Consider the following 42,786-nt stretch of genomic DNA (forward strand, 5'->3'; position numbering starts at 1 on the left):
GGCTCGATCCGCGTCCCGGCCTCGCTGTGCGGCCTGGTGGGGCTCAAGCCGACGCGCGGGCGGCTGAGCATGGGCCCGTCCATGGGCGAGGGCTGGAGCGGCTTCTCCTGCCCCGGCTTCGTGAGCAGGACCGTGCGCGACACGGCGGCCGCGCTCGACGCGGTCTCCGGCTACGAGCCGGGCGACCCCTACGACGCCCCCGCGCTGCCCGGCCCCCTGACCGCCGAACTGCACGCCGACCCGGGACGCCTGCGCATCGGCTTCCTGACCGCCCACCCGAGGCCGGACGTGCCCGCCGACCCCGACCTGGCCGAGGCCGTCACCGGGGCGGCGGCGCTGCTGGAGAGCCTCGGTCACGACGTGACCCCCGGCGGCCCGCCGGCGCTCGCCGAGCCGGAGTTCGCCCGGCACTTCGGCGCCATCGTCGCCAACAACCTCGCCGCGCACGTCGTGAGCCTGGGCGCGGCCCGTGGCAGGCCGGTGGAGCTGCACGAGCTCGAACCGCGCAACGCGGCCATGGTCACCGCCGCCCGCGCCAACAGCGCGGCCGACCACATCCTGGCCACCCAGTGGGTGGACGGCTTCCGCCGCCGCATGGCCTCCTGGTGGGCCGGGGGCAACGACCTGCTGCTGATGCCGTCGTCGGGGGCGGCGCCGTTCCGGCTCGGCTGGATCCCGCCCGCCGATCTCAGCACCGCCTTCGGCAGGACCGCGCAGGTGGTGGCCTACACCTCGCCGATCAACGCGACCGGCCAGCCCGCCGTCTCGCTGCCGCTGCACAGGGACGCGGCGGGCATGCCGGTCGGCGTGCAGCTCGTGGCGGCGGCCGGACGGGAGGATCTGCTGATCCGGGTGGCCGCGCAGATCGAGCAGGTCAGGCCGTTCGAGCACGCCGCCATGCGCTGATCGTCAGGAACCCCTCACCCGGCTGACGCGTTATGTCGTGAGAAGCCGGGGGTAGGAGGATCCTCATGATGGCGAAGGCAGCACGGGCAGCGGCGGCGTGGCGGACGTACCGCGAGGTGACCAAGCCTGGCACGCCGGGGATGTTGACCAGGGTGCGGGCGATCCCGCGCATGATCGGCGCGGTCACCCGCGGCCGCTACGACGGCATGGGCAAGGGCAAGCTCGCCCTGATGGCGCTCGGCGTGGTCTACATCCTGTCGCCGATCGACGTCATCCCCGACTTCCTGGTGCTCGTCGGGGTGGCCGACGACTTCGGCGTGTTCCTGTGGCTGATCGCCTCGCTGCTCGGCGAGAGCGGTCGCTACGTCGAGCACGAGCGCAAGGTCATCCAGGCCAGGCTGGTCGAGGACGAGGGTTAGATCTCCTCCATCCGCAACCAGGCGCGCGAGGGCAGCGGGTGCCCGAACAGGCGGGCGGCGTTGCCGTAGGCGACCCTGGCGATGTCGGCGGGCGGCAGCGCGCCGAGGTTCGCGGCCACGGCCTTCTGGGTGTCGGGCCAGGTCGAGTCGGAGTGCGGGTAACCGCTCTCCTGGAGCACGTGGTCGAGGCCGACCGCGAGCCGCACGCCGGACAGCGCGTGGTCGTCGAGCGTGCCGAAGAAGAAGTTGCGGCGCAGCACCTCGCTGGGCTTGAGGCCGCCGTCCCAGGCGGCCTCGCCCGCGACCGGGTGGTCGAGCGCGTAGTCGGCGCGCTCGGCCAGCATCGGCAGCCAGCCGACGCCGCCCTCGACGATGAGGATGCGCAGCCCGGGGAAACGCAGCGGCAGGCCCGACCAGAGCCAGTCGGCGCAGGCGAACATGGCGCTGGTGGGCATCAGCGTGGTGATGGCCTCGATGGGCGTGTCGGGCGAGGGCACGGGCGACCAGGAGGAGTCGCCGGTGTGCAGGGCCACGACCGTGCCGGTCTCCTCGCAGGCGGCGAAGAACGGGTCCCAGTGGCCGGTGTGGATCGACGGCAGCCTGAGCCTGGTCGGGAACTCGGGGAAGACCACGGCCTTGAAACCGCGGGCGGCGTTGGCCCTGATCTCCTTGGCGGCGATGTCGGGATCGGGCAGCCAGGGCAGTTGCAGGCCGATGATCCGCTCGGGGTAGGTGCCGGCCCAGACGTCGATGTGCCAGTCGTTCCACGCCTTGACCAGGGCGAGGCCGAGCTCCTGGTCGCGGGTGCGGGCGAACGGCATGCCCGCCTGGCCGGCCAGCATGCCGGGGAAGCACAGCGCGGCCCAGATGCCGGCGACGTCCATGTCCTGGACGCGGGCCTCGATGTCGTGGCAGCCGGGACGCATCTGCTCGAACCTGACCGGATCCAGGGTCCACTGCTCGCGCGGCAGCCCGGCGCCCACGTCGATGCCCGCGCACGGGTACGTGGCCCCGCCGTAGCGCCAGACCTGGTGACCGGCGTCCGTCTCCACGACCTTGGGCGCGACGTCGGCGTATTTCTCCGGGAGCCTGTCCTCGAAGAGGTCAGGAGGCTCGATCAGGTGATCGTCGGCAGAGATGATCACATAGTCGCGCCGCCGGGGGTCAGGGTCGGGGAGCAGCGGCGTAGTCACGCAGGTAACCGTACGACGGCGGCATAACGTCGAACAAGCTGCGACGTATCCGTTGGGTATCCATGCATTCGTACCCGGGACCGCCTGGAGGGGGATGGGGGCGATCCCGGGCTTGTGGGGTCCTTGAGGATGCTGCCCCTTGCGGACCCCGGCGCCTTCTACCCGCGGGAGATCGAATCAGTCAGGAGATTTTCGCGAAGTTCGGCGATGGTGGCCCGGTCGACCTGGAGCACGCCGGTGACGTAGCCCTCGACGGAGCCGTGCCGGTCGATCAGGTCGTCCAGGAACAGGCGCATGGCCCGGGCGGGGGCCCGGCCGAACCCCGGCCACAGCAGGGCGTCCGGGTGCCTGGTGCGCTGGTCGGCGATGAAGCGCTCGGTCGCCAGGCCGGTCAGGGCGTAGTCGGCGACGATGTCGTCCTCGGCGACGCCGACGAGCGAGAGGATCAGCGCGGTGAGCAGGCCGGTGCGGTCCTTGCCCACCGCGCAGTGGATGACGACCGGCGCGTTGTCCGCGACGGCGACCGTCTCCACGGCGGCGCGCAGGTTCTCCACGCCGTCCTCGGTCACCTCCAGGTACCGGTCGGCGAGGTAGCGCTCGACGCCGATCTCCTCGCTGAACTGGGCGATGTCCCAGGGACGGCCCTCGATCGGCAGGTTGCGGTAGCGCAACCCCTCGGTCTCCGGCACCCGGCCGGCCCGCTCGACCTCGGCGGGATGCCTCAGGTCGATCACGGTGCGCACGCGCAGTGCGTGGAAGGCCCGCAGGTCGTCGCCGGCCAGCCAGCCCAGGGAGTCGGCCCGGTAGAGCCGCTGCCACCGGACGGTGCGCCCGTCCTCGGTGGCATATCCACCTACGTCACGAAAGTTGCGGAGATTGGTGAACTCAATGTGGCGGATCACCCTTCACACCTTAGTTGGCGGCGGTTTCCGCTTCCTGGGTCGCCGCCGTCTCACCGGCGGGTTTCCCGGACTTCCGCTCGGCCACCTCGCGCCGGATCAGCAGGATCCAGCCGCCGATCGCGATGCCGATGAACAGCCACCATTGGACCCCGTAGGCCAGGTTGAGGCCGCCGCCGGAGCCGACGTCGGGGGCGGGCACCAGAGCGGGCGCGGCGGCGGCCTGCGGCTGCTGCCCGGTGAGCTCGACATAGCCGCCCACCAGCCGGTACGGCATGCGCTGCCCGATCTTGGCCGCGTCGATCAGCAGCACCTGGCCGTCCGGCAGCCCGGACCGCTCGCGGATGCCGGTGGAGTCTTCGGTCTCGCTCTGACGTAGCCGCCCGGTGACAGTTACCTGTCCGGTGGGCGGAGGGGGGACCTCGGGAGCCGCGTCGGCGCTGGCGGCGGCCGGGATCCAGCCGCGGTTGACGATGACGGCGCTGCCGTCGCCGGTGACGAGCGGGGTCAGGACGTAGAAGCCGTTGCGGCCCTCCTGCGGGCGGCGGCGGACGAGCAGGCCGTGGGAGCTGTCGTACGTGCCGGAGGCGACGACCGTGCGGTAACGGTCGCCCTCGCCGACCTGCCGGCCGGGAGCCGCGAGCCGGTCGAGCGGGACGGCGGCGGCCTCGATGTTGGCGGTCACTCTGTCCTTGTTGTCGGACCGCTCCTCGAAACGCCCGAACTGCCACCTGCCCAGGAACACGAAGGCGGGGATGACCAGCAGCACCACGACGTGGAGCGCCAGCCACCGGGGCGTCAGCAGGAACCGGTACACGCCTTCAAGGTTAGGCACCGGGGCGGGTGCTCCCTCACGCGGCTCGCCCGCTAGACGCTCCGCACCCCGGGGCCCGGCCCGGGGACCGGCGTGACCTCGCGCGGCCCGGCCACCTCGTGGCCCTCGGCGCAGCGGAAGTGCAGCTCGACGGGGGCGCCGCAGTCGCGGTGGGTGAGCAGCACCGGCGGGCCCTCCTCGTCGGCCAGGTATTTGTCGCCCCAGTGCATGAGCGCGACGAGCAGCGGATAGAGGTCGCGGCCCTTGTCGGTCAGCCGGTATTCGTCGCGCTGGCGCTGGCCGGGCTCGCGGTAGGGCTCCTTGCGCAGCAGGCCCTCGTCGACCAGCCGGGCCAGGCGCGCGCTGAGCACCTGGCGGGGCGCGCCGGTGACCGCCTGCATGTCGGCGAACCTGCGCACGCCGCTGAACGCCTCGCGCAGCACCAGGAAGGTCCACTTCTCCCCGACGATGTCCAGGGTGCGCTCGATCGAGCAGTTGTCCACCCGGAAGCCCAATCGGAACGGCACGTTCATCTCGGCATTATATCTGAGTTCAATTGACAGACTCAGCTCCGAGAAGCAGGCTGAGTCTATGCACGGAACCCAGATCCGCCCGGTCCGCCCGGACGACGAGGAACGGATCAGACGCTTCCTGACGGGGTTGTCGCTGCAGACCCAGACGCTGCGCTTCTTCACCGGCGTGACCGTCCCGGCCGCCCACCTCGTACGCACCCTGCTGACCCTGGACGAGCGCCGCGACGCGCTCGTCGTCACCGCCGGGGACGAGATCGTCGGGCACGCCATGAGCTACCGGGGCGGCTGCGCCGACGTCGAGGTGGCCGTCGTCGTGGCCGATCGCTGGCAGGGGAACGGGCTCGGCCCGCGACTCGTCGACACCTTGCTGCTCAGGGCCGCCGTGCGGGGGGCGCGCACGGTCGGGATGGACGTGCTGGGCGAGAACCGGCGGGTGCTCAGGCTCGTCCGCAGGCTGTGGCCGGACGCCGAGATGAAGGTCGCGTCCGGTACGGTCGAGGTGACCGCTATGATCGATCTGGCCGGAGTATTTGCGGAACAACGTTCTGGTAGCACACCATTGACAGTGTGAAGAGTGTCAAGAACGGACGCGACGGCCGCACCCGCATCATCGAGGGCGCCCTCCGCCGCTTCAGCCAGGACGGTGTCTCGGCCACCACGCTGGCCAGTCTGCGCGAGGAGAGCGGTGTAAGCGTCGGCAGCTTCTACCACCACTTCGCCAGCAAAGAGCACGTCTACGGCGTCCTGTACGCCGAGATCCTCGACGCCTACCAGCAGGAGTTCCTCGCCGAGCTGGTCCGGCACGACGACGCCCGCGCCGGCATCGAGGCCGTCGTCGCCTTCCACATGCGCTGGGCCGGCGAGCACCCCGAGCGGGCCAGGATCCTGGTCAGCGAGCGCCCGCCGCGCAAGCACGAGCCGGGCGGCGCCGAGGTGGCCGAGGCCAGGCGCGCGTTCTTCCGCCAGGTCTCCGACTGGTGGAAGCCGCACATGAAGAACGGGCAGCTCCAGCCCGTCCACGCCACCATGTGCTACGTCCTGTGGCTCGGGCCGGCGCAGGAGATGTGCCGCCTGTGGTTCGCCGGGGCGCACACCCCGACCGAGGAAGAGATCAAGGGCCTGGGCGAGGCGGCCTGGCAGAGTCTCCGCCAGCGCGGGGAGCAATGATCTGAGTACCGTCTGTGGTGTTATTGTCCAAATGTGAGAAGACCTCGGGCGCTCGTGCTGCCCGACCTGCCGGAGAGCGCGCTCGCCCGTCTGGGCGAGGTCGCCGACGTGGCCGAGGCTCCTCCCCGGCCGAGCGTCGGCTTCACCGACGAGCAGCTCGCCGACCTGGTCATCGAGACCGGCGCGAACGTGCTCATCACCGACGGCGACCAGGTTCGCACCTCGGTGCTCGGACTCCACATCGACATCGTGGCCAGCCTCGGCGCCCCCACGGGGGTCGACCTGCGCCTGGCCGCCGAACGCGGGGTCACCGTCCTGCACGCCCCCGACCGCGACCCCGAGGCGGTGGCCGAGCTGACGCTCGCGCTGCTGTTCGCGGTCAGCAGGAACATCGTCACCGCCGACCGTGAGGTGCGCAGAGGCCGCGCCCATCGCGGCAGGGTGCCCCCCGCCCAGCGCCACCGCGGCAGACGGCTCACCGGACGCACGTTCGGCATCGTCGGCCTCGGCCGGGTGGGCCGGGCCATGCGCTGGCGCTGCCAGGGGCTGGGCATGCGGGTGGTCACCTGCGACCCGTACGTCCCCGAGGCCACGCACACCCTGCCCGCGCTGCTGGCGGAGGCCGACGTGGTGTCGCTGCACGTGCCCCTGACCGCGGACACGCGGGGCCTGTTCGGCTACAGCGAGTTCGGCGCGATGCGCCAGGGCGCGATCTACCTCAACACCTCGCGCGGCGCCCTGCACGACCTGACCGCCCTGGTGGACGCGCTGCGCCAGGGGCAGGTGGGCGGCGCCGGGCTCGACCACTTCGAGGGCGAATGGCTCGATCCGGCCCACCCGCTGACCAGGCTGCCGAACGTGGTGCTCACGCCCAGGCTCGGCGAGGCCACCGGGGAGAGCCTGGAGGAGCTGGCGGAGGCGCTGGTGGAGGACATCGCGCGGCTGCTGCGCGGCGAGCCGCCCGCGTACGCGTGCGCGCCGGTCAGGCCGGTTGCCGGATCCGCGTCCTGACCTGCCAGCGGGAGCGGTCGAGGGAGATGTCCAGCCGCAGGTCGCCGCGCTGCCTGCGCAGGCCGGGCACGCGCAGCCGGTCGTGCACGTCGAACCTGCCGCGCGAGGGGTAGCCGAACCCCAGCTCGCCGGGCAGCACCCGCAGGTCGTCGCGGTTGCCGCAGCGCGGGCAGGTCCACGAGACCAGGTCCAGGCCCCGGTTGTAGTCGGAGCAGGCGTTGAAGTACTCGTCGGGCCCGAATCGCGACTCGCAGGCCAGGCAGGGGATCAGCATGGGGGCGCGCTCCTCGGTACGGCGTCTTGCACCCCTAGAGATACCGCCACCCACTTGTCCATGGCTTGCAGAACGCTTGGGTGCGTAAGTAACAGTATGAGCACTGTCGGTGGCTGGTGAAAGGATGGTGTCCGTGGAACGACTGCGCCATCACCTCCTCGAAACCGGCTACACGATCGACGGCGTCCGCGACCGGCTCGGCGCCATGGCGGCCTCGGCCCTGGCGCGGGAGGAGCTCGTCCCGGCCCTGCGGGCGACCGCCGACGGCGACCCCTTGGGCACCCTGATCAGGCTCTGGTGGCTCGGCGTGCCGGTGCCGGCCAAATCCGTGCCGGCCGCCGTCCTGGAGTCGGGGCTGGTGTCGGCCGACGGCGACCTGATCAGGGCGACCGTGCACCTCCAGCCGTGGGAGACCGGCGGCTACGTGGTCTCCGACCGCAAGGTCCGGCCCGGCGACCCGGCGCTGCGGGCCGACCACGTCGTGGGGGCCGGGGGCGCCTCGGCCAACCTGGCCCAGCTCGTCAGCCGCCGGCCCGTCACGCGCGCGCTCGACCTCGGCACGGGCTGCGGCGTCCAGGTGCTCCACCTCGACGGGCGGGCCGAGCAGGTGGTGGCCACCGACCTCAACCCGCGCGCCGTGGAGCTGGCCCGGCTGAGCTGGGAGCTGTCCGGCGTGACGGGCGTCGACGCGCGGGTGGGGTCGATGTTCGAGCCGGTCGAGGGCGAGCTGTTCGACCTGGTCGTCAGCAACCCGCCGTTCGTCATCGCCCCCGGGGCCGAGCGCACGCTGACCTACCGCGAGTCCGGCGGCGAGGCCGACGACTTCTGCCGCGACCTGGTCCGGCGCACCCCGCGCCACCTCGCGCCCGACGGGCAGGCCCACTTCCTGGCCAACTGGCTGCACGTCGAGGGCGAGGACTGGCACGACCGGGTCGGCGGCTGGCTGCGCGAGACCGGCTGCGACGCCTGGGTCGTCCAGCGTGACGTGCAGGATCCGGCCGAATACGTCGAGCTGTGGCTCAAGGACGCGGCCGAGCAGGGCACCAAGGGCTACACCGACCACTACGACCGGTGGCTGGCCTGGTTCGACGAGCGCAAGGTTGAGGGCATCGGCTTCGGCTGGATCACCATGCGCAACTCGGGCACCCTCGACCCGGTCGTGCGCGTGGAGCACCTGCCCCACCAGGTGGCCCTGCCGGTCGGCGACTACGTCGACGACGTGCTCGACTCCATCGCCGCCGCCCACCGCGCCGCCGACCTCGACGCGGCGCTGCTGCGCACGGCCGACGGGGTGCTCGACGAACGCGTCGGCCTGCCCGGCGCCGAGGACCCGATCCGCATCGTGCTGCGCCAGACGCAGGGGCTGCGGCGCAGCAGGGAGGTCGGCACCGTCGAGGCCGCCCTGGCCGGCGTGTGCGACGGCGAGCTGGCGCTCGGGCCGCTGCTCAACGTGATCGCCGAGCTGGTCGGCGACGGCGAGATCCCCAACGCCGACGCGATCCGGCCGCTCATCGCCGAGGGTTATTTCCTGCTTTGATTCACCGTTGATCCGACGTTGACCGCGCCGGTGGAGGCTTCTGACCGAGACGCGGGCCTGGGGGGTTCGAAGGCCCGCGTCGAGTCCGGCCGGTCGTCTGTGTGAGGCGGCTAGCCGTCACGCGAAGCATCCGGATGACCGGGCCCCCTGGCGACGCGTGGCGGTCAGGATGACCGGCCGGGCTGCCATCGGCATTGACTAAGGACAGCCTTGATCAACCATGTGTGGATGACACGTCTGGACGACGAGCTGTACTCAGGACTCGACGACGGACCGCTCGACGGCGACGCTGTCCAGCAGGAGCTTCAGGTCGCCGGCCTCGGGGGCGCCGAGCCTGGTGAAGACGTCGTAGGCCTGCCTGAGGCAGTCGAGGCTCCGCGCGACGCTGCCCAGTCCGCGTAGCGCCCGGCCGAGCACGGTGAGCGAGAGCGCCTCGCCGTAGGGATGGCCGATCTCGCGCGAGACCATGAGCGCCTGCTCGGCGTGGCGTACGGCGTCGGGGTAGCGCCCGGCGGCGATGAACGTCTCGGCCAGCCGGGAGCACACGCGTTGCTCCCAGACCCGCTGCTTGCTGGAGCGGAAGAAGGCCAGGCACTCGGCGTGGTGGTGCACCGCCTCGGTGAGCCGGCCGACCCGGCTGAGCACGATGCCCAGGTGGTAGCGGGCGCGGGCGGTGCCGGCGCCGCTGCCGATCTCGGTGAAGATGGCCAGGCCCTTCTCCGCCGCGGCGATGGCGTCCTCGGCGTGGCCGAGGCCCAGGTGGTCGCGGGCCGAGTAGCTGAGCACCAGGGCCTCGCCGGCGGGGACGCCGTTCTCGCGGTAGTAGCGGGAGGCGGCGTCGAACAGGGTGAGGGCCTCGGTGTGGCGGCGCTGCCGGCCGACGACGACGGCCAGCGCGTTGAGCACCTCGCCGGTGACGATCTTCTCGCCGCGGGTGTCGGAGAGCTCGTACACGCGGCGGAAATGGGTCTCGGACTCCGAGAGCTGGTTGCCGGCGAACAGCACCCGGCCCAGCACGTACCGGGAGCGCAGCTCGCTGGCCTCGTCGCCCAGGTTCAGCGCGGCGGCGAGCACCGCGCGGGTGCCCTGGTCGAACTCTCGGGTGTGGGTGCCCGCCTCCAGCAGCGGTTCCATGGCCACCAGCATGTCGGCGGCGGGCAGGAGCTGCTCGCCGGCGGTGGACGTCGTCGCGGCCTGGTTGATGGCCGCGAACAGCGAGTCGCCCTCGGAGATCAGCCAGGCCACGGCCTCGTCGACGGTGGTGAAGGTGAGCCCGCTGCCGACCACGGCCAGGTTGTCGGGGATCATGCTGCCCTCGTAGGCCAGCCGGTGGGCGGACCGGGACGAGGCCAGGTAGAAGCCGAGCAGCCGGCGCAGCGCCAGCGTCTTGTCCTCGGGACGCTCGGTCTTGTCCAGGACGCGCCTGGCGAACAGCCTGAGCAGATCGTGGAAGCGGTAGCGGCCGGGCGCGGTGGCCTCCAGGAGGCTCATGTCGACCAGCGACTCCAGCAGCTCCTCGGCCTCGTACATGTTCATCGCCAGGACGGCCGCGGCGGCCCCGATCGAGATGTCGGGGCCCTTCGGCAGGGACAGCAGGCGGAAGGCGCGGGCCTGGGCCGGTTCGAGCTGGCCGTAGCCGAGCGCGAAGGTGGCCTCGACGGCCAGGTTGCCCACGCGCAGCTCGTCGAGGCGGCGCTGCTCGTCGGCCAGCCTGGGCACCAGGGAGGCGACCGTCCAGGAGGGGCGGGCGGCCAGCCGGGCGGCCACGATCCGGACGGCCAGCGGCAGGAAACCGCAGGCGGCGACCACGTCCATGGCGGCGCCGTGCTCGGCGGCCACCCGCTCGGGCCCGGCCACGGAGGAGAACAGCGACAGCGCCTCGTCCGGCTCCATGACGTCGAGGTCGATCAGCCGGGCCGCGGGCAGGTCGGCCAGCTTGGCCCGGCTGGTGACGATCGTCGCGCAGCCCGGCGAGCCCGGCAGCAGCGGGCTGACCTGGTCGGCGTCGCGGGCGTTGTCCAGCAGCACGAGGATGCGCCGGTCGGACAGCAGCGAGCGGTAGAGCGCCGAACGTTCGGCCAGGCCGTCGGGGATGACGTCGGGTGGGATGCCGAGCGCGCGCAGGAAGCCGCCGAGCGCCGACTCCGGAGCGGTCACCTCGTCGCTGTGGCCGCGCAGGTCGGCGTAGAGCTGCCCGTCGGGGAACAGGTCGTCGGCCGCGTGCGCCACGTGGACGGCCAGCGTGGTCTTGCCGACGCCGCCGATGCCGCACAACGCCACCACCGGCACGCCCTCGGCCGACGACTGCGCGGACAGCAGGGTGTGGACGCGGACGGCCACCTCCCTGCGCCCGGTGAAGTCGCTGACCGCGGCCGGGAGCTGCGCCGGGCGGGGCAGTTCGAGCGCGGGCGGCTCCTCCTCGGCCGCGGGCTCGCCGGCGGCCTGCTCGGCCGGGGCGGCGGGCGGCGGCACGAGGGTGAGAGCCGGGTCGGCGGCCAGGATGCGCTGGTGGAGGGCGGTCAGCTCGCTGCCGGGCTCGATGCCCAGCTCGTCGATGAGCGCCTCGCGGGTCTCGGTGAACACGTTGAGGGCGTCGCCCTGCCGTCCGCACCGGTAGTAGGCCAGCATGAGCTGGGCGCGCAGCCGTTCGCGCAGGGGGTGCTCGGCGGTGAGCGCGATCAGCTCGGACACGACCGCGGCGTGCCCGCCCAGCTCCAGGTCGAGGTCCATGAGCGTCTCGATGACGCTGACGCGGCGTTCGGCCAGGCGGTCGCGCTGGTGCTCGGCGTACGGGCCGACGGCGCCGGCCAGCGGCTCGCCCTCGAACAGGGTCAGCGCGGCCCGCATGCCCTCGGCGGCGGCGGAGAGCCGGCCGGCCTTGCGGGCGGTCTCGGCCTCGGCGAGGCCGCGTTCGAAGCGGGTCAGGTCGAGCGCGTCGTCGGGCAGGCGGAGGGCGTAGCCCCGGCCGATGGAGGTCAGCAGCTCGGGACGGGAGCGGGCGGGCCTGTCGGGTTCGAGCACCGTGCGCAGGCGGGAGACGTAGGTGCGCAGCGCGCCCAGGGCGCGGGGCGGCGCGTCCTCGCCCCACACGGCGTCGATCATCTCGGCGGGGGTGACCGCGCGGCCCTCCCGCAGGAGCAGCATGCCGAGGATCGAACGTTGCAGCGGGGTGCCCAGGTCGAGTTCCTGCCCCTCGCGCCACGCGCGGACGGGACCGAGCACGGCGAACCGCAGCCCGCCCTCAACGCTCTGACCAGCCATGCCGTCTGTCTCCCGGGCAATGGAACGATTTGTGTCCAAATGATAGATCCAGTACCGCTTACCACCTAGAACTGGGCTGATCGCCGGAACACACCGTTGATCCGCCTTTGATCAGGTGTTGACCATGCCTCCGCATGCTGATGGCAGGCCGTACATGGCGCACCGACACGGGGGCGTGTCATGTAGAGCCGATGGGGACGCGGAAAAATACAGGCCCCGCCCGGAAAAGTATGGGCGGGGCCGTTGCCGATGTTCCTACGCTGCCTCTACCAGTCCGAGCCGCATGGCCAGCCGTTCTCGGACGAGCGGCCATTCGGAGTTCAGGATCGAGTAGAAGGCCGTATCTCGGACCGTATTGTCGGCGCCTCGGCTATCCGCTCGCCGCACCCCGTCGAAGTGTGCGCCGAGGGCCTCGATGGCGGCCCGGGATCGGACGTTCCTGACATCTGCCTTGAGTGTGATGCGGTGGACGTTCCAGGTCTCGAAGGCGAGTGAGAGCATGAGGAACTTGCTCTCCCGGTTGACGCCGGTGCCCTGGGCGCAGGCGCCCAGCCAGGTGTAACCGATGTCCGCCACGGACGGGATGTCGCCCACCGCACCCCGTGTACCCGGAGGCCAGGGCATGGGGCCCTGCCAATACTCCAGGTGCATGAGACGGGTGGCACCGACCACGCGGTCGGTGTTCAGCCACCGGATGGCGAAGGGCAGCGTGCGGCCCTCCGCCTGCTCAGCCATGGCGGCCTCCACATAGGAGACCATCTCGTCCCGGCCGTCCGGGACGCGAGTGAAGGCGTAAGTGGAGCGGTCTTCACTCGCCGCGGCGACGAGATCGTCGATCACCGCGTGGCTGAGAGGTTCCAGGCGCACGGAGCGCCCGGACAAGGTGACAAGAGCGGGCATGAGCACATGATGAGGCTCGCGCGGCGCGCGCGTAACCAGGCTCTCGAAGCCATCTTTCCCGGGTTTCTGGATGTGCGGTGTTTCCGCAGGTCAGAGGGCTGATTTGGTGGATGGTAAACCAGCTCTTGGGGAAAGATTCGCCTAACCGTGACATGGTGCCGGCACCAGCGCCGGGTGACGTTCACCCACGACGCCGTGACGGACCAGAGCGAGCTCCTTCAGACCCATGGACAGATGGTTCAGATTGGCTGCGATCCATGGCAGTTGAAGGGGATCTGTGCTGTTCAGCGCGGTCAGTCGTTCTTCGGGCGAGTCGCCGTAGAGCAGGCTCACCGCCACGCGTACCCGGGCGGCCGACGGGTCGTCGCCGAAGGCGTGTCCGGGCAGGACGCCGATGCCGTGCTCGTCCAGCAGGATCCGGGTGATCTCGGCGGAGCCGCCGAGCCTGAGGTGGCTCAGGTCGGGATAGAGGTAGAAGCCTCCCTGGGGTCGCGGCACCGAGGCGCCGATCTCCGTGAACCGCTCGTGGACGGCCCGCGCCACGATGCCGTGCAACCTCCGGCTGCCGGCGACCCGGTCGGTCAGCTCGCGCGGCTCGTCGAAGGCGTAGGACGCGGCCTCCTGGACGGGCGCGGCCGGCGCCGACCAGATCTCGCTGGCCACCGCCAGCAGCCGGGTACGCAGCCCGTGCGCGCCCTCGGGCAGCCGGGCCACGCCGATCCGCCACCCGCCGAGCGCCAGGCTCTTGCTCAGCCCGGTGGTGATGATCGTGCGCTCGGGCGCGAGGTCGGCCGGCGAGGTGTAGCCGGCCGACTCGTCGTGGACCAGGTCGCGGTAGATCTCGTCGGAGATCACGATCAGGTCCAGCTCGCGGGCCACGGCCGCCAGGCGGGCGACGGTCTCCGGCGTGGCCAGCCGGCCGGTCGGGTTGTCGGGCAGCGTGACCAGCAGGGAGCTGACCGTCCTGCCCGCCGACCGGGCCTTGCGGACCGCCGCGACGACCAGGTCGGGGTCGGGCACCCCGCCCTCTCCTGGCGGTGCGGGCACCAGGATGGGACGGGAGCCCACCAGATCGGCCTGCGCGGCGTAGCTGACCCAGCTGGGCATGGGCAGGACGATGTCGCCGCCGATCGCCAGGAGCAGGCCGTACAGCAGCGACTTGCTGCCAGGTCCGCAGACGACCAGCTCGGGGTCGGTCAGGAGCCCCCGTCGTGTCCAGTAGCCCGCTGCCGCGGCCCGGAGCCCGGACGCGCCCGCGACCGGCCCGTAGCCGTTGCGCTCGGAAGCGGCGGCCAGCTTGTCGCGCAGCGCCGGGTGGACGGGCAGACCGGCCTCGCCGAAGGCCAGGTGCAGCACGCGTTCCCCAGCGCGCCGTCTTCGTTCGATGTCTTCGTTCGCCGCCAAGGTGGCGGACAAGGTCACGGTCATGTTTGTCACGTTCCCAGGGTGGTTGTATGAAGGCATCAGTACAAGCGAGGCTTTTTGTGGGTAGGCGTAAGGAAGTCTGATGCTCGAATTCCGGCGCTTGGCGCTGATCTGTGAGTTCGCTCGCCGGGGCAGCATCGCGGCCGCCGCCGAGTCTCTGGGCTACAGCCCCTCGGCCGTCTCCCAGCAGCTCGCGGCGCTGGAACGGGAGACCGGCACCGCGCTGATCGACAGAACCGCGCGCAGCGCGGAGCTGACCGACGCCGGACGCCGGCTCGTCCAGCACGCCGAACGCATCCTGTCAATGGTCGAGGAGGCCGAGTCCGACCTCTCCGCCCATGCGGGCACCCCCTCGGGGCGCGTCGTCGTCACCGCCTTCCCCACAGCGGCCGTGGCATTCGCGCCGGCGCTCGCGCGTTCGCTGCGCCGCCACACCGAGCTGACGCTCCGCCTGGGCCAGAGCAGGTCGGGGCGCGGCATGCGGGAGGTCCAGGCGGGGGAGGTGGACATCGCCCTCGTCGACGACTGGTACGGGTCGGTCCGCGAGAGCGAGAGCCTGCGGGTCTTCCCCCTGCTGCGCGACCCCATCGTGCTCGTCGTGCCGCGCAGGCACCGGCTGGCCGACCCCGGGGTGCCGCTCGACCTGCGCGAGCTGCGCGACGAGCCGTGGATGGCCACCCCCGACGGCGAGCCCTCGCGCCTGGCCGTGGACCGGCTGTTCGTGGACGTCGGCGGCACCCGGCCGACGCCCTGGGAGTTCGAGGGGCTCGGGACGATCCTGTCCCTCGTCGCCAAGGGCATCGGCATCGCCGCGGTGCCCGCGCTCGCGCTGGCCGCCGGGGTGCGCGGGCTGGCGGTCAGGGAGTTCCCCGGCAACCCGGTCGGCCGCGACGTGCACGCGGTCGCCCGCAGGTCCAGCGTGCACCGGCCGTCGGTGTCGGTGACGTTGCGGGCGATCCACGTGGCCGCCCGGTACATCGCCGGCGATCTGGAACCGGTGACCCCGGCCGAGCGGTAGCGTCTGCCCATGGCGCCGACGTACGAGATCGAGCAGCTCCTGCTGTCCATGCCGAGCACCCGCACGGTCGCGGGCGTCGACGAGGTGGGCAGGGGCGCGTGGGCGGGGCCGGTGACGGTCTGCGCCGTCGTGACCGATCTGTCCGAGCCGCCGCCCGGCCTGACCGACTCCAAGCAGGTCTCGGCCGCCAAACGCGGCCCGCTCGCCGACGAGCTGACCGCATGGGCGGCCGGCATCGGGTTCGGCGAGGCGAGCCACGCCGAGATCGACGCGCTCGGCATGACCGAGGCGCTGCGCAGGGCCGCCCGCCGGGCGCTGGAAGCCCTGCCGGTGCGCCCCGACGCCGTGATCCTCGACGGCAAGCACGACTACATCGGCGCACCCTGGCCGGTCCGCCTGGAGATCAAGGGCGACGCGGCCAGCGTCTCGGTCGCGGCGGCCTCGGTCCTGGCCAAGGTGCGGCGGGACGCCTACATGGGCACGATCGGGCATGAGGAGTACGGCTTCGCGGAGAACGCCGGATACCCCTCGCCCGCCCACCAGGACGCCCTGGCCCGGCTCGGCCCCACACCGCACCACCGGCTCTCCTGGTCCTACCTGGACGACCTGCCGCAGTGGCGGCATCTGAAGCAGGTCAGGGATCCGCTCGTGGGTGAAGGGCAGGCCGCGCTGTTCGGCTGAGCCGTAGGATCGGGGGAGTGCGGATCGGGATCTTCGTCATCGCGGCCTGCTTTCCCGGCCAGGATCCAGGGCAGGTCCTGCGGAACTCGGTGGAGCTGATCGAGGCCGCCGAGGCGGCCGGGTTCCACGACGCCTGGATCGCCGAGCACCACTTCATGTCCTACGGCGTGTGTCCGTCGGCGGTCACGCTGGCCGCCGTGGCGGCGGGGCGCACCAGCCGGATCGGGCTCGGCACGGCGGTGAGCGTGCTGTCGTCCCAGCATCCCGTGGCGCTGGCCGAGCAGGCGGCCATGCTCCACCACCTGTCGGGCGGGCGGTTCACGCCCGGCGTCGGCAGGGGCGGCCCGTGGGTCGACCTGGAGGTGTTCGGCACCGGGCTCGACCGGTTCGAGCGGGGCTTCGCCGAGTCGCTCGACCTGCTGGTCGAGGCCCTGTCCACGGGGTCGGTGGCGGCCGAGGGGGAGTTCTTCCTGTTCAGGCAGGTCGCCCTGGTGCCGCGGGCCCGGCTGCGGCCCGTGGTGGCGTGCACGTCGGGCTCGACGGTGGCGCTGGCGGCCGAGCGCGGGCTGCCGATGCTGCTCGGCATGCACATCGGCGACCACGACAAGGCCCTGCTGGTCGCCGAGCACGTCGCGCGGGGCGGGAGCCCGGCGGGACACCTGGCGGCCGGGGTGGCGCACGTGGCCGACTCGACCGAGGCGGCCGTCCGGGAGCTGAAGGAGTCGATGCCCGCCTGGCTGGGCCCGGGGCTGGCCGGTTACCTGCCGGTGGACGGCCGGCCACGCCCCTCGCGGGACGTCACCGCCTACGTCGACCTGCTGACGCGCATCCATCCGGTAGGCACGCCCGCCCACTGCGCCGAGGTGCTGCGCCGCACGGCCGAGAGCACCGGGATCGAGCACGTGATCCTGACCGTGGAGGGCATCGGCGACCACCGGCGGGCCCTGGAGGACGTGCGCCGCATCGGCGCCGAGGTCATCCCCCTGTTGGCGGACTGACGGGCGAGCCGGGACGGCCCGGCTCGCCCATGGGTTCAGCAGTCGACCAGCTCCGGTTTCTGGTTGAGGATCTGGGCCCGCGGGGTGACGAACTCGTCGAGGGCCTTGGTGGCCGACGGGTCGAAGACGGCGACCCGGTGGCAGTTCTGGAAGGCCAGCCGTACGCCGAAGTGGCGTTCGAGCGCGCCGCGCATCGCGTCGCTCGCCAGACACCGCAGGAGCTGGCCGCGTGCCTCCTCGGACGGCGGTGGCACCTGGTTGTCGGCGAACTCGGCTCCGCTCTGCGCGCGCTCGGCGACCAGCTCGCTGATCAGCGACCACGCGTAGGGGAGTGAGTCGCGGACGCAGGCGACGAACGCGGCGTCGTCCACGTCTCCGGCTCGGGCCTGGTCCAGCAGATCGTTCGGGACGGTCAGCGACATGCTGTCTCCTCTCGAAGGGGATCGAATCTGACGTTATGTGGGAGAAGTGGGTAGCTCCAGAGGCCTGGAGGTGCGTTTTAGGGGCCGTAGACGAAGTCAGGATCGATCTGCTCCGCCAGGTCGGCTCCCGTGCGGGCGTTGGCCCACGCGCGGGCGTTGCGCAGGTGGAACTCCGCGGTCTGGCGGCCGAAGCGCGGCCAGTCCTTCTCCTGCGCGTCGAGGGTCTTGCGCAGGACGGCCAGCGCCTCGGTGTTGGCCGGCTCCAGATCGTCGAGCGTGAAGTGGCGGCCCTGCTCCATGGCGCGCACCGCCGAGGAGTGCTCCATCCAGGTCAGCAGGTCGTCGCCCACGTGCGCGCGGAGGAACTCCACGTCGGACGGGCCGTGGACCTTGTTGCCGACCACGGCGAGCGCGACGTCGTACTTGGCCGCGTGGTCGCGGTACTGCTGGTAGACGCTCACGCCCTGCCTGGTGGGCTCGGCGACGAGGAACGTCAGGTCGAACCGGGTGAACAGCCCGGAGGCGAAGGAGTCGGAGCCGGCGGTCATGTCGACCACGACGTATTCGCCCTGGCCGTCGACCAGGTGGTTGAGCAGCAACTCCACCGCGCCGACCTTCGAGTGGTAGCAGGCCACGCCGAGGTCGTCGTCGTCGAACGGGCCCGTGGCCAGCAGGCGCAGGCCATGGGGGGTGGTCACGGCGTAGTCGAGCGCGGCCAGGTCGTCGAAGCCCAGCAGGCGCGAGCCGCGGCCCGGCGGGGTGGTCTTGACCATGGTCTCGGCCGAGGCGATGCGCGGGTTGTCGCCGCGCAGCAGGTCTTTGATCTCGGTGAGGTGGGCCCCGAGCGGCTCGGGCTGGGCGTCGAGGCCGAGCACCAGGGCCAGGTGCTGGTTGATGTCGGCGTCCATGACGACCACCGGGTCGCCCTGGGCCGCCACGTGCCGCGCGAACAGCGCCGAGATCGTCGTCTTCCCGCTGCCGCCCTTGCCGACGAATGCCACTCTCACGTGCGCTCCTGAAATGACGATGAAAATCGTTTCCGTTGGGCCCGCGCACCATCATGCCACACTCCGTGCTGGGGTGATGGCTGTCGGAAAGGTGAGGGTTCAGCCGCAGGCGGCGTCCAGGCTGACCGGATTCTCCGGGTCCTGGGTCGGGGCGGCGGAGTGGTGCGCGCTCGCCGACCGGTTGGCCGGGCGCTCGTCCAGGGCCTCGGAGACCTTGCGCCTGATCAGGTACCAGTCGGGCGTGACGGTGCTGATCAGCGGCGGGACGAAGCTGAGGCTCCGGATCCTGGTGTCCTTCACCTTGTCCGACAGCTCGATCAGGGCGGGCAGCAGGTCCTGGGGCACGTCGCTGGAGATGGCCCGCTTGGTGGCCGCGGCCAGCTTCTCGAAGCTCTTGAGCACGGTCATCGGATCGGCCTGCTTGGCGACCGCGTTGAGCAGGCACTTCTGGCGGCCCATGCGGACGTAGTCGTCGCTGTCGGTGCGGGAGCGGCCGTACCAGAGGGCCTCCTCGCCGGACAGTTTGCGGGTGCCGGCGGGCAGCAGGCCCTCGCGGTACTTGCCGTACACGATGGGGTCCTTGACGGTGACCCGGACGCCGCCCATCGCGTCGACGATCTCGGCGAAGCCCTTCATGTCGACCATGGCGTAGTAGCTGACCGGGATGCCGAGGATGTCGCTGACGGTGCGCTTGAGCAGCGACGGGCCGCGCTTGCCCTTGCCCACGCCGGGCACCACCTCCGGGTGGTCCTCGGCGTACTGGAAGATCTCGTTGAGCAGGCCGGGGGTGCTGGGGCCGTCGCCGGTGAAGCCGAAGGGGAAGCGGCTCCTGGCCGGGCCGTGCGGAAGCTGGACCTTCTGCAGGTTGCGCGGCAGGCCGAACAGGGTGGTGGCGCCGGTCTCGGTGTCCACGCTGGCCACGGTCATGCTGTCGGTGCGCACGCCGGGGCGGCCGGGGGCGGCGTCCGCGCCGATCAGCAGGAAGTTGACGCGCTTCGCGCCGTTCCACGGGTCCTGGGCGACGACGGGGGCGCTGCTGGTGGTGGTGGCGAAGACATGGCTGACGACGTCGCGGGACAGGTAGGCCATGCGGGTGGCGTACGCGGTGGGGGCCAGGACGAGCGCGCAGAGGGCGGCCGCGAGCGTGGTGGTCAGGAAACGTCCGGCGGTGTCGGAGGAGTCGGGACGGACGAGCAGGAACGACCGGATGATCACCGCGGTCCACGCCAGCGCGATCCCGACCAGCGCCACGGTGAGCACCGTGAGCCAGCCGGGCTGGACCGCCAGCGACAGCAGCCGGGTGCTGAACGCGGTGAACACCGTCAGGACGCCGGCGAGCATCAGCACGTAGGCCGCCATGAGGGCGATGCCCATCCGGTGACGGTGGGTGGCCAGGTGCGCCACCCCCCACAGCGCGGCCGACGCCACCGTCAGCGCGATGCTCGCTCCTAGGCCGAATTCGCGTTGTTTCCCTGTCATGCCTGGTCAAACCCCCAATGCCAGCCCATCCAAGTCACCATAGTTATTGCGTTGCGGGCCAATTGAGGGTGAAGGGGAAGTGTTTGCTCAATTCCCGGTCAAGACCCTCTTGAGATATAACGTGAGAGTGAGCACTCGACACGGTAGCTACGGATTCGACGCACCGTGGGCCCTCGGCGGACTGCTCTTCGGGGCGATCGTCCTGCTGGCTCTCGCGGCGCTCTCCTTCGTGCTGGACATCCCCGCCGCCGGGATCGCCTTCGCCTTCGGCGGGCTCTACACGCTGGCCAGCGCGGCCAGCTACCTCTACACCACGCGCCGCGGCAAGTTCGCCGTCTGGGCCGAGCTGCTGGAGCCGCTCGAAGGCGGTGAGCGGGTGCTCGACCTCGGCTGCGGACGCGGCGCGGTGCTGCTGGCCGCCGCCGCCCGGCTCACCTCCGGACGGGCGGCCGGCGTCGACCTGTGGAGCTCGAAGGACCAGTCGGGCAACGCCGCGGCCGTCACCCTGGCCAACGCCGCGGCCGAAGGCGTCGCCGACCGGGTCGAGCTGGTCACGGGCGACATGCGCGACCTGCCGTTCGAGGACGGCGCGTTCGACGTCGTCGTGTCGAGCCTGGCGATCCACAACATCCCCTCCGCCGAAGGCCGCCGGCGGGCGATCACGGAGGCCCATCGGGTGCTGCGGCCCGGCGGGCTCATGCTGATCGCCGACTTCCGGTACGCGCCCGATTACGAGGACGCCCTGCGCGACCTGGGCGTGATCGACATCCGCCGGCGCGACCTGGGCGCCCGTCTGTGGTACGGCGGCCCCTGGTTCGGCACCACCCTGGTCGAGGCCAGAAAACCTGCCCTGTAGGGAACGTTTGCCATCCGTTTACCGGGTACCCAAGTGCCCTTATGAGCGACGTGGATACCGGCACCGTAACTACCAAGGTGCCCGCACGGCTGGACCGGCTGCCGTGGTCCCGCTGGCACTGGATGATCGTCATCGGCCTCGGCACGGTATGGGTGCTCGACGGGCTGGAGGTCACCATCGTCGGCAACCTGTCCGGGCAGCTCGCCAAGCCCGGCAGCGGCCTGGACATCACCCAGGCGCAGGTCGCCGGCCTCGCCGCGGCCCTCTACGTGGCCGGGGCCTGCGTGGGGGCGCTGTTCTTCGGCTGGCTGACCGACAGGTTCGGCAGGAAGAAGCTGTTCCTGCTGACGCTCGTGGTCTACCTCGCGGCGACGCTGATGACCGCCCTGTCCTTCGACGCGTGGTGGTTCTTCCTGTTCCGCTTCATGACCGGTTTCGGCATCGGCGGCGAGTACGCGGCCATCAACTCGGCCATCGACGAGCTGATCCCGAGCCACCACCGGGGACGCATCGACATCATCATCAACGGCAGCTACTGGCTCGGCGCGGCGGGCGGCGCCCTGCTGACCGTGCCGCTGCTGAACGACCTGCCGGTCAACATCGGCTGGCGGGTGGCGTTCGGGCTGGGGGTGGTGCTCGGCCTGGCCATCCTCCTGGTGCGCAGGAACGTCCCGGAGAGCCCGCGCTGGCTGTTCATCCACGGCCGCGACCGCGAGGCCGAGCAGATCGTGGACGACATCGAACGTCAGATCGGCCGGGACCTGCCCGAGCCGCAGGAGTCGATGACCATCCACCAGCGCAGGTCGATCGGCTTCCTGAAGATCGCGCACACGATGGTCGCGCTCTATCCCAAGCGCACGGTCCTCGGGTTGTCGCTCTTCATCGGCCAGGCGTTCCTCTACAACGCGATCACCTTCGGGTACGCCCAGATCCTGACCACGTTCTTCAAGATCGACTCGCACACGGGCTACTACTTCGCGATCATCGCGGTCGGCAACTTCCTCGGCCCGCTGCTGCTCGGCAGGCTCTTCGACACCGTCGGCCGGGTCCCCATGATCTCGGCGACCTACATCGGCTCCGGGGTGCTGCTGCTCGGCACCGCCTGGCTGTTCAACCAGGGCGCGCTGACCGCGATGACGCTGACCCTCTGCTGGTCCGTGGTGCTCTTCGTGGCCTCGGCGGGGGCCAGCGCGGCGTACCTGACGGTGAGCGAGATCTTCCCCATGGAGACCAGGGCGATGGCCATCGCCTTCTTCTTCGCGATCGGCACGGCCGCCGGCGGCATCGCCGGCCCGCTCGTGTTCGCCTCGCTGGTCGAGAGCGGTGCGCCGGGCGACACGGCGCTGGCGTTCTCGATCGGCGCGATCGTGATGATCGTCGCGGGGCTGGTCGAGCTGGCCTTCGGGGTCAAGGCCGAGCGCAAGGGGCTGGAGGAGATCGCCGCGCCGCTCACCGCCGCGCGGGCCGCATGACCCGCAGCACCTGGGTGCTGTCGGCCAGGTACAGGTGCGGCACGTCCACGAACACCCGCATCGGCCCGCGGTCCAGTTCCAGGTCGCGGGCCATGGTCGCGTGCACCTCGGCGAGCGGCAGGTAGTTGAGGTAGCTGGTGAAGGCGTTCTGGGAGCGGAAGGTCGCGGTCATGGCGAGCGCGCCGTCCCGGATCCGGAACGCCACGCCGATCAGGCAGGGCACCGCGTCGTACGGCTCGCCGGGGATGGTCAGCGAGATCCACGCGCTCTTGCTGTACGGCTTGACCCGCAGCAGGTCGGCCGCCCAGGCGAGCTGCCCCCTGATCCGGGCGCCGTAGCTGTACTTGAACGGCGGCACGACCACGTCCTCGCTGAACTTCCTGCTGTACAGGGCCAGCCGCTCCGCGTCGCCGTACCGCGCGATGATCGGGTCGTCGCCCCGCACCTCGGCGATCTCGAACAGCACGGACGGCGCCTCGATCACGGGGCCGCGGTCGTCGTCGGCGAGTGTGCCCGCCGTCCAGACATGTCGCATCATCCACATCCACGCCTCCCCACATGACGCCCATGACGCAGGGCCGGGCATTCAGGTCTCCTGATCCGGGAACTCGTAGGGGTCGTGCGGGAGCCGGCGCCGCCTGGTCACGTTGCAGCGCACGTAGTAGACGGCGTAGTGGACCAGCGTGACGAGGAGGATGCCGAAGGTGAGCAGGAGCAGGTTGGGCGCCTGCCCGCACAGGCCGGTGAGGCCCACCGTCAGGTAGGCCGAGTTCGCCAGCGCCAGCGTGGTCACGTTGATGCCGGGCCAGGCCAGCGGCGCGTACGTCTCCGGGAAGCGGGGGTCGATCGGCAGGTTCGGGCTCCAGCCGAGCCGGTCCTTGAGCCTGGTGGCGTACAGCAGGCGGAAGTTGTTGATCGCGCGGGCCGTCCTGGCGTGCGCGCGGACCGCCTCGATCAGCCGCAGGAACGGCAGCACGCTGAGCACCCCGAACGCCGTGACCAGGGCGAACAGGTACCACGGCACGCGCTGCCACTCCGTGAGGCTCTGCGGGTCCACCACCTTGGCGCTGGTCAGGGCGATGGCCGCGAGGAACGGCCCCGACAACAGGCTCATGGCGAGCCTGGTCATCTTCAGCCGTTCTTCCTTCGCGGCCAGGTGGACCGCGTAGATGCCGGTGAAGTCCACGGCGGCGAGCTGGAGGAAGTGACTGGACTCAAGCCCGTCGTCCCGGATCATCATGCGAGGGGGGATCTTTCGCATGTGCGCTCCTGTAGTGCGTGACTCCAGTATTAGCGCGATTCGCCGGGTTGTGGAGGCGATTCCTACCAATTGTTCCAACAAATCTCAACTGACGCCCGTCAACTGCGACGACACCCCCGCGACGTGGTCGATGTAGGCCGTCGGGAGGCCGTACAGCAGGGCCGCGATCTCCCTGTCGTGGATCACCGGGAGGGCGGCCAGCGCGTCCGAGGCCAGGCCCCGGCAGAACTCCAGCGTGTTGGGCACCAGGTCGCCCGCGCGCAGCCGGCGCAGCGCCTCGTCCACCTGCTCGTCGCTCATGTCGCGGCCGAGCAGGTCGCCGAGATCGGCGCCGGACAGGAGCAGCGGCAGGCTGTAGACGCCCTGCCGCAGGTCGTTGCCGGCCGGCTTGCCGAGCTGGGCGCTGGAGGCGGTCAGGTCGAGCAGGTCGTCCAGCACCTGGAAGATCAGCCCGAACTTCTCGCCGTACGCCGCCACGCGCGCCCGGTCCTCGGCGCTGGCCCGCGCGCAAACGGCGGCCACCAGGCAGCCGGCCCGGAACAGCGCGGCGGTCTTGCCGGTGATCGAACGCAGCGCGCTCTCCCTGGTCCTGGCCGGGTTGAACAGGTCGCTCGTCTCCAGGTACTGGCCCTCGGCCAGCTCCACCACGGTGGCCGCGAGCACCTCGGCGACCGGCCTGGACACCGCGGTGATGGCCGCCAGACCCGCCCTGGCCAGCATGAAGTCGCCGATCACCAGGGCCTTGCCCTCGCCCAGCTCGGCGTTGAGCGTACGGGTGCCGCGCCGCTCGGTCGCCCGGTCCATGAGGTCGTCGTGCACGAGCGAGCCGGCGTGGATCAGCTCCACGCACGCGGCGGCCGTGATCACCCGGCGGTCGGGGGCCTTGCCGAGGGCGAGCGAGGTCGCCAGCGTCAGCGCCGGACGCAACCGCTTGCCTCCGGCGCTGACGATCCGCCCGGCGCCCGCGTTGATCCCCGGCAGCGCGGACGAGCCGCTGAGCCGCCTGATCCTGGCCTCGACCTTGCGCAGACCCTGGCTGACGGCGGGGCTGTTCACGAGTTGCTCCATGGGACCAAGCCTGCTCCCGCGCCGCTGTGCCCCTCCTGAGAGACGCTGAGGACGCTCTCAGCCCTTGACCCTGACATCGTGCGAGCGGGTACGACAGGATGTCCCCCGGGCTTAGGAGGACATCATGGGAATGGCGGAGCGGGTCGAGGCGGTCCTGAAGGCCGGCACGGCGCCCAATCTGCACGCGGTCGTGGTCATGCGGGGCGGCGAGGTCGTCGTCGAGCACTACGGCGCGGGCGTCGACCAGCGGATCACCGAGGAGCCCCGGCACGTCGTGTTCGACCGCGACACGCCGCACGACGTGCGGTCGGTCACCAAGAGCGTGGTCGCGCTGCTGTACGGCGTGGCCCTGCGCGACGGGCTGGTGCCGCCGCCGGACGCCAGGCTGGTGGAGCAGTTCCCCGAATATCCGGACCTGGTGGCTGATCCGGGCCGGGCGCATCTCACCGTCGCGCACGCGCTCACCATGACGCTCGGGATCGACTGGAACGAGGACCTGCCGTACACGAGCCCGGCCAACAGCGAGATCGCGATGGAGCTCGCTCCTGACCGGTACCGGTTCATCCTGGAACGTCCGGTGGTCGAGGAGGCCGGGAAGCGGTGGCGGTACTGCGGCGGCGCCTCGGCCCTGCTCGGCGGGCTCATCGCGCGGGGCGCCGGCGAACCGCTGGCGGAGTACGCCGCCAAGGCGCTGTTCGAGCCGCTGGGCATCACCAGGACCGAGTGGGTCAAGGGCACGGACGGCGTGGCGATGGCCGCGGCCGGGCTGCGGCTGCGGCCCCTCGACCTGGCCGCGCTCGGTCGGCTGGTGCTCGGCGGCGGGCTGGGCATCGTCCCCGAGCAGTGGGTGCGCGAGATGACGCGGCCCCGCGTCGTCATCGACGGCGACTTCCGCTACGGCTACCAGTGGTACGTGAGCACCGGCGACCGGCCGTGGACCGAGGCGATCGGGAACGGCGGCCAGCGGCTGCTCGTGCTGCCCGGCGAGGAGCTGGTCGTCGCGGTGACGGCCGGCGACTACAACGCCGAGCAGGTCAGCGCCACGGCCGTGCTGGACGCCGTCCTCGACCGCTGAGCCGCTCACGGCACCAGCAGGACGCGGCCCGTGACCGCGCGCGACTCCAGGAGGCGGTGGGCCTTCGCCGCCTCGGCCAGCGGCAGGGTCTCGTGGACGACGGCGCGGCTGCGTCCTGAGCCGAGCCGGGCCAGCATCTCGGGATAGTGCGTGCCGAACACCTGGCCGGCCCAGCCGGGGCCGCCGCAGCCGACGACGGTCACGCCGCGTTCCATCAGGTCGGCGGCCGTGACGGCGGCGGGCTCGCCGCTCAGCATGCCGTAGAACAACATCCGCCCGGTGCCGGGCACGAGCCGGTCGAGCACCCGCCGGGCCGACGCGCCGCCGATCGACTCGAAGGCCACGTCGACGTCCGGCAGCGCGTCCGGCCAGCTCGGGTCGCCGTGGTCCAGGGCCTGGTCGGCGCCCAGATCGAGGGCCCGCTGCCGCTTGGCCGGCGAGCCCGCGGTGGCGATCACCCGGGCCGCCCCGAACTCCTTGGCGTGCGCGACCAGGTAGCCGCCGATCGTACTGGCACCCGCCTCGACCAGCACGGTCTCCCCGCCGCCGAGCCGCGCCCGGTGCAGCAGGGCGAGGGCGATCGCGCCGGGCGCGGCCCCGGCCAGGGCCGCCAGGGGCGGCACGTCCTCGGGGACGGGGCAGGTCAGGGCGGCGGGCATGGCCACGTACTCGGCGTAGGCGCCCAGCCCGCCGGTCACCCCCACGCGTACGGTGCCGAGCAGGCCGTCGTCCACGCCCTCGCCGGTCTCGACGACCTCGCCGACCGCTTCCGCGCCGGGCACGACGGGCAGCGGCAGCGGGAACGGCAGCGCGCCCGAGCGGATCTGCGTCTCGGCGTAGCTGACGCCGATCGCCTGTGCGCGGAGGAGGACCTGGCCCGCCTCGGGGCGCGGGCGGGGCAGGTCCACCGGCCGCAGGGTCTCGGGGCCGCCGAGGGCGTCGAGCTGGATGGCGCGCATGGTTGTTCCCGTCTCTATCTGAACCGTTGGTCCAGTTAATATATGGACCGCTGGTCAAGTTTGTCCATGGGCAACAATGACCGGATGGAACGTCAAGAGCGGGCCGACGCCGCGCGCAACAGGCGGGCGATCCTGCGGGCGGCGGAGGAGCTGCTCCGCCGCCACCCGCCCGAGCAGGTCTCCGTCGAGCGGGTGGCGGTGGCCGCCGGCGTGGGCAAGGGGACGGTGTTCCACCGGTTCGGCAGCCGTACCGGGCTGATGCGCGAGCTGATGAGCGAGCGGGCCCGCGAGCTGGACAAGGCGGTGGCCGAGGGCCCGCCGCCGCTCGGCCCCGGAGCGCCGCCCGTCGAGCGGCTGGTCGCCTTCCTGGGCGCGGTGGCCGAGCTGGCGGCGCGCAACGGCAACCTGGTGGCCGCGCACGAGCACGCGGTCGCGACCAGCAGATCCGAGCCCCGGGAGACCAACCCGATCTACACCGGCTGGCACCGGCACGTCACCGCCCTGATCACGGAGGGCCGCCCCGACGTGGACGCGGACGAGATCGCGCACCTGCTGCTCGGGTCCCTGCACATGGAGCCGATCGCGAGCCGGTTGCGGGCGGGGGACAGCGCGCGGCTCGCCCGCAGTTTCGCCGCCCTCGCCGAGGGCCTGCTCGGCAGGCCCGCCCCTTAGCCCGGAGGACCGGCGGGTACGGACGTCAGAGGGGGAGGGTGGTGGCGGCGGTGTGGAAGGCGGCGACGGCCGCGCGGACCGCCGGATGGTCGCCGTAGCCGCGGCGGAAGGCCGCCCGCGTGCGGCGGCTCAGGGGCAGGCGGGTCAGCGAGACGCCGTCCGGCGGGGTGAGCGCCGCCAGCCTGGGCACGAGCGCGACGCCCTGACCGGCGGCGGCGAAGGCGAGCACGGTGTCGAAGTCGTCGATGTGATGCCGGACCTTGGGCTCGAACCCGGCCGCCTGGCAGGCCCTGATCGCCATGGTGTGGCAGAGCGTGCCCGGCTTGCCGGTGATCCACGGGTCGTCGCGGGCGTCGAGGACGCGGGCCCGGTCGGTCAGGTACATCGGCTCGGTGAACAGCGGCTCGGTCTCGATGGAGGCGTCGGTGACCGGGGGCACGAAGTCGTACTCGTGCACGAGGGCGACGTCGAGCTCGCCCGCGCGCAGCGCCGCCGAGACGTCGGCGGGGTCGATCTCGGCCACCATCGGCTCCAGCCCGGGACAGTCCGCGGCCAGGCGGGCGAGCGCAGGGGGCAGCAGCACGCGGGTGGCCGTCGGGAACGCGCCGATCCGCAGGGGCCCCGACGGCCCGCCCCGGGCCGCGGCGAGCGCGGCCGAGGCGCGTTCGAGCTGTTCCAGGACGGCCTGCGCGTACTCGACCAGCAGCAGCCCGGCCGGGGTGAGCGTGACCGTGCGCCCGGTGCGTTCCAGCAGCGGCACGCCCGCCTCCCGTTCCAGGGCGCTGAGCTGCTGCGAGACCGCCGAGGGGGTGAAGGTGACCGCCTCGGCCACGGCGGTGATCGTGCCGCGCCTGGCCAGCTCGCGGAGCAGGTGGAGCTTGCGTGGGTCGAGCATAAGTCCATCTTAAGCTCGAACGAAGAAATCCGAACTGGACCTAACAGGTCTGCGGGCGGCAGGCTCGAAGCATGCTGAGAGGAATCCACGTACCGCTGGTCACGCCGTTCACGTCGTCGGGGGAGGTGGCCGCCGACGCGGTCGAGAAGCTCGCCCGGCAGATGCTCGACGAGGGCGCGGCCGGTCTGGTGGCGCTGGGGACGACGGCCGAGGTGGCCGCCCTCGACCCCGGCGAGCGGGCCCTGGTGGTCGAGACCTGCGTACGCGTGTGCGCCGAGCGCCGGGCGCTGCTGACCGTCGGCGTGACCGGGAACGACACCCGCACGACCGCCGCGGCGCTGCGCGAGCTGCCCGCCGGGGTGGACGCGGCCCTGGTGACCGTGCCGTACTTCCTGCGGCCCGGCGAGCGCGGCGTGATCGCGCACTTCGAGGCGCTGGCCGAGGCGTCACCCGTGCCGCTGGTGATCTACCACATCCCCTACCGGACCGGGCAGGCCGTGGGCGCCGCGACGCTGCGGGCCGTCGGGGAGCACCCGAACATCGCGGGCGTCAAGTACGCCGCCGGCGGCATCGACCAGGACACGGTGGACCTGCTCGCGGACCTGCCCGACGGCTTCGAGGTGCTGGGCGGCGACGACGCGTTCGTCTCGCCGCTGCTCGCGCTCGGCGCCACCGGCGGCATCCTGGCCTCGGCGCACGTGCTGACCAGGAGCTTCGTCGAGCTGGTCGACGCCTGGCTGGCGGGTGACGTGGCCACCGCGCGTCCGCTCGGGCACCGGCTGGCCCAGGTCTCCCGCGCGCTCTTCGCCGAGCCCAACCCGACCGTGATCAAGGGCGTCCTGCACGCCAGGGGCCTGATCCCGACGCCGGACGTGCGGCTGCCGCTGCTGCCCGCCTCCGCCGCCGCGGTGTCACAGGCCGACCTGGTGGCGGTACATCCAGGCCAGTGACTCCTGGCTCGCGCCGCGCTTCAGGAACATCGGCAGCATCAGGTCGCGGAAGACCCGGGCGACCGGGCCCGCGGCCTTGCTGTTGCTGATCGTCCTGGAGTAGGCGACCACCCGCTCGACCCTCGGCCGCCGCTCGGCCTCGAACCGCTCGAACGCCGCGCGGTGGTCCTTCGCCTCGCGCAGGCACCTGGCCAGCACGACCGCGTCCTCGACGGCCAGCGAGGCGCCCTGGCCGGAGCTGGGCGAGGTGGCGTGGGCGGCGTCCCCGGTGAGCAGGACGCGGCCCCGGTGCCAGACGGGCACCGGCGGCAGGTCGTACACCGGCAGCGCCGGGCCCACGGGGCCGCGGCGGACGAGGTCGGCCGAGGGGTTCGCATCCCCCTCGAACGCCGCCGCCAGGACGGGCCGCCAGTCGGCGGGCACGTCGCCGAGCCGCCTGGGCAGGTTCGCGAACCACCACATGTCGCCCGACTCGGTCACCGTGCAGCCGAAGAAGGCCCGCTTGCCGAAGACCATGTCGTAGACGCCGGGCTCGCCGCCGAACCCGCCGAATTCGTTGCGCGCGGTGTTCCTGACGATGCCGCCGAAGCTGTACAGGCCGCTGTAGCGCGGGCCGGGCGCGCCGGGGTCGAGCAGCGAACGGGTGCGCGAGTGCACGCCGTCGCAGGCGATCAGCAGGTCGCCGGCGGCCGAGGCGCCGTCCTCGAAGGTCGCCACGACCTGGTCGCCGGTGTCGTCGTAGGAGACCAGGCGCCGGCCGTAGGCGATGGGGATGCCGCGCCGGGCGGCCTCGTCGCGCAGGGCGCCGTAGAGGTCGGAGCGGAGCACGGTGTGGCTGACCGTGCCGTCGTCGAGGCGCAGGCCGTTGGCCACCTCGCCGAGGCGCTTGCCGGTGCCGCTCCACATGACCATGCGCGGGGTGGGGATGGCCGACGACAGCACCTCGCGGTGGACGCCGAGCACGCGCAGGGCGGCCAGGCCGTTGGAGGCGAGGTTGAGGAACGAGCCGACGTTCTCGGCGCCCCGCGGGTACGCCTCGTGGATCTCGGCGTCGATGCCGGCCGCCTGAAGGGCCATCGCCGTGACGGGCCCGCCGATCCCGCAGCCTATGATCAGAGCCTTCATGCTGGTATCCTTTCGTTCGACCGAACGAAATATATGAGCGCGGGTGGCGGGATGTCCAGGGATATTTCGGAGCATCGAAAGAAATTGTTGGACGAACTGGTCGAGGCGGGCCGGGAGAGCAGCAACGCCGCGGTCATGTACCACAGCGCCATGGGCGAGCGGCTGGGCCTGGGGATGACCGAGGAGAAGACGCTCGACCTGCTCCAGCGCCTCGGGCCGCTGACCGCCGGGGAGCTGTCCCAGCACACGGGCCTCGCCCCGGCCTCCGTCAGCGGGCTGATCGACCGGCTGGAGGCCAAATGGCTGGTCCGCAGGGTGCGCGACACCAAAGACCGCCGCCGGGTCATCGTCGAGATCAACTGGGAGCGGCTGGCCGGCTTCGGCGAGCTGTTCGAGCCGTTCGTGGCCGCCATGTCCGGCCTGTACGACCGCTACACCGACGACGAGCTGGCCCTGATCGTCGACTTCCTCCGGCGGTCCACGGCCCTGCAACGGGAGGCCACCACGTCGCTGCGCACCGAATAAAGGGCTGTACACAATCCCGCTTATGGGCTACGGTGTCCGCCGATATGGGTTACTGCTTCCTGTGATTCTCACGCCCGAGGCGCATACGCGTTGAGCCGACCGCTCCGCCGCGCCTCGTACCGGTCATGTCCGCGTTGAGACAAGGAGGTGGAGCCTCTATGCGTACCGCTGCCCAATTGGCACTGAACGAGATCACCAAGCGTTACGACACCCGGATCGTCCTGGACCGGGTGTCGCTCACCGTCCGGCCCGGCGAGAAGGCCGGGGTGATCGGCGACAACGGCTCGGGCAAGTCCACGCTGCTCAGGCTCATGGCGGGCGTCGAGCGTCCGGACAACGGCGAGCTGACCGTGGTCGCGCCCGGCGGCGTGGGGCACCTGCCGCAGTCGCTGGAGCTGCCGCCGCACGCCACCGTGGCCGACGTCGTCGATCTGGCCCTGGCCGAGCTGCGCGAGATCGAGGCGCGCATGCGCGCGCTCGCCGGCACCGACCTGGACGCCTACGCCGCCGCCGTCGCCGAGTTCGAGGCGCGCGGCGGCTACGAGGCCGACACCCGGGTGGACGTCGCGCTGCACGGCCTGGGCCTGCCCGGCCTGGACCGGGACCGTCCGGTCGCGACGATGTCGGGCGGCGAGCGGTCCAGGCTCGCCCTGGCCGCGACGCTGGCCGCCGCGCCTGAGCTGCTGCTGCTCGACGAGCCGACCAACGACCTGGACGACCAGGCCGTCGCCTGGCTCGAACAGCACCTGCGCGAGCACCGCGGCACGGTCGTCGCGATCAGCCACGACCGGACGTTCCTCGACCGGGTCACCACGGTGATCCTGGAGGTCTCCGACGGGCGGGTGCGCCGCTACGGCGACGGCTACTCGGGCTACCTCGCGGCCAAGGCCGCCGAACGGGCCGCGCACGTGCGGGCCCACGAGGAGTGGCGGTCCGAGCTGGCCCGGCACGCCGGGCTGGTGGCGGCCAACGCGGGGCGGATGGCGGCCATCCCGCGCGGGATGGTCCAGGCCGGGATGGGCACCGGCGCGTGGCGGGCGCGGTCGCGTACGCACGGCGCCGCCGGGCGCGTCCGGCAGTCGCGGGCGCGGATGCGATGGCTCGAAGAGCACGCGGTGCCGCCGCCCCCCGTGCCGCTCCGCTTCACCGCCGCCATCACCGCCCCGCCCCCCGCCGACGTGCTCCTCCCGGAACGTCCCGACGTGGTCGTCCCGGCCGACGTGCGTCTGCCGGAACGCCTCCAGGGCGTGGCCGATGCGGGCGGGGCGGGGCCGCGGTCCTTCGTGGTCGTGCTCGACGGGGTGCGGGTGGCGGGGCGGCTGCGGATCGACGGGCTCGCCGTACGGCGGGGGGAGCGGCTGCTCGTCACCGGGCCGAACGGCGCGGGCAAGACCACGCTCATGCGGGTGCTGGCCGGCGAGCTGCGTCCCGACGAGGGGACCGTACGCCGGACTGGACGGGCCGGTCTGCTGCGTCAGGAGGACCGGGCGGCCCGGCTGGACCGTACCGTCCTCGCGGCCTTCGCCGAGGGACGGACGGGCAGCCTCGACGAGCACGCCGACCGGCTGCTCGGCCTGGGCCTGTTCCGGCCGGACGACCTGCGGCGGCGGCTGGCCGACCTCTCGTACGGACAGCGCCGCCGGGTCGAGCTGGCCCGCCTGGTCACGGAACCGGTGGACCTGCTGCTGCTCGACGAGCCGACCAACCACCTGTCGCCGATGCTGGTGGAGCAGCTTGAGGAGGCGCTGGCCCACTACGAGGGCGCGCTGGTGGTCGTCACCCACGACCGCCGCCTGCGCGCCGCCTTCACCGGCACCCACCTGGAGCTCGCACCCGCCCGGCCCAGCGAGCGGGCCCGCTGACAGCCGGGCCCGCTCCCCTCAGGGACCGGCCCGCTGAGGGCCGGGCCGCTCCGCTCAGGGGCCGGCCCCTGACGGCTGCGGTCAGCGGTCCGACTCCCTGATGGCCGTGCCCACCTCGCTCACCCGGTCGGCGAGGAGGCCGAGGGCGCCCACGGCCCTGGTCATCGGGTCGTCGCCGGCGCCGCCGAGCGCCCTGGCCCGGAGGAAGGCCGCCTTGATCTCCGCCCAGCGCGCCGCCTGGGCGGGGGTGAGGCGGCCGCGCAGCTCGGCCAGCTTGAGCAGGTTGGCCTCGGCGTCCTGGGTGAGGGTCTGCGCCTCGCCCAGGTAGTGGTCGTCGATCACCGCCTCCAGCTCCTCGTCGTTCATGGCGGGCACGATGCGCTCGGCCAGCTTGTTCATGTTCCGGTACGACCCCTGCAACCGGTACGGCGGCTCGGTCCTGGACGCCTCCGCCTGGGACGCCGACGCGATGTAGGCCGCGTTGTTGGCCAGCACCACCTCCTGCGCCCGCACCAGCTTGCCCAGCACGCCGAGCACCTGCTCCAGCTCGGCCTTGCCGTACGGGTGCCGGAGCTGGTCAGGCCGGACGGCCGGGTCCCCCTTGGCCAGGCGCACGAGGAGCTCGACGTCGGCCCGGTCGCGGCCCGAGAGGGGGGCGAGCACCGGGTTGGAGGTCAGCGCGTTGTCCACGTAGCTCAGCGCGAACAGCTCGTCCTTGCCGGAGAGCACGTCGCCCAGGTTCCACACGTCGGCCCGGTTGGCCAGCATGTCCGGGATGCGGAAGCGCTGCCCGGACTCGGTGTACGGGTTGCCCGCCATGCACACCGCGAAGCGCTTCCCGCGCAGGTCGTACGTGCGGGTCCGGCCGTTCCAGACGCCCTCGATGCGGCGCTGGGCGTCGCACAGCGAGATGAACTTCTGCAGCAGCTCCGGCGAGGTGTGCTGGATGTCGTCCAGGTAGAGCAGGGTGTTGTTGCCGCTCTCCAGCGCGAAGGAGATCTTCTCGACCTCCTGCCTGGCCGTGGCGTCGGGCGCGTCGGCCGGGTCGAGCGAGGTGACGCCGTGGCCGAGCGCCGGGCCGTTCACCTTGACGAAGACCAGGCCGAGGCGGCTGGCGACGTACTCCATCAGCGTGGTCTTGCCGTAGCCGGGCGGTGAGATGAGCAGCAGCAGGCCCATCTGGTCGGTGCGCTTGCCCGCGCCCGCCGCGCCGAGCTGCTTGGCCAGGTTGTCGCCGATCAGCGGCAGGTAGACCTCGTCCAGCAGCCGGTTGCGGACGAACGCGCTCATGACCTTGGGCCGGTACTCCTCCAGGCGCAACCGGCGGCGTTCCTGCTCGATCAGCTCGTTGCGGCGGCGCTGGTAGGCCCGGTAGGCCGGGACCCGGTCCTGCCTGAAGGCGCGCGCCCTGGTCAGCAGCTCGTCGAGCCTGACCCGCAGCCTGCGGTCCTGCACGCGCGGATGCGCGCCGAGCAGCCCCTCGACGGTCTCCTCGACGGCGGCGCCGGAGTCGTGACGCGGCAGGTCGCACAGGAGCACGGCGACGGCCTCGGCCACCTCGGGACCCTGCCGGTAGGCGCCGATCCAGGCGTGGGCGAGCTGCAGCCGCTCGGGCAGGGGGAGCGCGGCCAGCTCCTCCTCGAACTCGCGGGTCCTGGCCGGGCCGAGCGCCTGCCTGAAGCCGTCGAGGAGGTCGCGCGCCGCCTTGCCGGTCACGAAGCCCGACGGCATCGCGCCCAGCTCCTCGACCAGGTACTCGCCGGCCAGCGCGGCCGTGCTCTGCCTGGTGCTCTGCCCGGTGTCCTGGCCGGTGTCCTGGCCGGGGGAGAAGGCGGCGATCCGGCCGCCGAGCTCGGCGGCCAGCGCCTCCAGGGCGGGCGTCCGGCCGAAGACCGCGCGGGCGCGGACCAGGGAGGCGGCCCTGGTGGCCAATGTTTTACGTGAAACCTCGTCCGTGCCGAAGGCCCAGAAGAGCTGCGCCGCCGCGCGGGCCTCGGGCGGGTAGCGCAGCAGGCCGGCGCCCTCGCGCAGGCGGACCAGGCTCTCCAGGACGAGGATCGCGTCGTGGTCGTGCACGCCGCGCTCGTAGCCCTCGTCGTAGCGCTGCTCGGCGGCCTGGCGTACCAGGTCGGCCAGGGGAGTGCCGGGCTCCGCGGAGTCCAGGAGCGAGGCGGCCAGGTGCTCGGCCCGGTACATCTCCGGCGTCTCCGACACCAGCAGCTGCTCCCAGAACGGCCGCGTGTCCGCGAACGACGCCGGCACGGGCGCGCGGTAGTCGGTGCCCGTGATCGCGAAGTGCATCTCGCCGTCGTGCGGGACCAGCGTCAGGTCGATCGGCTGGGTGTTGACGGCGAACAGGTGACGGCCGAGGCGCAGCGTCTCGCCGCCGTCGGTGAACAGGTCCAGCCGGTCCCGCAGGGCGCGGCCGGCCTCCTGCTGGGCCGCCTTGACCCGGCCGTCCAGCTCCTCGGCCCGGACGGCGTCGCCCAGGGAGCGCAGCTCGGCCGCCGCCGTACGGACCCTGCCGACCATCGGATCGGTGGCGAAGTACGTGTTGACCTCGTCCATCGACCCCAGGGACGCCAGCCGTCTGGTCACGCTGCCCAGGATGCGCTCGGCCGAGGCGAAGACCCGGTCGGCCCGCCGGGCCAGGCCGTCGAGCTGGGTCTGCTTCCTGGCCGAGAACGCCTCGTAGACCTCGTCCCGCTTGCCCGCGAGCTGGGCGGCGAAGTCGTCGAACTCGCCGAACCGCGCCTCCAGGTTCTCCACCTGGAGCATCAGGCGGCCGAGCTGCTCGTCGCACTTGTCCGGCGTGTCGGCCATCGCCAGCGCGCCCGAGACGGCCTGCCCGAACAGGGCGAACTCGGCGGCGAAGGCCGCACGGCCCTCCGAGCCGAGCAGCTCGCGCCGCCGCCCGTCGAGCACGGCCCGCGCCCGGTTCACCCCGGCCAGCACCTCGGCGATCCGGCCCAGGATCGACGTGCGGACCGTGGCGTCGGCGATCTCCAGCGAGCCGACGACCTCCGTCACCACCTCCAGGCCCTCCGCCTGCTCGGCCAGCCGGTCGGCGACGGGCGCGGCCTCGGCCACGGTCGCGATCGCGGCGGCGTCGGCGGCCAGCCGTTCGACCGCCACGTGGTAGGCGGTGAACGCCTCCGCGCCCTCCAGGAAGGCCACCGCGCGCCGGCCGGTCGCGGCCAGCTCCGCGGTCACGGCGGCGGACAGCTCGTCCAGGCGGGCGAGGTCCAGGTAGCGGACGTCGCGCAGGGTCACCAGGCGGCCCTGCTGCCTGCGCAGTCCGGCCAGCGTGGTGACCCAGGCGTCGGCCGTCGCGGGGGTGTCGGCGGCGGCCGCGCGTACCAGGTGGGCGGTCTCCTCGGCGGCCGCGGCCAGGGCGTCGGCGGCCTGGCGGGTGAGCTGCTCGACGTTCTCGTACTCGTCGAGCACCTGCTCGGCGGTGGCGCGCACGTCGGCGAGCGGCGCGGCGAGCCCGTGCTCGCCGAGCCAGTGGTAGGAGTCGGCGGCGCGGGTGCAGGCGGCGATCAGCGCCTCGAACGTGGCCTCCGACGCCGCCATCTCCTCGACCATGCGGGCCACGGACAGGCAGTCGGAGATGCCGCGCACCAGTTCGGCGTTGCCGATGCGCTCCAGGGGCCCGGTCCCGGCGGGCTGGGCGGCGGCGTAGGTGTCGGACACGTACGGCGTCTGCCACACCTGCATCGGGTGGACCCGGGTCGGCTCCTCGGAGAGGGCGCGGAAGACCACCATCGTGCCGTCGTCGAACAGGGAGTACCCGTGGCAGACGATGGGGTTGGCCACCTCCTTCCTGATCACGTTGTACGGCAGCAGCAACGAGCGGCCGTCGCCCCGGGCGTGGAAGACGTACAGGACGTCCTCGCCGTTGGGCGAGCGCACGACCCGCTCGAACTCCAGGTCCGCCACGTCCGTGTCGAAGGTCTTGCTGATCCCGGTGGCCAGGTAGTAGCCGCCCGGGAAGATCAGCCCCTGGTCCTCGGGCAGCCGCTGGCAGGACTGGCCGATGCCGTCGAGCCTGGTCACCGCCTTGGTACGGGTGTTGAACACCAGATGCCGCCAGTCCGGCTCCTTGTATGGCCTGATCCGCATGAGGGCGAGCGGCCCGACCCTGGCGTACTCGACGTCGGCGTCGGCCAGCGACTGGAGGCGTTCGGTGACCGGCTCGGAGTAGACGCCCGCGCCAGTCTCGGTGTTGTTCTCGACCTTGATGGTGAGGTCGCCGCCGATCGTCTCGACGAAGACCTCGCCCTCGATGGAGATGTGCGGATGGCGGCCGAGGACGTGGTCGTCGCGGGTGGTCGGCGTCCACTCGAAGTCGTGGGACGGCGGGAAGACGTGGTCCCGCTCCCCCCTGTTATCCAGATATTTCGGGACACCGCCGTTGCTGACCGTCCACCTGAGCACCCGCGTGTCCGCCGGGCCCGTCCGGAACACCGCCAGCAGCTTGCCCTCGACCCGGCGCAGCTGCTGGAGCCTGGTCTCCTTGTAGTACCGGTACAGCTCGGCGAAGTCCTTCCTGAACGCCGGCTCCTCCAGCGTCTCCAGCTTCCCCGTCTCGAACGTGAACGCGTCCCCGTCCCTGGTGAAGCGGTGCACGGCGAACACGTCGGCCACGGTCGTCTCCGGCTTGAGCCCGATGAAGACGTTGTAGCCGAACAACATCACCTCGCCCAGCGAGACGATGTCCCTCGGGACGCAGTTGTTCTCGGTCCTGATCCGCTCGGTGCCGAGCAGGCGCAGCTCCGCGCCGCCGAAGACGCGCAGCCGCTGCCCGTTGACCTCCTCCGCCGCCACCGCGAGGGCCTTGGCCTGCGCCTGGAGACGGTTCCGCAGAACCTCGTAGGTCCCGGCTTCCAGCTCGGTGGTGCTCACGTCAGCCCTTCGCCGCCGCCAGCGCGGCCACGGGGGAGTCGGCCACGCCCAGCCGGCGCGCGGTCTCCAGCAGCTCGCCGAGCGCCGTCGACTGCGGGCCGCCGTCCTGGATGAGCCGCATGAGCAGGGCCGAGACGGTCAGGTTCTTGATGTCCTCGGTGCGCACCCCGCCGACCACGCTCGCGATGTCCGCCGCCAGGCTGGCCGTCCCGTTGAGGTACGGCGCCGCGAGGGCCCCCGCGACGTTCGAGTGGCCGACGAAGCCGTCCACCGCCTTGCCCGCGGTGATCGAGCCGACCACCTTGTCGAAGAACATCGTGTCGCCGCCGACGATGTCGATGTTGGCCTTGGCCAGGCCCGCCGCCAGCACGCTGGCCTGCGACTCGGCCACCTGGCGGGTGACGTCGATGTGCTTGAGCCTGATCTCCTTGTCGGCCTCCAGGCGCAGGCGGTACTCCTCGTGGCCCCGGCTGGCCTCGTCCAGGGCGGCCATCGCGGCGGCCTTCTGGGTCAGGCCCTCGGCCTCGGCCTTCAGCTTCTCGCCGATCGCGGTGGCGCCGGCCAGCGCCATGGCCTGCTCGCCCTCGGCCTGGGCCTTGAGCCGGTCGCCCTCGATCAGCGCCATGGCCCGCGCGCCCTCGGCCTCGGCCCGCAGCCTCTCGCCCAGGGACAGGGCCTCGGCGCGGCCGACCTTCTCGATGGCGTCCGCGTCGCGCTCCTTGACCTGCACCTGCGCCAGCCCGGCCGCGGCGGACTCGGCCTGCACGCCCTCCGCGAGCCGGATCTTGGCCCGCGCCTCCAGCTCCGCGGCCTGCTGCCGGGCCTCGGCCAGCACCAGCTCCTCGCGGGCCTTGAACTTCGAGGCCGCCTCGGCGGCCTCGGCCGCCTTGATGTCCTTGACCAGGTTCTCCTGCGCCTCGGCCTCGGCCGCGATGATCACCTGCTGACGGGTGCGCTCGGCCTCCTCGACCACCCGCAGCCGCTTGATGCTCTCCTCCTGCTCGGCCACCGTCTTGTCGACCGCGATGCGCTCCCGGATGACCTCGGCGATCGACCGCTTCTCGGTCTCGACCTCCTTGTCCTTGGCGATGCGCGACAGCTCGGTCTCCCGCTCGCGGGCGATGACCTCCAGCAGGCGGTCCTTCTCGATGCGCTCGCTCTCGATCGCGATCACCCGCTCGCGGTTCTTCTCGGCGACCGCCACCTCGCGGGCCTGGTTCTCCCGCTGCACGCCGATCTGCTCGTCGGTCTTGATGCCGGCCGTCTGCGCGCGCAGCCGCTCCTCGGCCTGCACGCGGGCGATCTCCGCCTCCTCGCGGGCCTTGACGGTCTCGATCTCGCGGCGCTGCTTGAGCTCGGCGTCGGCCTGGCGGCGCTGGAGCTCCAGGATGGCCTCGCGGGCGTCCACGTTCTGGCGGGTGATCTCCTTCTCCTCGGCCCGCTGGAACTCGTTGGTCCGTACGTGCTCCAGCGCGGTCAGCTCGGTGATCTTCCTGATGCCCTGCGCGTCCAGGATGTTGCTGGAGTCGAGCTGGGTGAGCGCGGTCTGCTCCAGGTAGTCGATGGCGGCGTCTTCGAGGCTGTAGCCGTTCAGGTCGGTGCCGATGAGCCGGATGATCTCGTCGCGGAACTCGTCCCGCTTGGTGTAGAGGTCGACGAAGTCGAGCTGCTTGCCGGCCGTCTTCAGCGCCTCGGAGAACTTGGCGCTGAACAGCTCCTGGAGGGTGTTCTCGTCGCTGGCCCGCGCGGTGCCGATGGCCTGGGCGACCTTGATGACGTCCTCGGCGGTCTTGTTCACCCGGACGAAGAACGTGATCTTGATGTCGGCCCTGATGTTGTCCCGGCAGATCAGCCCCTCACGGCCGGTACGCGTGATCTCGATGGTCTTCACCGAGATGTCCATGGTCTCGGCCTTGTGGACGACCGGCAGCACGATGGCGCCGGTGAACGTCACGTCCACCTTGTTGACCTTCGACACGATCAGCGCCTTGCCCTGTTCCACCTTGCGGAAAAGGCGGCCGATGATGACCAGCAGGCCAATCACGATGACCAGGACGACGGCGAGAAATACGCCGAAGCCCGTGGAGATGACGTCCATCAGAGCTCGCTTTCGTAGGGCATGACCCAGAAGAATTCGCCGTCTTTGTCGTATTCGAAGATGAGTGCTTTGTCGCCGCGGCCCAGGCGGTCCCGTCCGGTCGTCCGGACCTGGACGACCGCGGTCGAGCCGTCCTCGGCGGTGACCTCGGCCTGGCCGAATTCGGGGGTGGCGGCGCCGGTGCGGATGACGCACGGGCGGCCCACGAGGTCGCCGCGCGAGTGCTGCCCGCCGTCCTGGAAAGCCCTGCGCAGCGGCCCGATCAGGGCGCGCGTGGCGAGCCAGCCGCCCGCCGCCGCGGCGAAGGGCACGGCGGCCAGCGCGGCGTCCGGCAGCACCTGGCCGCCGACCAGACTCAGCAGCCACGCGACCGCCACCAGCAGGGAGATGACGATCCCGGCGGGGACGCCCCCGAATCCCAGCCATGGCGCGTCGTGGTCGAGGTCCAGCAGGCCCGCGATGACGGCCAGCCAATAAGCCAGGACCGCCGCGAGGAGAAAAGTGAAAATGACGGTCGGAAAGCCCAGAGCGGCGTGGAAGAACTCGGTCATCAGCCCTCGGTTTGCCCCATCCCCCGGTGTGTCCTGACGGACTATATACATATAAAGCGCGACTAAAGCGGAAAGTTCCCGACTTCATATCGAAAGTTAGCCGACTTGACCTCAAGGGCGGTTGAGGTAGCACGCTCGACGGCATGACTGACGTGATGAGGGCGGCGGCGTTCGCCGAGCCGGGCGGCCCCGAGGTGCTGAAGGTGATGGAGGTGCCCGCGCCGCAGGCGGGCCCGGGACAGGTGCGCGTCCGCGTGCGGGCGGCCGGCGTGCAGCCGTTCGACGCGGCCGTACGGGCGGGGTGGCTGCCGCCGTACATGGGGGACGTGCCGTGGCCGCGCATCCCGGGCAACGAGTTCGCCGGCGTGGTCGACCAGGTGGGCGACGGGGTCGCCGGGGTGTCGGCCGGGGACGAGGTGCTGGGCTTCTCGCGGCTGTTCGCCTACGCCGAGTACATCGTGGTCCCGGCGGCCGACGTGGCCCCCAAGCCCGCCGGGACGCCCTGGGAGGTGGCCGGCGGGCTGACCTCCGGCGTGCAGACGGCCGAGCTGGCCCTCGACGCCCTGGCGGTCGGCGCCGGCGAGACGCTGCTCGTGCACGGCGCGGCCGGGTCGGTGGGCACGGCGGCCGTGCAGATCGCCCGCATGCGCGGCGCCACGGTGATCGGCACCGCCCGCGAGGCCAACCACGACCACCTGCGCGACCTCGGCGCGATCCCGGTCGCCTACGGTGACGGGCTCGCCGACCGGGTGCGCGCGCTCGCCCCCGGCGGCGTGCACGCGGCCCTCGACGGCGCCGGCGGCCACGCCCTGGAGGTCTCGCTCGACCTGGTCGCCGACCGCGGGCGCATCGTCACGCTGGTCGAGCACGGCCGGGCGGCCGAGCTGGGCGTCAAGGTCGTCCAGGGCGAGCGCACGGCCGAACGGCTCGGCCGGTACGCCGCCCTGTACGCCGAGGGCCGCTTCGCCTTCCCGGTGCGGCGGACGTACCGGCTGGAGGAGGCCGCCGACGCCCACCGCGAGATCGAGACCGGCCACGGCCGGGGGAAGGTCGTCCTCGTGACGGACTAGAGGTCCGCCACGATCTCCGGGCGGGCCGGTTCGGGCGGCGTTCCTGTGGCGCCGGCCGAGCCGGCCCGCCTTCGCGGTTCAGACGGCGTTCTTGTGGCGCTGGTTGAACCGGCCCGCCTTCGCGCGGTTGCCGCACACCTCCATCGAGCACCACCTGCGGCTGCCGTTCTTGCTCACGTCGAGGAACCACAGGACACAGGCGGGGTTCGCGCACTTGCGCAGCCGTTCAGGACGTTCGCGCAGGAGCCGGACGAAGTCGGCGGCCGCCGTCCAGGCCGACTCCCAGGCCGGATCGCTCACCACGACGGTCTCGCGCGGCCCGTCGGCGTCCACCCGCGGCCTGGTCGAGCCCTCGGCGAGCACCGCGTTGAGCGCGTCGTGCCCCCGGCCTTCGAGCGAGCCGCGCAGCGCGTCCCGCGCCCGGACGAGCCGGTCGCGCACCCGCTCCAGATCGTCCTCGCCCGGCAGGCCGTGGTCGCCGAGCCAGGAGCGCACGCCTTCCAGGTCGTCGAACTGGTCGAGCAGGGCGCCCTGGTCCACCCAGACGGTGTCGACCAGGTCGAGCGCCATGGGCTCGTCGCGAAGCGGCCGCATCCTCACTGCCTCTAACCCCCCAAAGCGATTTGACTGGTTAACGATCGCCATGCTACCACTTAACCAGCAAAACGGATTTAGCCGGTTATAGCTGGAGGATGAGATGACTGTTCGGTACCGCACCGCTGTGGTGGACGGCCTCGACGTGTTCTACCGGGAGGCCGGTGACCCGTCGGCGCCCACGCTGGTGCTGCTGCACGGGTTCCCGACCTCGTCGGTGGCCTACCAGGAGCTGATCGCCGACCTGGCGGACGAGTTCCATCTGATCGCACCGGACTACCCGGGCTTCGGCCACAGCTCGGCCCCCGCCGCCGACGAGTGGGAGTACAGCTTCGACCACCTGGCCGACGTGGTGGACAGCCTCCTGGACACCCTGGGCGTCGCCAAGTACGCGCTCTACGTGCACGACTACGGCGCCCCCGTCGGCTTCCGGCTCGCCGTCCGGCACCCGGAGCGCATCACCGGCATCGTCACCCAGAACGGCAACGCGTACGAGGAGGGTCTGACGCCGTTCTGGGAGCCGCTGCGCAAGGCGTGGGCCGACCCCTCCGAGGAGAACACCTCCGCGCTGCTCGGCCTGCTCACCCCCGAGGCCACCCACTGGCAGTACACCCACGGCGTCCCCGACGCCGCCATGGTCAACCCCGACAAGGCGGCCCTCGACCAGGCTCGCCTCGACCGGCCCGGCAACCACGCCGTCCAGCTCGCCCTCTTCGTGGACTACGGCCGCAACCCGGGCCTCTACCCGCAGTGGCAGGAGTACCTGCGCACGCACCAGCCGCCGGTGCTGGCCGTGTGGGGGCGGCACGACGAGATCTTCGGCCCCGACGGCGCCCTCGCCTTCGACCGGGACACCAGGCGCGCCGAGATCCAGCTCATCGACGCGGGCCACTTCGCCCTG

39 protein-coding genes are annotated in these 42,786 nt (G+C 72.0%); 18 read left to right on the forward strand and 21 right to left on the reverse strand.

What is annotated here, in order from left to right; all coding sequences use genetic code 11:
- Positions 1-906 (forward strand): amidase (locus ACWCSD_RS10520; protein WP_449914036.1); only part of this gene is annotated, 906 nt, incomplete at its 5' end.
- Positions 907-971: 65 nt separating this feature from the next.
- The gene (locus ACWCSD_RS10525) at positions 972-1,325 is read left to right on the forward strand and encodes a YkvA family protein (RefSeq protein WP_397155238.1); all 354 of its coding nucleotides are present in this window, start codon (positions 972-974) and stop codon (positions 1,323-1,325) included.
- On the opposite strand, the gene ACWCSD_RS10530 is transcribed toward ACWCSD_RS10525, so the two are convergent.
- The 4 genes from ACWCSD_RS10530 to ACWCSD_RS10545 all read right to left on the reverse strand — a co-directional run bounded on the left by ACWCSD_RS10530 (position 1,322) and on the right by ACWCSD_RS10545 (position 4,764).
- The gene (locus tag ACWCSD_RS10530) at positions 1,322-2,518 is read right to left on the reverse strand and encodes an amidohydrolase family protein (RefSeq protein WP_352362172.1); all 1,197 of its coding nucleotides are present in this window, start codon (positions 2,516-2,518) and stop codon (positions 1,322-1,324) included. The genes ACWCSD_RS10525 and ACWCSD_RS10530 overlap by 4 nt on opposite strands.
- A gap of 158 nt (positions 2,519-2,676) precedes the next feature.
- Positions 2,677-3,420, reverse strand: a complete 744-nt coding sequence (locus ACWCSD_RS10535) for a tyrosine-protein phosphatase (protein WP_397155240.1) — start codon at positions 3,418-3,420, stop codon at positions 2,677-2,679.
- A gap of 10 nt (positions 3,421-3,430) precedes the next feature.
- Entirely contained in the window at positions 3,431-4,252 is an 822-nt protein-coding gene (locus ACWCSD_RS10540) for an SURF1 family cytochrome oxidase biogenesis protein (protein ID WP_449914038.1), read from the reverse strand.
- 32 nt (positions 4,253-4,284) lie between these two features.
- A complete protein-coding gene (locus tag ACWCSD_RS10545; protein ID WP_397155244.1) occupies positions 4,285-4,764 on the reverse strand; it encodes a winged helix-turn-helix transcriptional regulator in 480 nt (159 codons plus the stop codon).
- Positions 4,765-4,822: 58 nt separating this feature from the next.
- Between ACWCSD_RS10545 and ACWCSD_RS10550 the strand changes: the two genes are divergently transcribed.
- Genes ACWCSD_RS10550 through ACWCSD_RS10560 form a run of 3 tightly spaced genes read left to right on the forward strand, consistent with a single transcriptional unit; the run spans position 4,823 to position 6,942 of the window.
- A complete protein-coding gene (locus ACWCSD_RS10550) occupies positions 4,823-5,335 on the forward strand; it encodes an N-acetyltransferase family protein (RefSeq protein ID WP_449914039.1) in 513 nt (170 codons plus the stop codon).
- A complete protein-coding gene (locus tag ACWCSD_RS10555; protein ID WP_352318387.1) occupies positions 5,332-5,931 on the forward strand; it encodes a TetR/AcrR family transcriptional regulator in 600 nt (199 codons plus the stop codon). Before ACWCSD_RS10550 ends, ACWCSD_RS10555 begins: the two co-directional genes overlap by 4 nt.
- 33 nt (positions 5,932-5,964) lie before the next feature.
- Entirely contained in the window at positions 5,965-6,942 is a 978-nt protein-coding gene (locus ACWCSD_RS10560; protein ID WP_387671706.1) for an NAD(P)-dependent oxidoreductase, read from the forward strand.
- Here ACWCSD_RS10560 and ACWCSD_RS10565 read toward each other — a convergent pair.
- The gene (locus ACWCSD_RS10565; protein ID WP_352318383.1) at positions 6,914-7,216 is read right to left on the reverse strand and encodes a hypothetical protein; all 303 of its coding nucleotides are present in this window, start codon (positions 7,214-7,216) and stop codon (positions 6,914-6,916) included. The genes ACWCSD_RS10560 and ACWCSD_RS10565 overlap by 29 nt on opposite strands.
- A gap of 124 nt (positions 7,217-7,340) precedes the next feature.
- Here ACWCSD_RS10565 and ACWCSD_RS10570 point away from each other — a divergent pair, with 124 nt between their 5' ends.
- The gene (locus tag ACWCSD_RS10570) at positions 7,341-8,753 is read left to right on the forward strand and encodes a DUF7059 domain-containing protein (protein ID WP_397155247.1); all 1,413 of its coding nucleotides are present in this window, start codon (positions 7,341-7,343) and stop codon (positions 8,751-8,753) included.
- Positions 8,754-9,008: 255 nt separating this feature from the next.
- On the opposite strand, the gene ACWCSD_RS10575 is transcribed toward ACWCSD_RS10570, so the two are convergent.
- The 3 genes from ACWCSD_RS10575 to ACWCSD_RS10585 form a co-directional block, all read right to left on the reverse strand.
- On the reverse strand, positions 9,009-12,014 hold the full coding sequence (locus tag ACWCSD_RS10575; protein ID WP_449914043.1) for an AfsR/SARP family transcriptional regulator: 3,006 nt from the start codon (positions 12,012-12,014) through the stop codon (positions 9,009-9,011).
- A gap of 255 nt (positions 12,015-12,269) precedes the next feature.
- Positions 12,270-12,914: a GNAT family N-acetyltransferase gene (locus ACWCSD_RS10580; RefSeq protein WP_352318377.1), complete on the reverse strand. Its 645-nt coding sequence runs from the start codon at positions 12,912-12,914 to the stop codon at positions 12,270-12,272.
- A gap of 141 nt (positions 12,915-13,055) precedes the next feature.
- On the reverse strand, positions 13,056-14,342 hold the full coding sequence (locus ACWCSD_RS10585; RefSeq protein ID WP_449914045.1) for a pyridoxal phosphate-dependent aminotransferase: 1,287 nt from the start codon (positions 14,340-14,342) through the stop codon (positions 13,056-13,058).
- Positions 14,343-14,421: 79 nt separating this feature from the next.
- Here ACWCSD_RS10585 and ACWCSD_RS10590 point away from each other — a divergent pair, with 79 nt between their 5' ends.
- Genes ACWCSD_RS10590 through ACWCSD_RS10600 form a run of 3 tightly spaced genes read left to right on the forward strand, consistent with a single transcriptional unit; the run spans position 14,422 to position 17,036 of the window.
- Complete coding sequence (locus ACWCSD_RS10590; RefSeq protein WP_397155253.1) at positions 14,422-15,357, forward strand: LysR family transcriptional regulator; 936 nt, start codon at positions 14,422-14,424, stop codon at positions 15,355-15,357.
- 9 nt (positions 15,358-15,366) lie between these two features.
- Positions 15,367-16,038: a ribonuclease HII gene (locus ACWCSD_RS10595; protein ID WP_397155255.1), complete on the forward strand. Its 672-nt coding sequence runs from the start codon at positions 15,367-15,369 to the stop codon at positions 16,036-16,038.
- Between the two features lie 17 nt (positions 16,039-16,055).
- Positions 16,056-17,036 carry an LLM class flavin-dependent oxidoreductase gene (locus ACWCSD_RS10600; protein ID WP_449914047.1) on the forward strand — a complete coding sequence of 327 codons (981 nt, stop codon included), beginning with the start codon at positions 16,056-16,058 and terminating at the stop codon, positions 17,034-17,036.
- 35 nt (positions 17,037-17,071) lie between these two features.
- Here the strand turns inward: ACWCSD_RS10600 and ACWCSD_RS10605 are convergent, their stop codons facing one another.
- From ACWCSD_RS10605 to ACWCSD_RS10615, 3 genes are all read right to left on the reverse strand, one after another.
- Entirely contained in the window at positions 17,072-17,458 is a 387-nt protein-coding gene (locus ACWCSD_RS10605; RefSeq protein ID WP_358291377.1) for an SCO5389 family protein, read from the reverse strand.
- A gap of 77 nt (positions 17,459-17,535) precedes the next feature.
- Complete coding sequence (locus tag ACWCSD_RS10610; protein WP_352362146.1) at positions 17,536-18,465, reverse strand: ATP-binding protein; 930 nt, start codon at positions 18,463-18,465, stop codon at positions 17,536-17,538.
- 99 nt (positions 18,466-18,564) lie between these two features.
- Positions 18,565-19,944 (reverse strand): LCP family protein, encoded by a 1,380-nt coding sequence (locus ACWCSD_RS10615; RefSeq protein WP_449914049.1) that lies wholly within the window; start codon positions 19,942-19,944, stop codon positions 18,565-18,567.
- A 127-nt stretch (positions 19,945-20,071) separates the two neighbouring features.
- Between ACWCSD_RS10615 and ACWCSD_RS10620 the strand changes: the two genes are divergently transcribed.
- A complete protein-coding gene (locus ACWCSD_RS10620; protein WP_397155262.1) occupies positions 20,072-20,800 on the forward strand; it encodes a class I SAM-dependent methyltransferase in 729 nt (242 codons plus the stop codon).
- Between the two features lie 41 nt (positions 20,801-20,841).
- Entirely contained in the window at positions 20,842-22,272 is a 1,431-nt protein-coding gene (locus tag ACWCSD_RS10625; RefSeq protein ID WP_352318361.1) for an MFS transporter, read from the forward strand.
- Here ACWCSD_RS10625 and ACWCSD_RS10630 read toward each other — a convergent pair.
- The 3 genes from ACWCSD_RS10630 to ACWCSD_RS10640 form a co-directional block, all read right to left on the reverse strand.
- Complete coding sequence (locus ACWCSD_RS10630; protein ID WP_358291385.1) at positions 22,250-22,810, reverse strand: thymidylate synthase family protein; 561 nt, start codon at positions 22,808-22,810, stop codon at positions 22,250-22,252. The two genes, ACWCSD_RS10625 and ACWCSD_RS10630, sit on opposite strands and share 23 nt — an antisense overlap.
- A gap of 48 nt (positions 22,811-22,858) precedes the next feature.
- Positions 22,859-23,533 (reverse strand): hypothetical protein, encoded by a 675-nt coding sequence (locus ACWCSD_RS10635; RefSeq protein WP_449914052.1) that lies wholly within the window; start codon positions 23,531-23,533, stop codon positions 22,859-22,861.
- Between the two features lie 84 nt (positions 23,534-23,617).
- Positions 23,618-24,601, reverse strand: coding sequence for a polyprenyl synthetase family protein (locus tag ACWCSD_RS10640; RefSeq protein WP_449914054.1), 984 nt, complete (start codon positions 24,599-24,601; stop codon positions 23,618-23,620).
- A gap of 124 nt (positions 24,602-24,725) precedes the next feature.
- On the opposite strand from ACWCSD_RS10640, the gene ACWCSD_RS10645 reads away from it, so the two are divergent.
- Positions 24,726-25,676 carry a serine hydrolase domain-containing protein gene (locus ACWCSD_RS10645; protein ID WP_397155270.1) on the forward strand — a complete coding sequence of 317 codons (951 nt, stop codon included), beginning with the start codon at positions 24,726-24,728 and terminating at the stop codon, positions 25,674-25,676.
- A gap of 5 nt (positions 25,677-25,681) precedes the next feature.
- Here ACWCSD_RS10645 and ACWCSD_RS10650 read toward each other — a convergent pair whose 3' ends face one another.
- Positions 25,682-26,635, reverse strand: coding sequence for a zinc-binding alcohol dehydrogenase family protein (locus tag ACWCSD_RS10650; RefSeq protein ID WP_397155272.1), 954 nt, complete (start codon positions 26,633-26,635; stop codon positions 25,682-25,684).
- A gap of 84 nt (positions 26,636-26,719) precedes the next feature.
- Between ACWCSD_RS10650 and ACWCSD_RS10655 the strand changes: the two genes are divergently transcribed.
- Positions 26,720-27,307, forward strand: coding sequence for a TetR/AcrR family transcriptional regulator (locus ACWCSD_RS10655; RefSeq protein WP_358291395.1), 588 nt, complete (start codon positions 26,720-26,722; stop codon positions 27,305-27,307).
- A 25-nt stretch (positions 27,308-27,332) separates the two neighbouring features.
- Here the strand turns inward: ACWCSD_RS10655 and ACWCSD_RS10660 are convergent, their stop codons facing one another.
- Complete coding sequence (locus ACWCSD_RS10660) at positions 27,333-28,202, reverse strand: LysR family transcriptional regulator (protein WP_449914057.1); 870 nt, start codon at positions 28,200-28,202, stop codon at positions 27,333-27,335.
- Between the two features lie 71 nt (positions 28,203-28,273).
- On the opposite strand from ACWCSD_RS10660, the gene ACWCSD_RS10665 reads away from it, so the two are divergent.
- A complete protein-coding gene (locus ACWCSD_RS10665; protein ID WP_387671679.1) occupies positions 28,274-29,152 on the forward strand; it encodes a 4-hydroxy-tetrahydrodipicolinate synthase family protein in 879 nt (292 codons plus the stop codon).
- Here ACWCSD_RS10665 and ACWCSD_RS10670 read toward each other — a convergent pair.
- Positions 29,114-30,277: an FAD-dependent oxidoreductase gene (locus ACWCSD_RS10670; RefSeq protein ID WP_397155277.1), complete on the reverse strand. Its 1,164-nt coding sequence runs from the start codon at positions 30,275-30,277 to the stop codon at positions 29,114-29,116. The two genes, ACWCSD_RS10665 and ACWCSD_RS10670, sit on opposite strands and share 39 nt — an antisense overlap.
- Before the next feature lie 84 nt (positions 30,278-30,361).
- Here ACWCSD_RS10670 and ACWCSD_RS10675 point away from each other — a divergent pair, with 84 nt between their 5' ends.
- Both ACWCSD_RS10675 and ACWCSD_RS10680 read left to right on the forward strand, forming a co-directional pair.
- A complete protein-coding gene (locus ACWCSD_RS10675; protein ID WP_358291403.1) occupies positions 30,362-30,802 on the forward strand; it encodes a MarR family winged helix-turn-helix transcriptional regulator in 441 nt (146 codons plus the stop codon).
- Between the two features lie 158 nt (positions 30,803-30,960).
- Positions 30,961-32,664, forward strand: a complete 1,704-nt coding sequence (locus ACWCSD_RS10680; protein ID WP_449914060.1) for an ABC-F family ATP-binding cassette domain-containing protein — start codon at positions 30,961-30,963, stop codon at positions 32,662-32,664.
- 81 nt (positions 32,665-32,745) lie between these two features.
- Here the strand turns inward: ACWCSD_RS10680 and ACWCSD_RS10685 are convergent, their stop codons facing one another.
- From ACWCSD_RS10685 to ACWCSD_RS10695, 3 genes are read right to left on the reverse strand one after another with little or no spacing between them, the layout of a single operon-like run.
- Entirely contained in the window at positions 32,746-37,572 is a 4,827-nt protein-coding gene (locus tag ACWCSD_RS10685; protein ID WP_449914062.1) for a DNA repair ATPase, read from the reverse strand.
- 1 nt (position 37,573) lies between these two features.
- On the reverse strand, positions 37,574-39,670 hold the full coding sequence (locus ACWCSD_RS10690) for a flotillin family protein (protein ID WP_397155285.1): 2,097 nt from the start codon (positions 39,668-39,670) through the stop codon (positions 37,574-37,576).
- Positions 39,670-40,221, reverse strand: coding sequence for a hypothetical protein (locus ACWCSD_RS10695; RefSeq protein WP_449914064.1), 552 nt, complete (start codon positions 40,219-40,221; stop codon positions 39,670-39,672). The genes ACWCSD_RS10690 and ACWCSD_RS10695 overlap by 1 nt, the downstream gene beginning before the upstream one ends.
- A 155-nt stretch (positions 40,222-40,376) precedes the next feature.
- On the opposite strand from ACWCSD_RS10695, the gene ACWCSD_RS10700 reads away from it, so the two are divergent.
- A complete protein-coding gene (locus ACWCSD_RS10700; RefSeq protein WP_387672198.1) occupies positions 40,377-41,291 on the forward strand; it encodes an NADP-dependent oxidoreductase in 915 nt (304 codons plus the stop codon).
- A gap of 78 nt (positions 41,292-41,369) precedes the next feature.
- Here the strand turns inward: ACWCSD_RS10700 and ACWCSD_RS10705 are convergent, their stop codons facing one another.
- Positions 41,370-41,885, reverse strand: coding sequence for a CGNR zinc finger domain-containing protein (locus ACWCSD_RS10705; RefSeq protein WP_449914066.1), 516 nt, complete (start codon positions 41,883-41,885; stop codon positions 41,370-41,372).
- A 103-nt stretch (positions 41,886-41,988) separates the two neighbouring features.
- Here ACWCSD_RS10705 and ACWCSD_RS10710 point away from each other — a divergent pair.
- Positions 41,989-42,786, forward strand: a 798-nt coding sequence (locus ACWCSD_RS10710) for an alpha/beta fold hydrolase (protein ID WP_449914068.1), incomplete at its 3' end; no start/stop codon positions are given.

The organism is Nonomuraea sp. NPDC001684 (genome assembly GCF_053596515.1).

Coding starts and splice junctions, on each gene's coding strand:
- ACWCSD_RS10525 (WP_397155238.1), top strand. CDS start 972: ATGATGGCGAAGGCAGCACGGGCAGCGGCGGCGTGGCGGACGTACCGC.
- ACWCSD_RS10545 (WP_397155244.1), bottom strand. CDS start 4,764: ATGAACGTGCCGTTCCGATTGGGCTTCCGGGTGGACAACTGCTCGATC.
- ACWCSD_RS10550 (WP_449914039.1), top strand. CDS start 4,823: ATGCACGGAACCCAGATCCGCCCGGTCCGCCCGGACGACGAGGAACGG.
- ACWCSD_RS10565 (WP_352318383.1), bottom strand. CDS start 7,216: ATGCTGATCCCCTGCCTGGCCTGCGAGTCGCGATTCGGGCCCGACGAG.
- ACWCSD_RS10570 (WP_397155247.1), top strand. CDS start 7,341: ATGGTGTCCGTGGAACGACTGCGCCATCACCTCCTCGAAACCGGCTAC.
- ACWCSD_RS10575 (WP_449914043.1), bottom strand. CDS start 12,014: ATGGCTGGTCAGAGCGTTGAGGGCGGGCTGCGGTTCGCCGTGCTCGGT.
- ACWCSD_RS10580 (WP_352318377.1), bottom strand. CDS start 12,914: ATGCCCGCTCTTGTCACCTTGTCCGGGCGCTCCGTGCGCCTGGAACCT.
- ACWCSD_RS10585 (WP_449914045.1), bottom strand. CDS start 14,342: ATGACCGTGACCTTGTCCGCCACCTTGGCGGCGAACGAAGACATCGAA.
- ACWCSD_RS10590 (WP_397155253.1), top strand. CDS start 14,422: ATGCTCGAATTCCGGCGCTTGGCGCTGATCTGTGAGTTCGCTCGCCGG.
- ACWCSD_RS10595 (WP_397155255.1), top strand. CDS start 15,367: ATGGCGCCGACGTACGAGATCGAGCAGCTCCTGCTGTCCATGCCGAGC.
- ACWCSD_RS10605 (WP_358291377.1), bottom strand. CDS start 17,458: ATGTCGCTGACCGTCCCGAACGATCTGCTGGACCAGGCCCGAGCCGGA.
- ACWCSD_RS10615 (WP_449914049.1), bottom strand. CDS start 19,944: ATGACAGGGAAACAACGCGAATTCGGCCTAGGAGCGAGCATCGCGCTG.
- ACWCSD_RS10625 (WP_352318361.1), top strand. CDS start 20,842: ATGAGCGACGTGGATACCGGCACCGTAACTACCAAGGTGCCCGCACGG.
- ACWCSD_RS10630 (WP_358291385.1), bottom strand. CDS start 22,810: ATGATGCGACATGTCTGGACGGCGGGCACACTCGCCGACGACGACCGC.
- ACWCSD_RS10635 (WP_449914052.1), bottom strand. CDS start 23,533: ATGCGAAAGATCCCCCCTCGCATGATGATCCGGGACGACGGGCTTGAG.
- ACWCSD_RS10640 (WP_449914054.1), bottom strand. CDS start 24,601: ATGGAGCAACTCGTGAACAGCCCCGCCGTCAGCCAGGGTCTGCGCAAG.
- ACWCSD_RS10645 (WP_397155270.1), top strand. CDS start 24,726: ATGGGAATGGCGGAGCGGGTCGAGGCGGTCCTGAAGGCCGGCACGGCG.
- ACWCSD_RS10650 (WP_397155272.1), bottom strand. CDS start 26,635: ATGCGCGCCATCCAGCTCGACGCCCTCGGCGGCCCCGAGACCCTGCGG.
- ACWCSD_RS10655 (WP_358291395.1), top strand. CDS start 26,720: ATGGAACGTCAAGAGCGGGCCGACGCCGCGCGCAACAGGCGGGCGATC.
- ACWCSD_RS10660 (WP_449914057.1), bottom strand. CDS start 28,202: ATGCTCGACCCACGCAAGCTCCACCTGCTCCGCGAGCTGGCCAGGCGC.
- ACWCSD_RS10665 (WP_387671679.1), top strand. CDS start 28,274: ATGCTGAGAGGAATCCACGTACCGCTGGTCACGCCGTTCACGTCGTCG.
- ACWCSD_RS10670 (WP_397155277.1), bottom strand. CDS start 30,277: ATGAAGGCTCTGATCATAGGCTGCGGGATCGGCGGGCCCGTCACGGCG.
- ACWCSD_RS10680 (WP_449914060.1), top strand. CDS start 30,961: ATGCGTACCGCTGCCCAATTGGCACTGAACGAGATCACCAAGCGTTAC.
- ACWCSD_RS10690 (WP_397155285.1), bottom strand. CDS start 39,670: ATGGACGTCATCTCCACGGGCTTCGGCGTATTTCTCGCCGTCGTCCTG.
- ACWCSD_RS10695 (WP_449914064.1), bottom strand. CDS start 40,221: ATGACCGAGTTCTTCCACGCCGCTCTGGGCTTTCCGACCGTCATTTTC.
- ACWCSD_RS10700 (WP_387672198.1), top strand. CDS start 40,377: ATGAGGGCGGCGGCGTTCGCCGAGCCGGGCGGCCCCGAGGTGCTGAAG.
- ACWCSD_RS10705 (WP_449914066.1), bottom strand. CDS start 41,885: ATGCGGCCGCTTCGCGACGAGCCCATGGCGCTCGACCTGGTCGACACC.